This is a genomic window from Stenotrophomonas sp. STEN031, from assembly GCF_056759975.1.
The window spans coordinates 1-54,937 of record NZ_JBRREA010000028.1; the positions used below are offsets into that span (position 1 = coordinate 1).

The following is a 54,937-nucleotide window of genomic DNA, read 5'->3' on the forward strand; positions in this document are numbered from 1 at the left end:
CGGCGGCCGGCCCCCCCGGCCCACAAATATGGTGGGTGGGGTCGACCCCCCACGGGCGTTCTGGGCGCGCCTCTACAGGGGGATGGCGGTAACGCCCCAACCGGGCTGGGGCTACCGGGCTTTCCTTGCCGCAAAGCGGGCGCGCATGCCGGGTACGCTGACCAGGGCCACGATCAGCAGCGCCAGGAGGATCTCGATCCACGCGTAGAGGGCGGTGTCGCGGTGGCTCCAGGCACTCATCACGCCGTGGCTGAACCAGAACAGCGCCAATACCCCCGCCCAGAAGCGGGCCACAGCGCGCTGTGCCAGCACGCCCAGCAACAACAGTACCGGCGGCGCCACGAATACCAAGGCTACCGCCAGCAGATGGCGGTCGGCGCGGAACCACCACGCATACAGACCGGCCAACAGCGCCAATGCCAAGGCCAGGATCAGATCGCGGCTGCGGCCGCTCATTGCGCCAGACGCCGGGCGATATCGGCGACCCGTCGGCCCAATGCCCGTGCCAACACCGCTTCATCGTCGGTGGGCTGCGGATCATCCTGGCTGCCGGCCACATGGCTGGCGCCATACGGCGTGCCGCCGCTGCGGGTGTGGCTCAGTGCCGGCTCGGTGAACGGGATGCCGACGATCAGGCAGCCGTGGTGCAACAGCGGCAGGTGCATCGACAACAGGGTCGATTCCTGGCCGCCGTGCATCGAGGCGGTGGAGGTGAACACTGCCGCCGGCTTGCCGGCGAGAGTGCCGTTGACCCATTCCGCGCCCAGGCCATCGAGGAAGTGTTTGACCGGTGCGGCCATGTTGCCGAAGCGGGTGGGGCTGCCCAGCACGATGCCGTCGCACTCGGCCAGGTCGGCGATCTCCACATAGGGTGCGCCGTCGTCGGGCACTGGCGGGGCGCTGGTCTGGGTGACAGCGGCGACCGGAGGTACGGTGCGCAGGCGGGCGCTCATGCCCGGCACCTCGCCGATACCGCGGGCGATCTGCCGCGCCAGCCGGGCCACCGAACCGCCACGGCTGTAGTAAAGCACCAGGATTTCCGCCATCACACCGTTCGCTCAATCATGCAGGAACCGGCAGTATCAACGATGCGGGCCGCGCTTTGCATCGGGTACCCTTGCCAAATGGAACCTTTGGATTCACTCAACCTATGGATGGAGCGCCTGCGGGACCGTGCGCGCAACGTCAGCTTCGGGCGCTTCCTGTGGAAGCGCTTCATTGATGATCGCCTGTTCCAGGCTGCCGGTTCGCTGGCCTACACCACGGTGTTCGCGCTGGTGCCGTTGGCCATCGTGGTATTCGGGGTGCTGTCCGCGTTCCCCATGTTCGATCGCTGGAGCGAGGCGCTCAGCGACTATGTGTTCTCCAACTTCGTGCCGTCGGCGGCGCGCGCGGCCGAAGGGTATCTGCGGCAGTTCTCGGCCAGCGCCGGGCAGCTGACAGCTGCCGGCTTCCTGGCCCTGGTGGTATCGCTGCTGATCACCCTCAACAGCGTCGAACAGACCTTCAACCGCATCTGGCGGGTCGCCTCGGCGCGGCCACAGCTGACCCGCTTCCTGGTCTATTGGACGGTGCTTACCCTGGGCGCCTTGCTGGCCGCCGCCTCGTTGGCGATCTCGGCCAAAGTGTTGTCGCTGCCCTTGTTCGGTACGACCGAGGGCCGCTGGTTGGCCGACCTCGGCTTGCGGCTGGCGCCGGTGCTGATCGAATTCGTCTGTGTGGTGCTGATCTACCGGGTGGTGCCGCACCATACCGTGAAGTGGCGCCACGCCATTCCCGGCGCACTGTTGGCGGTGCTGATGCTGGAGCTGGTGAAATGGGGCATGGGCCTGTACCTGGGCAGCTTCCAGTCCTATCAGAAGCTCTACGGCACGGTGGCGTTCGTGCCGATCCTGTTGCTGTGGATCTACCTGAGTTGGGTCTCGGTGCTGCTGGGCGCATCGCTGGCCTCATCGGTGGCCGCATTCCGCTACCAGCCGGCGGCATTGCGGTTGCCGCAGGGCTGCGAGCTGTATGGCCTGCTGCGGTTGTTGGGACGGTTCCGTGAGGCGCGGCAGCAAGGGCAGGGGCTGGATGAAGACCAGCTGTTGCTGCTGGAACCCATGCTCACCGACTCCCTGCTGCAGCAATTGCTGGAGCAGATGGAAGTCATTGGCGTGCTGCGCCGTGACGAGCGCGGTGAATGGCTGCTGGCGCGTGACCTGGACAGCATCAGCCTGCATGAGCTGTACGAAAGCTCGCAGCTGCGTATACCGGCCGCCGAGGAATACCTGCCGATGCGCGAGGACAGCCTCGGGCAAGCGGCCTGCAACGCCCTGGATCAACTACGTCTGCCGTTGCGCGAACTGCTCAAGCGCCGGGTGGATGACATCTATGTAGAGCGCGGAGAGAGTCGATGATCAAGAAGTTTGTTCCCGTCGCGCTGCTGGCGTTGGCCTTGGCTGCGTGCAAGCCGGCGCAGACACCTGCCGCTGCACCGGCTGCCGCACCCGATGCAGCGGTCGCACCGGCTGCCGCTGAGACGGCCCAGCCCAGCGTGGTCCAGCAGACGGTGGAAATACCGCAACTGCAGGTGCCAACCGTGGATGGCAAGACCTATGACCTGGCCAGTCACCGTGGGCAATGGGTGGTGGTGAATTTCTGGGCCACCTGGTGCGCGCCGTGCCTGCAGGAAATGCCGGAGCTGTCGGCGCTGCACGCCATGCGCAGCAATGTGGAAGTGGTTGGCCTGGCCTATGAGGACATCGAACTGGACGAGATGCAGGCCTTCCTGAAGGAACATCCGGTGGCCTATCCGATCGCCATCATCGATACCTTCAGCCCGCCCAAGGACTTCGCCACGCCGCGTGGCTTGCCGATGACCTACCTGATCGGGCCGGACGGCAAGGTGGCCCGGCAGTTCCTGGGGCCGGTGAATGCGCAGGAAATCGAGCAAGCGATTGTGGCTGCCGGGGGTAAGGCGGTTTAAGGGGATGGTGGTTTTCCGTGTGTTGGGGCTTCGAGGCGGGAGCGAGAAGCTTTGAGGCCAAGAGCACCCCTCCCCAGCCCTCCCCTTCGCTGCGCGAAAGGGAGGGGGCAAGAGCAGCGCCGCGACCCTCTGGCAGAGCGCCGCGACCCTCTGACAGATTGCCAAGAACCGCTCCCTCCCTTTCGCGCAGCGAAGGGGAGGGTTGGGGAGGGGTAGCTTTTCAGCTCTCCACACAATGCCAACTCCGCGGCTTATGCCGCTCCTACGGCATTGTCGGTAAAGCTCCTGCCGAGCATGGCTCGGCACTACAGGGAACCGGAGGCGGGCTACGGTTTGGCTGCTTCTTCATCCACCGCAAACGGCGTAATCGGCTTCACCACGCCGTACTTCTCCTTCTTCGGTTTGCCCGGCAGCGGTGGCAGTTCAATCACCGCTTCGTCGATGTGGGTATCGGGCAGGCGATCCAGCAGGTCGCGTATCAGGGTCAGGCGGCCATGCTTCTGGTCATTGAAATCCACCAGCGTCCACGGTGCATGAACGCTGTGGGTGGCCTCGAGCATGGCTTCGCGGGCCTGGGTGTAGGCGCTGTATTCCTGCCGCGATTTCAGGTCGATCGGTGACAGCTTCCAGCCTTTGAGCGGGTCGTCGCGACGCTCGGCAAAGCGCTTTTCCTGCTGTTCCTGATCCACGCACAACCAGTACTTGAACAGCAGGATGCCATCGTCGACCAGCAGCTTTTCGAACGCAGGGGCCTGCTTGAGGAAGGCCTTGTACTGCGCATCGGTGCAGTAGCCCATCACCTTCTCCACGCCGGCGCGGTTGTACCAGCTGCGGTCCATCAGCACGATCTCGCCGGCGGCGGGCAGGTGCGCGATATGGCGCTGGAAATACCACTGGCTGTCTTCGCGTTCGCTGGGCTTGGGCAGGGCCACCACCCGGCACTGGCGTGGATTGACGTGTTTGGCGATGTCCTGGATGACGCCGCCCTTGCCGGCGGTATCGCGGCCCTCGAACAACACCAGTACACGCTGCCCGCAGTGCTGGGCCCAGCGGGCCATGTTGGCCAGTTCCAGCTGCATCGGTTCCAGCAACGCTTCGTACTGTTTGCGCTTGAGCTTGCCCATGGTCACTCCTTGTGGAACGCCGAGCCTAACCCAATCGGATGTCAGTCGATGTCTGCACCACGCCAGCCGTGGTCGCCGGCCAGCTGTTGCAGCAGCTGGGCCAGGTCACTGGCGAAGCCGGCCATGTCGAACAGGCTGCTCTGTTTCCGTGCCTGCGCCAGTCGCTGCCGTGCAGCCTGCAGGGCGTTGGGGTCATTGCCCAGCGCAATCGCGGTGGTGACGAAGGATTGGTCATCGGCGACATTCATCTCGTCCATGCCGAGGTGATGGTTGAGGCTGCCGGCCACCCGCGCGGCAAACGTGCTGCCGGGTGCGGTCAGCACCGGACAACCGGCCCACAGCGCATCGGAGGCCGTGGTGTGGGCGTTATACGGGTGTGTGTCCAGGAACAGGTCGGCATGCTGGTAACGGGCCAGATATTGCGGATGCGGCAGCTTGTGCATGAACACCAGGCGCGCCGGGTCCACGCCGCGTCGGCGCGCGACCTCCTGCAGGCGTTGGTCGGCCTTGCCTGGACCGGACAGCAGCCATAACACACTGTCTGGCACGCCCAGCAGCACCTGCAACAGGCGTTCGACGCTGCGCGGATTGAGCTTGTAGCTGTTGTTGAAGCAACAGAACACCACGCCGGCGTCCGGTAATCCGCAGTCAGCGCGCGAGGGCGGGGGCTGAACAATGCGGGTGTTGTCCGAGGGCTGGAAGGCACGCGGCAGGCGCAGCACCTTTTCGCTGAAGCCGGATTCCAATGCGGGCGGCAACACGAACGCATCGGCGACGACGTAGTCGATCCACGGCGCACCGGACGTGCCGGGATAGGCCAGCCAGTTCAACTGCAGCGGTGCCGGGTGCATGGCCAGCACTTCGGGTGTGCCACCGCCGCCCCAGCCGCGCAGGTCGAGCAGCAGGTCGATGCCAGCGGCGCGGATGCGCTGGGCAATCGTTGCATGTGCTTGGTTGCTGAGGTCGTGCAACTGCCCGACCGCTGCCTGCAGGCGTCGGCGGATGCCGCTGCCATCGTCGCTGTTGAGCGCAAAAAGATGTGTCTGCAATTGCGGATGTGCGCGCAACTGCTCGAACAATGCGACTGTCAGCAGCCCGGTCGGGTGCGCGCCGAAGCCGTTGGAAAGAAAGCCCACGCGCAGTGCGCCCTGTGCACGAACCTGCGTTGCAGGCAGGCGCGGAATGGCTTGGGCAAGCACGCCGGCACGTTGCCGCGCACAGGCCAGTTGTTCGGCGGCGCTGGCGTCCTCGCTGAGGAAGGCAAAAGGCTCCACGGCGGGATTGCCTTGCGCGACCGCGCGACGCACCTGTTGCGAAAGTTCATCGATATCGCGCCAGTCGCAGAGCCGGCGCTGCCAGTTCAGGCGCTGTGCGGCCATATAGGCCTCGTCCGGTGCCAGCGCATGCGCGCGTCGATAGGCGTCAGCGGCGGCTTCGGGCTGGTTGGCATCTTCCAGTACATGACCCAGCCACAAGGCCATGCCTGGGTGCTGCGGGGCGAGCTGGCAGGCTTGCTGCAACAGTGCGGCGGCTTCCTCATGCCTGCCTTGCATCCAACGCGCGCGGCCAAGACGGGCGAGGGCTTCGGGGTGCTGCGGTCGCAGTTGCAGTGCTCTGGATGCCGCCGCCTCACCTGCGCGTACATCGCCCGCACCAAGTTCTGCGTCGGCCAGCATTACCCAGGCGATGAAGTCACCGGGTTGGCGGCTGACGGCATGGCGGAGCTGGTCGCGTTCGTTGAGGGCGTTGGTCATTGTGCTGGCTTTGCCCCCTCCCTTGCGCGTAGCGCAGGAGAGGGCTGGGGAGGGGTAGGTTTTTGATTTTGCTATGGGCTGGCGACCAAGGCCAAATCCAGAGGCAGTAGCGAAGGCCAATGCCAAAAAGCCAAAAGCTACCCCCTCCCCAACCCTCCCCTATGCTGCGCATAAGGGAGGGAGCGTATTAGGTCCCTTCCGCCAAACGCGCCAGCTCATCCACCTGGTGTTCGTGCTGCAAGCGTGCGATCAGGTCGTCGAGGCCGCCTTCGATGATGTTGGGCAGGTCGTACAGGGTCAGGCCTTCGACGCGGTGGTCGGTGATGCGGCCCTGCGGGAAGCTGTAGGTGCGGATGCGCTGGCTGCGGTCGCCACTGCCTACCTGCAGGCGGCGCGATTCGGCCTGGGCAGCGGCCTGCTTGCTGCGCTCGGCATCCAGCAACTGCGCCTTCAGCCGCTTCATCGCCTTGTCGCGGTTGGCGTGCTGGCTGCGCTCGGTCTGGCATTCCACCACCACGCCGGTGGGGACGTGGGTGATGCGGATCGCCGACTCGGTCTTGTTGACGTGCTGGCCGCCGGCGCCGGAGGAACGGAACGTGTCCACCTTCAGGTCCGCCGGGTTGATCACCACGTCTTCGACATCGTCGGCCTCGGGGATGATTGCTACCGTCGCTGCCGAGGTGTGGATGCGGCCCTGCGATTCGGTGGCCGGCACGCGCTGCACACGGTGCGTGCCGGATTCGAACTTCAGCTTCGAATAGGCGCCGCGACCAACCACGCGTGCCACGATTTCCTTGTAGCCGCCGTGTTCGCCGGGATTGTCGGATTCGATTTCCACCTTCCAGCCCTGACGCTCGGCATAGCGGGCGTACATGCGGAACAGGTCGCCGGCAAAAATCGCCGCTTCGTCACCGCCGGTGCCGGCACGCACTTCCAGGAACAGGTTGCCTTCGTCGCGCGGGTCACGCGGCACCAGCAGCAGCGCCAGCTCTTCGTCCAATGCCTGCAGGCGCGCCTGGGCGGCGCCGATTTCCTCCTCGGCCAGCTCGCGCAGTTCCGGGTCGTTGCGCATGGCTTCGGCCGAGGCCAGATCGTCCAGCGCACGGGCTTCGTTCGCCAATGCAGTGGCGATGGGTTCCAGTTGCGAGAACTCACGGGAAAAATTGCGGAAGCGCTCGTTGTCGGCGACCACGTCCGGGTCGGAAAGCAGGCGTTCCAGTTCTTCTCGGCGCTCGGCCAGTGCCAGCAGCTTACGGCGCAGGGTCGGCGTCATCATTCCTCGCAGCGGGGTGGTGATACCCGGGGGCGGCCGGGAACAGGCGCTCGGCGGCGCGGGTGAGGTCGGTATCGCCTTCCTGCGCGGCTTGGCGCAGGGCGGCGGTGGGCGGATGCAGCAGGCGGTTGGTCAGGCCGTGCGCCAGCTGCTCCAGTACTTCGTCGGGCAGTTTGCCATGGGCCAGCTGTTGCCGGGCCTTGGCCAGCAGTTCGGCGCGGGTCGCCTCGCCAAACGCACGCAGCTGCCGGATCGGTGCCTGCAGGCGGGTGGCGCGCAGGTTCTCCAGATAGCGGGTGACCTGCAGGTCGATGATGGATTCAGCCTCGGCGGCGGCTTCGCGGCGGCCGCGGCGGTTTTCCTCCACGGCCCGTTCCAGATCGTCCACGGTGTACAGATAGGCGTCGGCCAGGGTGCCGACCTCGGCTTCGATATCGCGCGGCACGGCCAGGTCGAACAGCAGCATCGGCTTGTGCCGGCGCAAGCGCAGTGCGTTGGCGACCTGACGGTGCAGGATCACCGGCTCGCGCGCGGCCGTGGCCGAGAACACCACGTCGGCTTCGCCCAGGTGGCGCTCCAGCTCGGTCAAGGGCAGCGCCACGCCGCCGTGACGGCTGGCCAGGTCCTGCGCATTGGCCACGGTACGGTTGGCGATCAGCAGTCGCTTCACCTTGGCATCGCTCAGGTGCTTGGCGACCAGTTCCATGGTTTCGCCGGCGCCGACCAGCAGCACAGTGGATTCATCCATGCGCGCAAACGAGTCCTGCGCCAGCCGCACCGCGGTGGAGGCCACCGAGATCGGATTGGCGCCGACGCGGGTGTCGGTGCGGGCACGCTTGGCCACGGAGAAGGTCTGCTGGAACAACCGGTCCAATTGTTGCCCGATCGCGCCGCTGTCGTGGGCCAGTGCCCAGGCATCCTTGACCTGGCCCAGGATCTGCGGCTCGCCCAGCACCATCGAGTCCAGCCCGGTGGCGACCCGGAACAGGTGGCGCACCGCCTCAGCGTCGCTGTGCTGGTAGAGATAGCCCTGCAGACTGCCAGCGTGGTGTTCCAGCCACTGGCTCAGGGCCTTGCTGTCCTCGGCAACGGCGTACAGTTCGGTGCGGTTGCAGGTGGACAGGAGCACCGCCTCGGCCAGTTGCGGGGTCTGCCGCAATGAATCCATCGCCCGCGGCAAGGCGTCTCCGCCAAAGGCAGCGCGTTCGCGCAGTTCTACCGGCGCAGTCTGGTGATTCAGTCCGAGCACCCACAGGGTCATCTGTTCAGTTGCTTGCGATAAGCTGCTGGCTGTTGAAGGCCGCCATTTTACGGCCCGGTTGCGCCAGATGCCCGTATTCAATCGCATATGCACCGTTCTGTTGCTTTCCCTGCCGGTTTTTCCGGTGCTGGCGGCCCCGGCTGCGCCTGTCCGGACGCCGTTGGCGGCTGAAGGCCTGCCGCTGACCCCGGTGCTGGCCGGTGAGTTCTCGCTGCAGGCTGGCAAGTTGCCCGATGCCGCCCGCTGGTACCTGCAGGCCGCCCAGGAAGCCAAGGGCGACGTGGGGCTGGCCGAGCGCGCCACCCGCATCGCCATGCTGGCCGATGACGCCGACCGCGCGGAGCAGGCGTTGGCGCTGTGGGCCCAACGCGACCCCGGCTCGGTAGCGGTGCGCGGCACCCGCGGTGCGCTGGCCATGCGCAATGGCGACGCCAGGCTGGCCCGCAAGGAGTTGTTGGCGGTGCTGCGCTCCCCTGAACCGCGGGCCTGGCGTTACGCGCTGCTGGCGCTTGCAACTGGCGGCCGCGACCCGGCGGTGCCGGCGCAGGTGCTGGGCATGCTGGTGGACGCCAATGCGATCCCCAATGATCTGGAGGCCTGGCAGGAATTTGGCCGGTTGGCCCTGCGCATGGAACGACCGGAGTTGTCGCGGCGGATGGTCGGCGAGGTGGTCCGGCGCTTCCCGGATGAGCCGCGGGTGGCGTTGCTGCATGCCTCCCAGCTCAACCAGGCTGGCAAGAAGGACGAGGCGCTGGCCCTGCTCAAGGGCATCGAGCCGAAGGCGGAGAAGGACGACGAGCTGCGCGGCGCGCTGGCCATCGCCTATGACACCCTGGGTGAGACCGCCGCTGCCGAGCATGTGCTGTCGGTAGGTGAACAGAACCTGCAGAGCTGGGGCATGCGTGCCTCGCTGCTGGCCAAACAGAAGGACGATGTGGCGCTGTTGGCGCTGTATCAGGACATCGCGGCAAAGGCCAGCAAGCCGGACCCCGACCAGCGCCTGCTGCTGGGCAAGATTGCCGAATATCTGAAGCGCTACCAGGAGGCGGTGGATTGGTATCACGGTGTGCCTGGTGGCGAGCATCGCGGTGAGGCACAGCTGCGTGCGGTGAACGCGCTGCACCTGATGGGTGACAAGGCGCGCGCTGCCAAGGAAGTGCAAGCCGTGCAGGCCGATGCCTCGCTGGACGACGATGTGCGCCGCGACGCCTACCTGCTGGAGTCCGAGCTGCAACTGCGTGATGGCGAAACCAAGGCCGAGTTCGATGTGCTGGCCCGTGGCCTGGCTGCGTTCCCGGATGACAGCGCCTTGCTGTACGCCCGCGCGCTGGCCTGGGAGCGCAACGACAATGTGCCGCGCGCCGAGGCGGACCTGCGCAAGGTGCTGGTGGCCGAGCCGGAGAACGTGGCAGCGTTGAACGCGCTGGGCTACACCCTGGCCGACCGCACCCAGCGCTACCAGGAAGCATTGGAGCTGATCGACCGTGCACGCGTGGCCGAGCCGGACAATGCGGCCATCGTCGACAGTTACGGTTGGGTGTTGTATCGGCTGGGCCGCAACGATGAGGCGCTGGTGCATCTGCGCCGTGCCTGGACCTTGAACAAGGACCCGGAAATCGCTGCACACGTAGGCGAAGTGTTGTGGGTGCTGGGGCAGAAAGACGAGGCCAGGCGCTTCTTCGATGAGGCCCGCAAACTGGATCCGGATAACCGCGCGCTGCAGCGTGCGATCGAAAAGTTGGGTGCATGAACGTATTGATGTGGCGGGCGCCGTTGGCGCTGCTGGTGGTAGGTGCGCTCGCGGCCTGTGGTTCGGTGCCCAAGCGCCAGGCGACACCGGTCGCGGCTGAGGTTTCGCAGGTGTCGGCGCAGGCGCAGGCGGCAGAGCAGCAACGCCAGGCTGCCTTGCAGGCGCAGCCGAACTGGTCGTTCCAGGGCCGGGTGGCGATCAGCAAGGGCCGCAATGGTGGCAACGGCCGGATCGACTGGTTGCAGCAGGGGCCTGCCTACCAGGTCAGTCTGGCCGCGCCGGTCACCCGGCAGAGCTGGCAGCTCAGCGGTGGCGCCCCAGGGCAGGTGGTGCGCCTGGAAGGACTGGAAGGCGGACCGCGCACGGCCGATGACGCCGGCGAACTGCTCTTGCAGGCTACTGGCTGGGAGATTCCGGTCGCCCAACTGGCCGAGTGGGTGCGTGGTCTACCAACTGCGGGCACAAGTCCGGAACACCTCGGTTTCGACGCTGAAGGGCGGCCGCGGGTGCTCCGCCAGCAAGGTTGGCAGGTGGATTACCTGGACTGGTACCCGGCCGATGCCGGGCGCCCGTCGCTGCCGCGCCGGATCGAGGCGGTCAATGGCGATGCCAAGGTCCGCCTGATCGTGGATGAATGGGGATCGGACGCACCATGACTGCCGTAGCTGACGAAGCGGGTTGGTCGTACTGGCCGGCCCCGGCCAAGCTGAACCTGTTCCTGCATATCACCGGTCGGCGCGCGGATGGTTATCACGTGCTGCAGACGGTGTTCCGGTTGCTGGACTGGGGCGATCGGATTGGCCTGCGCCTGCGCGAGGACGGTCAGGTGCGCCGCAAGGGCGCTTCCGTGGCCGGCGTTGCAGAGGCTGATGATCTGGTGGTTCGTGCTGCCATTGCGCTGAAAAATGCGACCAATTGCGGGAAAGGTGTCGATATCCGGGTTGAAAAGCGGATTCCTGCCGGTGGTGGCTTTGGGGGTGGTTCGTCAGATGCTGCGACCGTGCTGGTCGCGCTGAACGCGTTGTGGGGTACCGGTCTGGATGAGGATGCGCTGGCAGCCCTTGGCGTGTGCCTGGGGGCCGATGTGCCGGTCTTCGTGCGCGGACGCAGTGCCTGGGCCGAAGGCGTGGGCGAATTGCTGACCCCGCTTGAACTGCCGGAAGCATGGTATTTGCTGGTGGATCCGGGGGTTCACGTGCCCACGGCTGAACTTTTCCGTTCACAGCATTTGACGCGGGATGCCAAGCCCGTGAAAATAGCGGACTTCGCTTCCGGGACCGTCCTCGGAAATGCGTTCGAGCCGGTACTACGGCGCCAGGAACCTGCCATCGAGGCGACGTTCCAGGCCTTGTCAGGTATTGGTCGGGCACGACTCACGGGGTCGGGAAGCGGTTGTTTCGTCGAATTCGCCACGCGCGCTGCTGCAGAGCAGGCCTTGGCGGAATTGCCGCCACAACTGCGGGCTTGGGTAGCTGCGGGTGTTGATCGCTCGCCACTGCTTGATGCGCTGGAAACGACGGGAATTGTTTGATGCAGGGGCGTCGCCAAGAGGCCCAAGGCACCAGGTTTTGATCCTGGCATTCGTAGGTTCGAATCCTACCGCCCCTGCCACGCACTCCCACGGCTGTAAGCGCAAAGGATGTGCGCGAGACATACACGCGCCATCGCTGCAGTAACCACGTTTCCTTCGCTACTCGCCCACGCCCGAGAGAGCTGTCATGCAAGATTCCCCGAACCTGCTGGTCTTTTCCGGCAATGCCAACAAACCTCTTGCACAGAGCATCTGCAAGGAACTCGGGGTAAGACCAGGCAAGGCGCTGGTTTCCAAGTTCTCCGACGGTGAAGTACAGGTCGAGATCCAGGAGAACGTGCGCAAGCAGGACGTTTTCGTCGTTCAGCCCACCGGTGCTCCGAGTGCGGAGAACCTGATGGAGCTGCTGGTGATCATCGACGCGCTCAAGCGCGCGAGCGCCGCCTCCGTCACCGCGGTGGTGCCGTACTTCGGTTACGCCCGCCAGGATCGCCGCATGCGCTCCTCGCGCGTGCCGATCACCGCCAAGGTTGCAGCAAAAATGTTCTCGGCCGTGCACACCGACCAGATCCTCACGGTCGACCTGCACGCCGATCAGATCCAGGGTTTCTTCGACATGCCGGTCGACAACGTCTATGCCTCGCCGCTGCTGCTGGCGGACATCTGGCGCGTCTACGGCACCGACAACCTGATCGTGGTCAGCCCGGACGTAGGCGGCGTGGTGCGCGCCCGCGCCGTGGCAAAGCGCCTGGATGATGCCGACCTGGCCATCATCGACAAGCGCCGTCCGCGTGCCAACGTCGCCACCGTGATGAACATCATCGGTGACGTCGAAGGCAAGACCTGCGTCATGGTCGACGACATCGTCGACACCGCCGGCACCCTGTGTGCTGCCGCTGCTGCCCTCAAGGCGCGCGGTGCACTGAAGGTCGCAGCGTACTGCACCCACGCTGTGCTCTCGGGCCCGGCCGTGGACAATTTGAACAACTCCCAGCTCGACGAGCTGGTGGTGACCGACACGATCCCGCTTTCCGAAGTGGCCCGCGTCTGTCCCAAGATCCGCCAGATCAGCGTGGCCGAAATGCTGGCCGAGACGATGCGCCGCATCGCTTTCGGTGAGTCGGTCAGCTCGATGTACGTGGATTGATGCATCCGGTCCCCGGTTCGCCGGGGATCACATCAGGCTCTTCTGGTCGCGGAAGAGTCTCTACGCAGCGCCGCGAGGCGGTGCAACAACCTAGAGTAGTCAACAATGGCAAAGTCTCACGAAATCAAAGTCGCTCGTCGTGACGTGCAAGGTCAGGGTGCGAGCCGCCGCCTGCGTCACGAAGGCGTGGTCCCGGGCATCGTTTACGGTGGTGACAAGGAGCCGGTGAAGGTCCAGTTCAACCACAACGAAATCTGGCTGGCCCAGTTCAACGATTGGTTCTACTCGTCGATCATCGACCTGAACCTCGACGGCACCCTGCACAAGGTGCTGCTGCGTGACATGCAGCGTCACCCGTACAAGCAGCTGGTCATGCACCTGGATTTCCAGCGCGTGAACGAGAATGAAGTGCTGCACGCTTCGGTGCCGCTGACCTTCATCAACGAAGACACCTCGCCGGCTGGCAAGTCCGCCGACGTGCTGGTCACCCACGAACTGAAGGAAGTGGCGATTGCCTGCTTGCCGAAGGACCTGCCGCAGTCGATCGAAGTCGACCTGGGCGAGCTGAAGGCTGGCGACATCATCTACCTGTCGGGCCTGAAGCTGCCGGCCGGCGTGGAAATCCCGGCACTGAAGCTGGGCAAGGGCCATGACGACGCCGTTGTCATCGCCAAGACCGCCGCTGCAGAAGAAGCAGCAGCCGAGTAATCGGCGATGTTGCGCCCGCTCTTCGGGGCGGGCGCAGCAGGTGTATCTGACAGATGACTGGCTTGCGATTGATCGTTGGTCTGGGCAACCCCGGACCCGAACACGCCCGGACCCGGCACAATGCCGGGTTTCATTTCGTTGAGGCCCTGGCAGAGCGGCAGGGCGCGCGCTGGGCGCTGGAAAGCAAATTGTTTGGCGAAGTCGCCAAGGTCGAGATTGCCGGGCAGCCGGTATGGCTGTTGAAGCCGGCGACCTATATGAACCTGTCTGGCAAATCGGTCACCGCCGCGCAGCGGTTCTGGAAGATCGAGCCGGAACAGACCCTGCTTGCACACGACGAACTGGACATGCCGCCCGGCGTGGCCCGGCTCAAGTTCGACGGCGGCCACGGTGGTCAGAATGGCTTGCGTGACACCATCCGCCTGCTCGGTCATGGCAAGTTCCATCGCCTGCGTCTTGGCATTGGTCATCCCGGTCACAAGGACCGCGTGGTGGGCTGGGTGCTGGGCCGTCCGTCGCCGGAGGACGCTGTGCTGATGGCACAGGCCATCGATGCGGCCATCGACGTGATGCCGTTGGCGGTAGCTGGCGATTACAGCGAAGCAATGAAGCGTCTACACACCAACGGGAAGTAGGGAATGGGGAATGGGGAATCGGAAGGCTGCGTGCTTTCCAATTCTCCATTCCCGATTCTCCATTCCCGAGGGACAGCACCATGGGTATCAAATGCGGCATCGTCGGTCTGCCCAACGTCGGCAAGTCGACCCTGTTCAATGCGCTGACCAAGGCGGGTATCGCTGCGGCCAACTTCCCGTTCTGCACGATCGAGCCGAACACCGGCGTGGTGCCTGTGCCGGATCCGCGCCTTGAGGCGCTGGCAGCCATCGTCAAGCCCGAGCGGGTGATCCCGACCACGATGGAGTTCGTCGACATCGCCGGCCTGGTCGCCGGTGCGTCCAAGGGTGAAGGCCTGGGCAACAAGTTCCTGGCCCACATCCGCGAGACCGACGCCATCGCCCACGTGGTGCGTTGCTTCGAGGACGGTAACGTCATCCACGTCGCCAACAAGGTCGACCCGATCGCCGACATCGAAACCATCGATACCGAGCTGGCGCTGGCCGACCTGGAATCGGTGCTGAAGGCACTGGATCGCGCCACCCGCGCGGCCAAGGCCAATGACAAGGACGCGCTGGCCCGCAAGCCGGTGCTGGAAAAGCTGGCATCGACGCTGGATCAGGGCAAGTCGGCACGTTCGGCTGGCCTTGATGCTGATGAGAGGGCACTGATCCGCGACATGTTCCTGATCACCCTCAAGCCGCTGATGTACATCGCCAACGTGGCCGAGGATGGTTTCGAGAACAACCCGCACCTGGATGCGGTGCGCGCGCGTGCCGAAGCCGAAGGCGCCGAGGTGGTGCCGGTGTGTGCGGCGATCGAGGAAGAACTGGCGCAGCTGGAAGACGCCGACCGCGACGAGTTCCTCAAGGACCTCGGCCTGGACGAGCCGGGTCTGAACCGCGTGATCCGCGCCGGTTACAAGCTGCTCGGCCTGCAGACCTATTTCACCGCAGGTGTGAAGGAAGTCCGCGCATGGCAGCTGCGCGCGGGCTCCACCGCCCCGCAGGCTGCCGGCGTGATCCACACCGACTTCGAGCGTGGCTTCATCCGTGCCGAAACCATCGCCTACGACGATTTCATCAACCTCAAGGGTGAGCAGGGCGCCAAGGAAGCCGGCCGCCTGCGCCTGGAAGGCAAGGACTACATCGTCAAGGAAGGCGACGTGCTGCACTTCCGCTTCAACGTCTGATCCTTCGCGACGTTGCTGCAGCCACAAGGCCCCGCATTGCGGGGCCTTGTCGTATCTGCGGTTTGTAGCCTGGCCAATATTTCGCCATGAATTTGAAAGCCTTGCAGCGCAAGGCCTGCGGGCGGTTGTCCACAGTCTTCTCCATCCATTGCACACAGCGGCTGTGGAGAATTACTCGGCATAGCAGAGTTGCTTGCAGGAGCGACGTAAGCCGCGAAGCTGGCATTCCTGCAGCGCCGGGAGACTGCGCCACCCGATGATCTGCGTGCTTCGCGGCTTACGCCGCTCCTACAAAAAAGCCGCATGCCGTTGTTGTAGTGCGTTGGCTAAAAATTCACCAGAATTTTGAAGGCCTTGCAGCGCAAGGCCTGTAGACGGTTGTCCACAACCTTCTCCAGCCATTGCGCACAGCGCTTGTGGAGAACCCGATAAGCCGGGTGGCTGCTTGCAGGAGCGGCGTCAGCCGCGAAGCTGGCATTCCTGCAGTCCCCGGAGACTGCGCCACCTGATGATGTGCCTGCTTCGCGGCTTACGCCGCTCCCACAAAAAAAGCCGCACGCCTTCGTTGTAGTGCAGTGGCGAAAAATTCACCGCCATTTTGAAAGCCTTGCAGCGCAAGGCCTGCAGGCGGTTGTCCACAGCCTTCTCCATCCATTGCACACAGCGGCTGTGGAGAAGAATTGCCGTTGTGCCTGCCTGGCCGCGATGCGCTCCAGCTTCTGCTGGCAGCTGAAGCCGGACGGGCGCAAGCCGCACGAACAACAAGGCCCGCCAGTGGCGGGCCTTGTTGCGGAACGGCGTGGCGATGTGGGGATTACAACCCGGCCCCACCGAACTTGTGGGTGTACTGCAGGTTGATCTGGCGACCAACGCTGTCGAACCAGGAGATGTCGTAGTACGGATACGCGGTGTAGGTCGGATCCTTCGGCGGCATCTTGTTGAACAGATTCACCACCGACAGGGTCAGGCGTGAATGTTCGTCGAAGCGGTACTGCAGCGATGCGTTGTAGCGATAGGTGGCACGGATGAACGGACCCGGGTCGCCGTCTTCCCACACCTGGTCATAGGACCAGCTGTTGGGCAGCTTGCCCAGGCGCTGGCCATAGACGGTGGCCGCCCAGGCATCCTTCTCCCAGCTGATGCTGGCACTGGTCTTGGTACGCGGGATGTCGAAGCCGCTATTGACCGCGAACTGATCCTTGACCTCATCGCCGGCGTACTGCTGGAAGTCGTGCTTCTTCACCCAGGTGTGGGTGCCGCTGAAGGTGAACTGGCCAATGCCGGTCTGCAGGCGGTAGCGCACACCAACGTCCACGCCTTCGGTGGACTCCTTGGCGACGTTGATCGGATTGACGTAGATACCGTAGAGCGAGCCGTTGGAGTTGCGGGTCACGCGTGAAACAGCGTCCACGCAGGTGGGCGAGCTCATGTCCTTGTCGCCGAGCCGGCATGCCGCCTCGTCGCGCAGGATCTGGTCCACGCTCATGTCCTGGACCTGGTCACGCATGTCGATGTTGAACCAGTCAGCCGAGATATCCAGGCCATTGACCGGTGACCAGACGAAGCCGGCCGTCCAGGAGGTGCTGGTTTCAGGGTCGAGGTTGCGGTTGCCTTCGCGGGTGCGGATCAGGCCCTCGCTGTACTCTTCGGGGTCATCGCCGTTGTCCAGTGCATAGTTGTACCAGTCGACGCCGCTGGTCTCGTCATTGCCGATGCCGGCGTAGACATAGTGCAGGTCGGGCGCGCGGAAGGCGGTGCCGTAGGAGCCGCGGACCAGCAGCGAGTCGATCGGGCGCCATTCCAGGCCGGTGCTCCAGGTGGCCTTGCCGATGCTGTTGCCCGAGTAGCGGTACTGGTCATAACGTCCAGCCACGCTCCAGTTCAAGGTGTCGTGCAGCGGCATGCGCAACTCGGCTGCACCGGCCCAGCGATTGCGGCTGCCCTTGCCGTCCGAGTCCTTCCAGCTGTAGTAGTAGTACTGCGTGGCCAGCGGATCGGGATTCAGCGAATAGGACTGGCGGCCGAGCTCGACCGTGCCGGCGAAACCGGCGTCGCCGCCGGGCAGGGTGAACAGGTCGCCCTTGCTGACCGTCAGCGACAAGGTGCCGGTTTCGGACTTGGGCGTGTAGACCGAGCGCGCAGCGATGGAGTCGTACTCGCTGCGGCTGAGCGGGCGATACAGGCGTTCCGGATCGGCGTTGTAGATCGGGAAGCCATCATCGTCCTCGCCCAGCTGCGGACCAAGGAACAGTGCATTGGCCTTGGCGGCGACGATCTGCGGCCAGCTGATCTTGGCGCGGTACTGCGAATAGCTCAGTGCTGCTTCGTAATCCCAGCTGTCGGCCCAGCTGCCCTTGAAGCCGGTGGTCACGCCAAAAGTCTTCTGCGTGGTCTCGATCATGTTGCGGCTCAGTCCGCCGATTTCCTCGGGGGTGAACTGGCGCTGCCAGAACTCCACCTGCTCGCTGGCCTGGTTGTAGAAATAGCCTTCCTCGTTGCCATCGGCGGCCATGTGGCTCCACGCGGTAACGTCGCGGAACATCGATACGTCGTGGTAACCCATCTGTACATCGGCGAACCATTCGCTGCCGTTGTCGAAGGCGTAGCTCATCGACGCATAACCGTTCACGCCGCGGCGCTTGCTGATGATGGTGCCGTAGCCGATGGCCTCGTCGCTGCCGCAGTAGTAGCCGTATCGCGGGCGGTAACCGTAGTAGGTGGTGCCGCCATTCTGCGCAGACAGCGCATCGCAGGTTGCCTGGCCCGGGTCGATGTAGTCGTCATACCAGTCGGTGCGCAGGAAGCCGCGGCGCGGCGCCTGTGCGGCAGCAGTCGGGCCATCCTTGGTGGAGTCCTGGATATCGCGCTCATAGGCCCACAGCGGCGTCTGCGACTGCAGCTCCACGCTGTAGATGCCGCTGAAGCGGCCCTTCTCGAAACCGCTTACCAGGCTGATGTCGAACGATTCGCCGCCGCCCTCGCTGGTGATGCCCATGCGGGCGTCGACGGTGGTGCCATCGGCATGCTTCTTGAGGATGAAATTGACCACGCCGGAGATCGCGTCGGAGCCGTAGATGGCCGATGCGCTGCCGGTCAGTACCTCGATCCGCTCGATCATGCCCAGCGGAATATTGGAGATGTCGGTGAAGTTGCTGCGGCCCTTGAACGGCATCGGGAAGTCGGCGATGCGGCGGCCGTTGACCAATACCAGGGTGTGGTTCGGGCCGAGGCCACGCAGGTCAACCTGCTGCGCGCCCGGCGAGAAGTCCGCGCCGCTGGAGGACTGCTGGCTCTGCGTTTCGCCGCCGTTCTGGGTCATGGCGCGGAGTACGTCCGGCACGCTGGTGAAGCCGGCGGACTTGATTTCCTCGGCCGTCACCACGGTGACCGGCGCCGGGCCTTCGACCTGGGCGCGCGGAATGCGAGAGCCGGTGACCTGCACGGTATCGAGTTGTTGCGGTTGGCCTTCGGCAGCGTTCTGTGCCAGGGCAGGGGCGGCCATCGACAGCAGGGCCAGTTGGATTGAACACACCATTGCGTGCTTACGCATGAATCAGCTCTCTGATGAAAAGTGCTCTGGATTTGTCCCGTCGGCATCGCGAAGGTGCCGGCCGACCCTGTCTGTAATGTGAATGGGGTCGCGTCATCTAACACCTTTTTTACACGCTTGACCACTGCCGGAAAGTCTGGCATTACACCTGTAAGCGGTTACATGGATCAGGTAGAAGACGCTATGAAACGTAAGAGCTCCTGGCTGGGGCGAGTAGTCCTGATGGTTGCGGCGATCGCGGCAGCCGGTGTGCTCCATGCCCAGGATTCGCGCGGCATCAGTGCCGCTGGCTACCGCTACTACGAAGTAGGTGACCTTGATGCCCCGCGCCCCGGCAAGACCGAGGCGGCGATGATGCTGATGGGTGGCGGTGACTGGGTGCCGGAGGCCTTCCACTGGTGGGTCGAACGGGCTGGGCACGGCCGCGTGGTGATCCTGCGCGCCTCCGGCGACGACAACATGCAGAAGGAGCTGTATTACGACATCGGCGGCGTCACCGCGGTGCAGACGCTGGTGTTCGACAGCCGCAAGGCGGCGGATGATCCGGCCGTGCTGCGTGTGGTGCGTGGCGCCGATGCCATCTTCATTGCCGGCGGTGACCAGTCGCGTTACATCCGCTTCTGGAAGGGCACCGCGCTCAACGCCGCGCTCAACGATCATGTGCGTGCAGGCAAGCCGATCGGCGGCACCAGTGCCGGTCTGGCCATTCTTGGTGGCTATGCCTACGGCGCGCTGGACGGTGGCAGCGTCAATTCGCCGTCCGCATTGAACGACCCGATGGGCAGTGAAGTCACCATGGACAAGGATTTCCTGACCATGCCCTATCTGTCGAACGTGGTGACCGACACCCATTTCGCCAAGCGCGACCGCCTTGGTCGCCTGATTGTGTTTGTCGCCCGCGCCGCCCAGGACAAGGGTCAGGACGACATCGTCGGTATCGGCGTGGACGAGGACACCGCGTTGTGCGTCGAGGCCGATGGGCGTGGCCGGGTGTACTCGCTGGTCGATGGTTATGCATGGCTGGTGATGCCGCGGCGCACGGCTGATCGCCTGAGCAATGGTGAGCCGTTGGAATTCAGTTCGATTCCGGTCACGGGCGTGGGCGCGGGCAGCCGCCTGCATCTGGACGGTTTCAAGGTGGACAATGCCGCCTTTACCGCGATGGCCAGTGTCGTGGACGGTGAATTGGAGCTCCATCCCAACTGACCGCGCGATTGATGTGCAAAGGGGGCTTCGGCCTCTTTTTTGTTGCCTGTGACGCGGCCGCTCCCGGGCGTGTTGGCGGCCCGCCCCGGCGCGCGTCGGAAAAGCAGCGGTTGGTACTGCGGTGACTGTTCAGACTGGCTGGCACCTGCCTAGAATCGAGCTTCCATTCGGGAGTGAAGAAACATGAAGCTGACTTCTGCAGTACTGCTGGGCCTGGCGTCGCTGTCTTCGGGAGCTGCAGTCGCAGCGGAGGTTTCTCCCCTGCTGGTCATCCATGGCGGGGCGGGCGTGGAGCGCAAGGACTTCAGTGCAGCGGAAGAGCGTGCCGCACGTGCGGCGTTGACCGAGGCGCTGCGCCAGGGGCATCGGGCCCTGGTGGCCGGCAAGCCGGCGCTGGATGCGGTAACCGCGGCGATCACCGTGCTGGAGAACGACCCGACGTTCAATGCGGGGCGTGGCGCAGTGTTCACCCATGATGGCAAGAATGAGCTGGATGCCTCGTTGATGGATGGCGCCACCCTGCGCGCCGGTGCGGTTGCGGGCGTACATACCGTGAAAAACCCGATCCTCCTGTCGCGGGCGGTGATGGAGCATTCGCCGCACGTGATGATGGTGGGGCAGGGCGCGGAGCTGTTCGCCGCCGAGCAGAAGATCGAGCTGGTGGATCCGTCCTACTTCCGCACCGAGAAGCGCTGGGAGCAGTTGCAGCGTGCCTTGAAGGAAGAGGCGGCGGGGCAGGCGCACGCCGACCTGGAAACCGCCAAGCATTTCGGTACCGTTGGCGCGGTCGCGTTGGATAGCCAGGGCAAGCTCGCTGCCGGCACGTCCACGGGCGGCATGACCAACAAGCGCTACGGACGTGTTGGTGATTCACCGATCATCGGTGCCGGTACCTATGCGAACGACCAGTGTGCGGTCTCGGGTACCGGCTGGGGTGAGTACTACATCCGCCTGTCCGTCGCGCATGAGATATGTGCACGCATGAAGTACTTGCAGGAAACACCTGCGCAGGCCGGCGAAGAGGTCATCGTCAAACGCGTGCCCGAGCTCGGAGGTGATGGCGGCGGCATCGTGTTGTCCGCCGATGGCAAGGCGGCTACGCCGTTCAACACCGAGGGCATGTACCGCGGTTGGATTGGTGCCGATGGTGTGCCGCACGTGGCGATTTTTGCCGACGAAAAGATTAAGATGCCCGGCGAGTGATCGGCGCCGCCGATGCCGAAAAAGAAATTTCACCGAATGTGAAGATTTCTGTTGACAGCATCGGCGCTGATCACCAAAATAGCGAGCTCACCCACCCCTGACCGGCAAGGCCGCGGTCCTCGACAAGGGAGTGGAATGGAGGGATACCCAAGCGGCCAACGGGGGCAGACTGTAAATCTGCTGGCTTACGCCTTCGGTGGTTCGAATCCACCTCCCTCCACCAGTTTTATGTTGTGACGTGTTTTCCCGGTGCGGGAGTAGTTCAACGGTAGAACCTTAGCCTTCCAAGCTAATGGTGCGGGTTCGATTCCCGTCTCCCGCTCCATTGAACGAAACGAAAAAACACGGCATAATAGACAATTCGCTCACGTAGCTCAGTCGGTAGAGCACCTCCTTGGTAAGGAGGAGGTCGAAGGTTCGATTCCTTTCGTGAGCACCATCTTGCCGATAGTGCATAACCAACCTGTTACCGAGAAGAAGCAGCCATGTCCAAGGGTAAGTTCGAGCGTACCAAGCCGCACGTCAACGTCGGCACCATCGGCCACGTCGATCATGGCAAGACCACGCTGACCGCCGCACTGACCAAGATCGGTGCAGAGCGCTTCGGTGGCGAGTTCAAGGATTACTCCTCGATCGACGCCGCGCCGGAAGAAAAGGCACGTGGTATCACGATCTCGACCGCGCACGTTGAGTACGAATCCGAGACCCGTCACTACGCCCACGTGGATTGCCCGGGCCATGCTGACTACGTCAAGAACATGATCACCGGTGCCGCCCAGATGGACGGCGCGATCCTGGTCTGCTCGGCCGCTGACGGCCCGATGCCGCAGACCCGCGAGCACATCCTGCTGTCGCGTCAGGTCGGCGTGCCGTACATCGTCGTGTTCCTGAACAAGGCTGACATGGTTGACGATGCCGAGCTGCTGGAACTGGTCGAAATGGAAGTGCGCGAGCTGCTCTCCAAGTACGACTTCCCGGGCGACGACACCCCGATCGTGCACGGTTCGGCTCGTATGGCGCTGGAAGGCGACCAGAGCGACATCGGCGTGCCGGCCATCCTGAAGCTGGTCGATGCACTGGACAGCTGGATCCCGACCCCGGAGCGTGACGTCGACAAGCCGTTCCTGATGCCGGTGGAAGACGTGTTCTCGATCTCGGGCCGCGGCACCGTGGTGACCGGTCGTATCGAGCGCGGCGTGATCAAGGTCGGCGAAGAAATCGAAATCGTCGGTATCCGTCCGGTCCAGAAGACCACCGTCACCGGCGTGGAAATGTTCCGCAAGCTGCTGGACCAGGGTCAGGCAGGTGACAACGCCGGTCTGCTGCTGCGCGGCACCAAGCGTGACGACGTCGAGCGTGGCCAGGTTCTGGCCAAGCCGGGTTCGATCAAGCCGCACACCCAGTTCGAAGCCGAAGTCTACGTTCTGTCGAAGGACGAAGGCGGCCGTCACACCCCGTTCTTCAAGGGCTACCGTCCGCAGTTCTACTTCCGTACCACCGACATCACCGGTGCGGTTGAGCTGCCGGAAGGCGTCGAGATGGTGATGCCGGGCGACAACGTGAAGATGGTTGTCACCCTGATCAACCCGGTGGCAATGGACGAAGGTCTGCGCTTCGCTATCCGCGAAGGCGGCCGTACCGTCGGCGCCGGCGTGGTTGCAAAGATCATCGCGTAATAGTTTGTAGCGCCAGCAGTGCATGCTGTTGGTTGCGCGGTTGGCGGGCCGGGTAACTCGGTCCGCCTTCGCCGTCTAAGGCGGTGTGTAACAGTCAAGTCATACGCCAGTAGCTCAATTGGCAGAGCAGCGGTCTCCAAAACCGCAGGTTGGGGGTTCGAGTCCCTCCTGGCGTGCCACTTGCAATTCTCTATCCAGTGACCTTGGTCGCACCAGCAACAAGAGTCGGATGAACAGCAAGATCGAACATTCCAAGTCCGCCGCTTCCGGTGGTGATATCGTCAAGTACGTCGGCGCTGCGCTGTTGGTGCTGGCGGGTCTGTTTGTCTGGTTCTGGTTCGCCGATCAGCCGCGCGCCGCTCAACTGGGTGCCTGGGGTACTCAGTGGCGTGCGTTGGCAGTGGTTCTGGGTCTGGTCGCCGGTGGTGCAGTATTCATGCTGACCACGAAGGGTCGTCAGACAATCGAATTCCTTTCTGAGTCCCGTTTCGAGCTGCGCAAGGTTGTGTGGCCGACCCGCCAGGAAGCCATCCGCATGACGTGGGTGGTGGTTGTGGTGGTGATCGTGTTGAGCCTGCTGTTGGGTGGTTTCGATTTCGTGATCCAGAAGCTGACCCAGTGGTTCTTGGGTCGTTAAGGAGATATCTGTGAAGCGTTGGTACGTCGTTCACGCCTATTCAGGTTTTGAGAAGTCGGTTGCGCAGGCATTGCGTGATCGCATTGCGCGTGACGAGATGCAGGAGCTTTTCGGCGACGTGCTGGTCCCCACTGAAGAAGTGGTGGAAATGCGCGCCGGCCAGAAGCGCCGCTCCGAACGCAAGTTCTTCCCGGGTTACGTGCTGGTACAGATCGAGACCCATGAAGAAGCCGGTATCCCGCGCATCGATAACGAAAGCTGGCACTTGGTCAAGGAAACCCCGAAGGTCATGGGTTTCATTGGCGGCACGGCTGATCGCCCGCTGCCGATCCAGGACAGCGAGGCTGCGGCCATCCTGAATCGCGTTCAGGAAGGCGTCGAGAAGCCGCGTCCGAAGGTGTTGTTCGAGCCGGGTCAGATGGTTCGTGTCACGGAAGGTCCGTTCAACGACTTCAATGGTGTTGTTGAAGAGGTCAATTACGAGAAGAGCCGTCTGCGCGTCTCGGTGCTGATCTTCGGTCGTGCTACCCCGGTCGAGCTCGAGTTCGGCCAGGTCGAAAAGGCGATCTAAGCGGCAGCGCGCCACCTGTTCAGGTGGCGTCGTAAAAAGCTGCTACAATTTTCTGCTCCCCGCTGAGGGGGTAAATCAAGGGCTGCCGCGAGGTGGCCTTTGGTGCGATTTCACAACGCGATGCCGGGACGCGTGATTCCCGGTCCGATGGGGAGCCTGTTGTCGAAAGGCGCTAGCACCCGGAGAGCACTCTAATGGCAAAGAAAGTTGTCGGTTACATCAAGCTGCAGGTGAAGGCTGGTCAGGCCAACCCCTCGCCGCCGGTCGGTCCTGCGCTGGGTCAGCGCGGCCTGAACATCATGGAATTCTGCAAGGCGTTCAATGCCGCCACGCAGAAGCTGGAGCCGGGTATTCCGGTGCCGGTCATCATCACGGCCTATTCGGACCGTACCTTCACCTTCATCACCAAGAGCACCCCGGCTACCGTGCTGCTCAAGAAGGCTGCTGGCATTTCTTCGGGTTCGAAGAAGCCGAACACCGACAAGGTGGGCAAGGTGACGCGCGCGCAGCTGGAAGAAATCTGCAAGGCGAAGGAGCCGGACCTGACGGCTGCCAGCCTGGACGCCGCCGTGCGTACGATCGCGGGCTCTGCCCGTTCCATGGGCCTGGTGGTGGAGGGTTAATCTGATGGCACAGACCAAGCGTGAGAAGGCCATCAAGGCCGCCGTCGTCCCGGGCAAGGCATACGCCTTCGAGGACGCAATCAACATCCTGAAGACCGCCACCAAGGCCAAGTTCGTCGAGTCGATCGACGTTGCTGTGCGCCTGGGCGTGGATGCCAAGAAGTCCGACCAGCAGGTGCGCGGTTCCACCGTGCTGCCGGCCGGTACCGGCAAGTCGGTCCGCGTGGCCGTGTTTGCTCCGGCCGGTGCCAAGGCTGACGAAGCCCTGGCCGCTGGCGCCGAAGCCGTTGGCATGGACGACCTGGCCGAGAAGATGCAGGCCGGCGATCTGAACTATGACGTCGTCATTGCGACCCCGGACGCAATGCGCGTTGTCGGTAAGCTGGGCACCCTGCTGGGCCCGCGTGGCCTGATGCCGAACCCGAAGGTCGGCACCGTCTCGGCCAACCCGGGCGAAGCCGTCAAGAATGCCAAGTCGGGTCAGGTGCGTTACCGCACTGACAAGGCCGGCATCATCCACTGCACCATCGGCAAGGCCAGCTTCGAAAACGGCGCGCTGCAGTCGAACCTGCAGGCACTGCTGGTTGACCTGATCAAGGCCAAGCCGGCCACCTCGAAGGGCCTGTACCTGCAGAAGGTGTCGGTCAGCTCGACGATGGGCCCGGGCGTGACTGTTGATCAGTCCTCGCTGACCCTGAAGTGACGTACCGGCCCGTGCGCGCATAGCGCGCACGGCTTTGCCGGCACGTCATCCCCGCGAAGGCGGGGATCGCTCTGAAGCTCTTGGGCTTGGGGGCAACAAGAAACACCAGCGTCACCGGCAACGGTGATGCTGACTTTTGAAGGCGTCGCGCAGGTTTGCCTGCGTGGAGCCGTCAAAGACCGCAGGCGCGGTCAGCGCATACCGGCGACGGGCACGGAAGCTCGATTTGGCAAGGAGTCGCCGCCGGCACAGCGAGATCGCTTAATCGATTCGTCCTCGGATCACCCTGCGTAGATGGTGCCGCCCTTCTGGATTTTTCTGGTTCACGTACGTCCGGGTTTGCCCGGGTTTGCACTCCAGCTCTAGAACGGCCACCACCGGAGCATCACCCGATGTTCCCGGCGTCCAGGACGGATGCCGCCCAGGACCGCACACGGCTAGGAGCCGTAAGCGGAATATGTTTGAAGCAGGGTGTTGAGGTTCGGCCAGGGAGGCCTGCAGCAGTGGCATTGCCGCTCTTGCCAATCCCGGATCCCGAATCACCAATCCCAGCTTAAACGGAGGAGTGCAATGGCTCTCAATCTGTCCCAGAAGCAAGAAGTAGTCGCCGAGCTGGCAGACGTCGCCGCCAAGGCCCACTCCTTGATCGCAGCCGAATACGCTGGCACCACGGTCGCTCAGATGACCGCGATGCGTAAGCAGGCTCGCGAAACCGGTGTTTTCTTGAAGGTTGTCAAGAACACGCTGGCCTCGCGCGCCGTTGAAGGCACCGATTTCGCAGTTGCAAAAGACCAGATGGTTGGTCCGCTGCTGTATGCGTTCTCGCTTGAGGAGCCCGGCGCAGCCGGTCGCCTGATCAAGGAAGCCGCCAAGGGTAACGACAAGCTGAAGGCAAAAGTCGTGGCAATCGGTGGGGAAATCTTCCCGGCCAGCCACGTCGAAGTGCTGGCATCGTTGCCGACCCGTGATCAGGCCCTGGCCATGCTGGCCCGCGTCCTGACCGAGCCGGTCACCATGTTCGCCCGCGCCGTCAAGGCTATCGGTGAGAAGCAGGAAGGTGGCGCAGCGGAAGCTGCAGCGCCGGCCGCTGAAGCTGAAGCCGTCTAAGTTCGACGTCCCCGTGGTTCCGCAAGGAACCTCAATCCAGAATATTTTCAAAAGGTAATCAAAATGTCCCTTACCAACGATCAGATCGTCGACGCAATCGCCGAAAAGTCCCTGATGGAAGTGATGGAGCTGGTCAAGGCCATCGAAGAGAAGTTCGGCGTGTCGGCTGCTGCCCCGGTTGCAGTTGCTGCTGCTGGCCCGGCTGCTGTTGTTGAAGAGCAGACCGAATTCAACGTCATCCTGAAGGATGCCGGCGCGAAGAAGGTTGAAGTGATTAAGGCCGTCCGCGCCATCACCGGCCTGGGCCTGAAGGAAGCGAAGGATCTGGCTGAAGCCGGTGGCGTCGTGAAGGAAGGCGCTTCGAAGGAAGACGCCGACAAGTTCAAGAAGGAACTGGAAGCCGCCGGCGCGACCGTCGAGCTGAAGTAATCAGTTCTTGCATCGTCATCGATTCACGGCGATGCAGCCAAGGCTGGGGGCGTAAAGCCTCCGGCCTTTGGTCGTTTCAAACCGTTGTAATGCCGGGCGTGCCTGGTTGCAGCGGGGTAGGGCAGGGCCCGGCTCGATGTAGTGCCGAGCCATGCTCGGCAAGCAACAACTGACGGGCCTGGTCCGGCATGCAATAGAAAGACCAACGTGGCAAGTGTCAGGCGCTGTGCTCCAGACGATGGGGTGACCCGCAGCCGATACAAGCGAGTTGGCAGTTGGAAGTAGCAATAGAAGGCGTGCTGGTGCCGGCAATACCAGCGACTTCCAACTGACAATTTCAAGATTTCCCTACGGGTCGTGGACGCACGGCTCGCACAACAAGGTGGAAGACCTCATGACGTCCTATTCGTACACCGAAAAAAAGCGCATCCGCAAAGATTTCGGCAAGCAGCGCTCGATCCTCGAAGTGCCGTTCCTGCTCGCCATCCAGGTGGATTCGTACCGCGAATTCCTGCAGGAAAACGTCGACCCGGCCAAGCGCTCCGACCACGGCCTGCATGCTGCGCTGAAGTCGGTGTTCCCGATTTCCAGCTACAGCGGCAATGCTGCCCTGGAATACGTCGGTTACAAGCTGGGTGACCCGGTGTTTGACGAGCGCGAGTGCCGCCAGCGTGGCATGAGCTACGGCGCACCGCTGCGCGTCACCGTGCGTCTGGTCATCTACGACCGCGAATCGTCCACCAAGGCGATCAAGTACGTGAAGGAGCAGGAGGTCTATCTGGGCGAAATCCCGCTGATGACCGACAACGGCACCTTCATCGTCAACGGTACCGAGCGCGTCATCGTGTCGCAGCTGCACCGTTCGCCGGGCGTGTTCTTCGACCACGACCGTGGCAAGACCCACAGCTCGGGCAAGCTGCTGTACAGCGCCCGCATCATTCCGTACCGCGGTTCCTGGCTGGACTTCGAGTTCGACCCGAAGGACGCGCTGTTCACCCGTATCGACCGTCGCCGCAAGCTGCCGGTGTCGGTGCTGCTGCGTGCGCTGGGCTACAACAACGAAGAGATGCTGGCCGAGTTCTTCGAGGTCAACACCTTCCACATCAACCCGGACGAAGGCGTGCAGCTGGAGCTGGTGCCGGAGCGTCTGCGTGGCGAAACGCTGAACTTCGACCTGGCTGACGGCGACAAGGTCATCGTGGAAGCCGGCAAGCGCATCACCGCGCGCCACATCAAGCAGCTGCAGGCCTCGGGCATTGCCGCCCTGGCCGTGCCGGACGATTACATCGTCGGCCGCATCCTGTCGCACGACGTGGTCGATGCCAACACCGGTGAACTGCTGGCCCAGGCCAACGACGAAATCAGCGACGAGCAGCTGCAGAACTTCCGCAAGGCGGGCGTTGATGCAGTGGGCACGCTGTGGGTGAACGACCTGGATCGTGGCCCGTACCTGTCCAACACCCTGCGCATCGACGGCACCAAGACCCAGCTCGAAGCGCTGGTCGAAATCTACCGCATGATGCGTCCGGGCGAGCCGCCGACCAAGGACGCCGCGCAGAACCTGTTCCACAACCTGTTCTTCACCTTCGAGCGCTACGACCTGTCCACGGTTGGCCGCATGAAGTTCAACCGTCGTGTCGGCCGCAAGGAAGTCACCGGTGAGTCGGTGCTGTATGACCGCAAGTACTTCGGCGAGCGTAACGACGAGGAATCCAAGCGCCTGGTCGCCGCGCACGGCGAAGGTTCGGACATCCTTGACGTGATCAAGGTGCTGACCGAGATCCGCAACGGTCGCGGCGTGGTCGATGACATCGATCACCTGGGCAACCGTCGCGTGCGTTCGGTCGGTGAAATGGCCGAAAACGTGTTCCGCGTGGGCCTGGTCCGCGTCGAGCGCGCGGTCAAGGAGCGCCTGTCGATGGCCGAGTCGGAAGGCTTGACTCCGCAGGAGCTGATCAACGCCAAGCCGGTTGCTGCTGCCATCAAGGAATTCTTCGGCTCCTCGCAGCTGTCGCAGTTCATGGACCAGAACAACCCGCTGTCGGAAGTGACGCACAAGCGTCGCGTCTCGGCCCTGGGCCCGGGCGGCCTGACCCGCGAACGCGCTGGCTTCGAAGTGCGCGACGTGCACCCGACCCATTACGGCCGCGTCTGCACCATCGAAACGCCGGAAGGCCCGAACATCGGCCTGATCAACTCGCTGGCCGTGTTCGCCCGCACCAACAAGTACGGCTTCCTGGAAACCCCGTACCGCAAGGTGCACGACGGCAAGGTCTCCGACGAGATCGAGTTCCTGTCGGCCATCGAAGAAAACGAGTACGTCATCGCCCAGGCCAATGCCCTGACCGATGCCAAGAACATGCTCACCGAGCAGTTCGTACCGTGCCGCTTCCAGGGTGAATCGCTGCTCAAGCCGCCGGCAGAAGTCCACTTCATGGACGTCTCGCCGATGCAGACCGTGTCGGTCGCTGCCGCGCTGGTTCCGTTCCTGGAGCACGATGACGCAAACCGTGCACTGATGGGCGCCAACATGCAGCGCCAGGCCGTGCCGACCCTGCGTGCGCAGAAGCCGCTGGTGGGTACCGGTATCGAACGCGCCGTGGCGCGTGACTCGGGTGTGACCGTGAATGCCCTGCGTGGTGGCCAGATCGTGCAGATCGACGCCGGCCGCATCGTGGTCAAGGCCAACGAAAACGAGATCACCGATCCGGCCGATGCCGGCGTGGATATCTACAACCTGATCAAGTACACCCGTTCGAACCAGAACACCTGCATCAACCAGCGTCCGCTGGTGAACGTGGGTGACGTGATCGCGCGCGGCGACGTGTTGGCCGATGGCCCGTCCACCGACATCGGTGAACTGGCGCTGGGTCAGAACATGCTGATCGCCTTCATGCCGTGGAACGGCTACAACTTCGAAGACTCCATCCTGCTGTCCGAGCGTGTGGTCGAGGAAGATCGTTACACCACGATCCACATCGAAGAACTGACCTGCGTTGCACGTGACACCAAGCTGGGGCCGGAGGAAATTTCCGCCGACATCCCGAACGTGTCCGAGCAGGCGCTGAACCGTCTGGACGAATCCGGCGTGGTGTACATCGGTGCCGAAGTGCGCGCCGGCGACATCATGGTTGGCAAGGTGACGCCGAAGGGCGAGAGCCAGCTGACCCCGGAAGAGAAGCTGCTGCGCGCGATCTTCGGCGAGAAGGCTTCGGACGTTAAGGACAGCTCGCTGCGCGTTCCGCCGGGCATGGACGGCACCGTCATCGACGTGCAGGTCTTCACCCGCGACGGTATCGAGAAGGACAAGCGTGCGCGCCAGATCGAGGAAAACGAGATCAAGCGCGTCAAGAAGGACTTCGACGACCAGTTCCGCATCCTGGAAGGCGCCATCTACGCCCGTCTGCGTTCGCAGATCGTGGGCAAGGTTGCCAACGGCGGCGCCAACCTGAAGAAGGGTGACGTGATCACCGACGCGTTCCTGGACGGCCTGAAGAAGTCCGACTGGTTCACCCTGCGCATGAAGGACGAGGACGCCTCCGAAGCCATCGAGCGTGCCCAGATGCAGATCCAGGCACACGAGAAGGAATTCGAGCGTCGCTTCGCCGACAAGCGCGGCAAGATCACCCAGGGCGACGATCTGGCACCGGGCGTGCTGAAGATGGTCAAGGTGTTCCTGGCCGTGAAGCGTCGCATCCAGCCGGGTGACAAGATGGCAGGCCGCCACGGTAACAAGGGTGTGGTCTCCAACGTGGTGCCGGTCGAGGACATGCCGTACATGGCTGACGGCAACACCGTGGACATCTGCTTGAACCCGCTGGGCGTGCCGTCGCGTATGAACATCGGCCAGATTCTGGAAGTGCACCTGGGCTGGGCCGCAAAGGGCCTGGGCAAGCGCATCCAGGGCATGCTGGAACAGCAGCGTGCGGTCAGCGAGCTGCGTGAGTTCCTGGGCAAGATCTACAACCATGACTCGGCCGTTGCCGAGCAGCGCGTGGACCTGTCGCAGTTCAGCGACGAAGAGCTGATCAACCTGGCCAAGAACCTGACCGACGGCGTGCCGATGGCAACCCCGGTGTTCGATGGCGCGGCGGAAGAAGAAATCCGCGAAATGCTGAATCTGGCCTACCCGGATGAAGCACCGGAAACCGCACGCCTGGGCTTCAACGCCAGCAAGACGCAGATGCAGCTGTATGACGGCCGCACCGGCGAAGCCTTCGACCGCAAGACCACCGTCGGCTACATGCACTACCTGAAGCTGAACCACCTGGTCGACGACAAGATGCACGCCCGTTCGACCGGTCCGTACTCGCTCGTTACCCAGCAGCCGCTGGGCGGCAAGGCGCAGTTCGGTGGCCAGCGCTTCGGTGAAATGGAAGTCTGGGCACTGGAAGCCTACGGCGCGGCCTACACCCTGCAGGAAATGCTGACGGTGAAGTCCGATGACGTACAGGGCCGTAACCAGATGTACAAGAACATCGTCGACGGTGAGCACGAGATGGTTGCGGGCATGCCGGAATCCTTCAACGTTTTGGTGAAGGAAATCCGCTCGCTGGCCATCAACATGGAACTGGAAGACAACTGATCGCGCAGGCGCTGCTGCAGTGATGCAGCAGACCCGCCAGCAGTGACCGACAGCCCATAGACACAGATTTCCTCCTTTCGGAGAACACCATGAAAGACCTGCTCAACCTCTTCAACCAGCAGCGCCAGACGCTGGACTTCGACGCGATCAAGATCGCGCTGGCCTCGCCGGACCTGATCCGTTCGTGGTCCTTCGGCGAAGTGAAGAAGCCGGAAACCATCAACTACCGTACCTTCAAGCCGGAGCGTGACGGCCTGTTCTGCGCCGCCATCTTTGGCCCGGTGAAGGACTACGAGTGCCTGTGCGGCAAGTACAAGCGCATGAAGCACCGCGGCGTCGTCTGCGAAAAGTGCGGCACTGAAGTCACCCTGGCCAAGGTGCGCCGCGAGCGCATGGGCCACATCGACCTGGCATCGCCGGTCGCGCACATCTGGTTCCTCAAGTCGCTGCCGTCGCGCATCGGCCTGATGCTGGACATGACCCTGCGTGACATCGAGCGCGTGCTGTACTTCGAAGCCTACGTGGTGACCGAGCCGGGCCTGACCGCCCTGGAGCGCCGCCAGCTGCTGACCGAAGAACAGTACCTGCAGGCACGCCAGGAACACGGCGATGACTTCGACGCCGCCATGGGCGCCGAGGCCGTCTACGAACTGCTGCGCACCATCGACCTGCAGGCCGAAATGGTCCGCCTGCGCGAGGAAATCGCCTCGACCGGTTCGGAAACCAAGCTCAAGCGTCTGACCAAGCGCATCAAGCTGGTCGAAGCCTTCCTCGAGTCGGGCAACCGCCCGGAGTGGATGGTGATGACCGTGCTGCCGGTGCTGCCGCCGGACCTGCGCCCGCTGGTTCCGCTGGACGGTGGCCGCTTCGCGACCTCGGATCTGAACGACCTGTACCGCCGCGTCATCAACCGTAACAACCGTCTGCGCCGCCTGCTGGAGCTCAACGCTCCGGACATCATCGTGCGCAACGAAAAGCGCATGCTGCAGGAATCGGTTGACGCCCTGTTGGACAACGGCCGCCGCGGCCGTGCCATCACCGGCACCAACAAGCGCCCGCTCAAGTCGCTGGCCGACATGATCAAGGGCAAGCAGGGTCGCTTCCGTCAGAACCTGCTGGGCAAGCGCGTCGATTACTCGGGCCGTTCGGTGATCACCGTGGGTCCGTACCTGAAGCTGCACCAGTGCGGCCTGCCGAAGAAGATGGCGCTGGAGCTGTTCAAGCCGTTCGTGTTCGCCAAGCTGCAGCGTCGTGGCCTGGCTACCACCATCAAGGCGGCCAAGAAGCTGGTTGAGCGCGAAGAAGGCGAAGTCTGGGACGTCCTGGAAGAAGTCATCCGCGAACATCCGGTGCTGCTGAACCGTGCGCCGACCCTGCACCGTCTGGGCATCCAGGCGTTCGAACCGCTGTTGATCGAAGGCAAGGCCATCCAGCTGCATCCGCTGGTCTGTACTGCATTCAACGCCGACTTCGACGGTGACCAGATGGCCGTCCACGTGCCGCTCTCGCTGGAAGCCCAGCTGGAAGCGCGTGCGCTGATGATGTCCACCAACAACATCCTGTCGCCGGCCAACGGCGAGCCGATCATCGTGCCGTCGCAGGACGTCGTGTTGGGCCTGTACTACATGGCGCGCTCGCTGGTGAACAAGCAGGGCGAGGGCATGGTGTTCGCCAACACCGACGAAGTGAAGCGTGCCTATGACAACCGTCTGGTTGAACTGCACGCCCGCGTCAAGGTGCGCATCGTGCAGGTCGAGCGTGACGAAGACGGCAACAAGGTCAAGAAGACCTCGATCGTCGACACCACCGTCGGCCGTGCGCTGCTGAGCGAGATCATGCCGGAAGGCCTGCCGTTCGAGCTGTGCAACACCGAGATGACCAAGAAGAACATCTCGCGCCTGATCAACCAGAGCTACCGTCTGCTGGGTCTGAAGGACACCGTGGTGTTCGCCGACAAGCTGATGTACACCGGCTATGCCTACGCAACCCGCGCTGGCGTGTCGATCGGCATCGACGACATGCTGATCCCGGACGAGAAGAAGGGCATCCTCGGCGAAGCCGAAGCCGAAGTGCTGGAAATCCAGGAGCAGTACCAGTCCGGTCTGGTCACCGCTGGCGAGCGCTACAACAAGGTGGTCGACATCTGGTCGCGCACCAATGAGCGCATCGCCAAGGCGATGATGGAAACCATCGGTACCGAGAAGGTCGAGGACGCCGACGGCAAGATCGTCGACCAGAAGTCGATGAACTCGCTGTACATCATGGCCGACTCCGGTGCGCGTGGTAGCCAGGCGCAGATCCGTCAGCTGGCCGGTATGCGTGGCCTGATGGCGCGTCCGGACGGCTCGATCATCGAAACGCCCATCAAGGCGAATTTCCGTGAAGGCCTGAACGTGCAGGAGTACTTCAACTCCACCCACGGCGCCCGTAAGGGTCTGGCCGATACCGCGTTGAAGACGGCGAACTCGGGTTACCTGACCCGTCGTCTGGTCGACGTGGCACAGGACGTGGTGATCACCGAAATCGACTGCGGCACCGTCGAAGGCCTGACCATGACCCCGATCGTGGAAGGCGGCGACGTCGTCGAGCCGTTGAAGGACCGCGTGCTGGGCCGTGTCGTGGCCGAGGACGTGTTCCTGCCGGGCAACGACGAAGATCCGATCGTGACCCGCAACACGCTGCTCGACGAGCAGTGGGTGAACAAGCTGGAAGAAGCTGGCGTGCAGACCATCAAGGTCCGCTCGACGATCACCTGTGAGTCCTCGTTCGGCGTTTGCTCGCGCTGCTACGGCCGCGATCTGGCCCGTGGCCACATCGTCAACATCGGTGAAGCGGTTGGCGTCATCGCCGCACAGTCGATCGGTGAGCCGGGTACCCAGCTGACCATGCGTACGTTCCACATCGGTGGTGCGGCATCGCGTGCGGCTGCGGTCGACAACATCACCGTCAAGACCACCGGTTCGGTGAAGTTCTCCAACCTGAAGCACGTCGAGCAGGCCAGCGGTTCGCTGGTGGCGGTCTCGCGTTCGGGTGAAATCTCCGTGCTCGACCCGCATGGCCGTGAGCGTGAGCGCTACAAGCTGCCGTACGGTGCCAGCATCGGCGTCAAGGACGGTGCGGAAATCAAGGCTGGCCAGACCGTGGCCAACTGGGATCCGCATAACCACCCGATCGTGTCGGAAGTGGCTGGTTTCGTGCGCTTCATCGACTTCATCGATGGCGTGACCGTGATCGAGAAGACCGACGAACTGACCGGCCTGGCCTCGCGCGAAATCACCGATCCGAAGCGTCGTGGCTCGCAGGCCAAGGATCTGCGTCCGCTGGTCCGCATCGTCGATGGCAAGGGTAATGACCTGACCATCCCGGGCACCGACCTGCCGGCACAGTACCTGCTGCCGCCGCGCTCGATCGTCAACCTGCAGGATGGCTCGCCGGTAGGCGTGGGCGACGTGGTTGCCAAGATCCCGCAGGAAGCCTCCAAGACCCGCGACATCACCGGTGGTCTGCCGCGCGTTGCCGACTTGTTCGAAGCCCGCAAGCCGAAGGACCCGGCGATCCTGGCCGAGCGTTCGGGTATCATCAGCTTCGGCAAGGACACCAAGGGCAAGCAGCGCCTGATCATCAAGGACACCGATGGTTCGGAGCACGAAGAGCTGATTCCGAAGTACCGCCAGATCATCGTGTTCGAAGGTGAGCACGTGACCCGCGGTGAAACCGTGGTGGACGGCGAGCCGAGCCCGCAGGACATCCTGCGCCTGAAGGGCGTGGAAGAACTGGCCCGCTACCTGGTCAAGGAAATCCAGGACGTTTACCGCCTGCAGGGCGTGAAGATCAACGACAAGCACATTGAAGTGATCTCGCGCCAGATGCTGCGCAAGGTGGAAATCGTCGACCAGGGCAGCAGCAAGTTCCTCAATGGCGAGCAGGCCGAGCGCCAGCGCGTGATCGAGGAGAACGTGAAGCTGGCCGCCCGCAACGAGCTGCCGGCCCGTTTCGAGCCGGTGCTGCTGGGTATCACCAAGGCATCGCTGGCTACCGAGTCGTTCATCTCGGCGGCTTCGTTCCAGGAAACCACCCGCGTGCTGACCGAGGCTGCCGTGCGCGGTACCTCCGACGGCCTGCGTGGTCTGAAGGAAAACGTGATCGTCGGCCGCCTGATTCCGGCGGGTACCGGTCTTGCGTATCATGCCCAGCGCCGTCGTAACGCGTCGGGCCTGACCGAATCGGAAATCGCAACCCTGGCCGCTCCGGTCGTGGTCGCGGAGCCCGAAGTTGCAGCACCGGAAGCTGAACAGGCTGCTGGTGAAGAGTAAGTAGTTAGATCGGCCGGCCCGCTCGCGGGCCGGCAGTTCGACCTGAACGGGGAATAGGGAGATACCCCTGTAACAGCTCTGGATCAGGGCTGGCTTGACATGGGCTTGTTTGACTGGGCTCTTGACAAGTTGCTACAATCGTCTGTCTCAGCAGGCCAAAATTTTGGCCTGCTTTACAATTTCCGCATCCTGGCCGTTTTTTACGGCCCCAATCAGAAGAACCTACTGATGGCGACGATTAACCAGCTGGTACGCAAGCCGCGCCAAGCTACCACCTACAAGAGTGCCTCGCCGGCGCTCGACAAGTGCCCGCAGCGCCGTGGCGTCTGCACGCGCGTGTACACCACCACCCCGAAGAAGCCGAACTCGGCTCTGCGCAAGGTTGCAAAGGTCCGCCTGACCAACCAGGAAGAAGTGATTTCCTACATCGGTGGTGAAGGCCATAACCTGCAGGAGCACTCCGTGGTCCTGATTCGCGGCGGCCGTGTAAAGGATCTGCCGGGTGTGCGTTACCACACCGTCCGTGGCTCACTCGACGCCGCCGGCGTTGCCAAGCGTCGTCAGGCGCGTTCCAAGTACGGCGCCAAGCGTCCGAAGGCCTGAGGAGTAAGACATGTCACGTAAAGGTAATACCCCCCAGCGTTCGGTCCTGCCGGATCCGAAGCACAAGAGCGAAACCATTGCCCGCTTCATCAACATGGTGATGCTGAGCGGCAAGAAGTCCGTTGCTGAAAAGATCGTCTATGGCGCCATGGACGTGATCAGCGAAAAGAACCCGAACGCAATCGAGCTGGTGCAGAAGGCACTGGACAACGTTGCGCCGGGCGTGGAAGTGAAGTCGCGTCGCGTCGGTGGTGCCACCTATCAGGTGCCGGTCGAAGTGCGTGCTTCGCGCAAGATGGCCCTGGCCATGCGCTGGCTGATCGACTCGGCGCGTAAGCGCGGCGAGAACACCATGCCGCGCAAGCTGGCTGCTGAACTGCTGGACGCTTCGGAAAACCGTGGCGGCGCCATCAAGAAGCGTGAAGAAACCCACCGTATGGCGGAAGCGAACAAGGCCTTCGCTCACTACCGCTGGTGAGTTGTGGGGGCCTTGGAAACAGGGCCCCTGGCACCCATGTGGTGCTGCTTGTAGCGCTTTGAGCGCTGCTTAAATCCGAAGGCCGCCGCAAGGCGGCGTTCGGCCATCCGAATTCCAAGAAATTGAGAGGCTCCCGTGGCCCGCACCACTCCTATCGAGCGTTACCGTAACTTCGGCATCATGGCCCACATCGATGCCGGCAAGACCACCACGTCCGAGCGCATCCTGTTCTACACCGGCAAGAGCCACAAGCTCGGTGAAGTGCATGATGGCGCCGCCACCATGGACTGGATGGAGCAGGAGCAGGAACGTGGCATCACGATCCAGTCCGCTGCTACCACCGCGTTCTGGAAGGGCATGGACAAGTCCCTGCCGGAGCACCGTTTCAACATCATCGACACCCCCGGGCACGTTGACTTCACCATCGAAGTCGAACGCTCCCTGCGCGTGCTCGACGGCGCGGTGTTCGTGCTGTGCGCCGTTGGTGGCGTGCAGCCGCAGTCCGAGACCGTGTGGCGCCAGGCCAACAAGTACCAGGTGCCGCGCATCGCGTTCGTCAACAAGATGGACCGTACCGGTGCCAACTTCCTGAAGGTCCGTGACCAGCTGAAGGCCAAGCTCGGCGCCGTCGCCGTGCCGATGCAGCTGCCGATCGGCGCTGAAGAAGGCTTCAAGGGCGTGGTCGACCTGCTCAAGATGAAGGCCATCCATTGGGATGAGGCTTCGCAGGGCATGAAGTTCGAGTACGGCGATATCCCGGCTGACATGCAGGCAGCGGCTGAAGAAGCCCGCACCTTCATGATCGAGACCGCGGCTGAAGCCAGCGAAGAGCTGATGGAAAAGTACCTGGGCGGCGAAGAGCTGGGCGAGGCCGAAATCATCCAGGCCCTGCGTACCCGTACGCTGGCCGTTGAGATCGTGCCGATGTTCTGTGGCTCGGCGTTCAAGAACAAGGGCGTGCAGGCCATGCTGGACGGCGTGATCCAGCTGCTGCCGTCGCCGGTCGACGTGCCTGACGTGAAGGGCACCGACGTTGACGACGACTCCATCGAGATGACCCGCAAGTCGGACGACAAGGCGCCGTTCTCGTCGCTGGCGTTCAAGATCATCACCGACCCGTTCGTCGGCGCGCTGACCTTCTTCCGCGTCTACTCCGGCGTGCTGAACGGTGGCGACACCGTGCTGAACTCGGTGAAGAACAAGAAGGAGCGCATCGGCCGCATCCTGCAGATGCACTCGAACAACCGCGAGGAAATCAAGGAAGTTCTGGCCGGTGACATCGCTGCTGCCGTGGGCCTGAAGGACACCACCACCGGTGACACCCTGTGCTCGATCGATGCACCGATCGTGCTTGAGCGCATGGTGTTCCCGGAGCCGGTGATCTCGATGGCCGTCGAGCCGAAGACCAAGTCGGACCAGGAAAAGATGGGTCTGGCGCTGGGTCGTCTGGCACAGGAAGATCCGTCGTTCCGCGTCAAGACCGACGAAGAATCCGGCCAGACCATCATCTCCGGCATGGGCGAGCTGCACCTGGACATCATCGTCGACCGCCTGAAGCGCGAGTTCAACGTTGAAGCCAACGTCGGCAAGCCGCAGGTGGCCTACCGCGAAACCATCCAGGCTGCTGACGTCAAGTCGGATTACAAGCACGCCAAGCAGTCCGGTGGTAAGGGTCAGTACGGTCACGTCGTGATCGAGCTGTCGCCGATCACCGCTGAAGACCGTGCCGATCCGAAGCTGGCTGCTGCCATCAAGGACGACTTCCTGTTCATCAACGACATCACCGGCGGCGTGATCCCGAAGGAATTCATTCCTTCCGTGGAAAAGGGCCTGCGCGAAACCATCACCAGCGGTCCGCTGGCTGGCTTCCCGGTGGTGGACGTCAAGGTCAAGCTGGTGTTCGGCTCGTACCATGACGTTGACTCGTCGGAAATGGCGTTCAAGCTGGCTTCGTCGATGGCCTTCAAGCAGGGCTTCGCCAAGGCCAAGCCGGTGCTGCTGGAGCCGATCATGAAGGTCGAGATCGTGACCCCGGAAGACTACCAGGGTGACGTGATGGGCGACGTCAGCCGTCGTCGTGGCGTGCTGCAGGGTTCGGGCACCACCGGTGATGGCTCGGCCAGCATCATCAACGCGATGATCCCGCTGGGCGAAATGTTTGGTTACGCCACTGCGCTGCGTTCGCAGACCCAGGGTCGCGCAACCTTCACGATGGAATTCGACCACTACGAGCCGGCGCCGAACAACATCGCCGAAACCGTCATCAAGAAGGGCTGAGTCTTAGACTCAGCCTCTCCCTCCAAGTTTTAGCTAATCAAGGAATTACACATGTCCAAGGGTAAGTTCGAACGTACCAAGCCGCACGTCAACGTCGGCACCATCGGCCACGTCGATCATGGCAAGACCACGCTGACCGCTGCACTGACCAAGATCGGTGCAGAGCGCTTCGGTGGCGAGTTCAAGGATTACTCCTCGATCGACGCCGCGCCGGAAGAAAAGGCACGTGGTATCACGATCTCGACCGCGCACGTTGAGTACGAATCCGAGACCCGTCACTACGCCCACGTGGATTGCCCGGGCCATGCTGACTACGTCAAGAACATGATCACCGGTGCCGCCCAGATGGACGGCGCGATCCTGGTCTGCTCGGCCGCTGACGGCCCGATGCCGCAGACCCGCGAGCACATCCTGCTGTCGCGTCAGGTCGGCGTGCCGTACATCGTCGTGTTCCTGAACAAGGCTGACATGGTTGACGATGCCGAGCTGCTGGAACTGGTCGAAATGGAAGTGCGCGAGCTGCTCTCCAAGTACGACTTCCCGGGCGACGACACCCCGATCGTGCACGGTTCGGCTCGTATGGCGCTGGAAGGCGACCAGAGCGACATCGGCGTGCCGGCCATCCTGAAGCTGGTCGATGCACTGGACAGCTGGATCCCGACCCCGGAGCGTGACGTCGACAAGCCGTTCCTGATGCCGGTGGAAGACGTGTTCTCGATCTCGGGCCGCGGCACCGTGGTGACCGGTCGTATCGAGCGCGGCGTGATCAAGGTCGGCGAAGAAATCGAAATCGTCGGTATCCGTCCGGTCCAGAAGACCACCGTCACCGGCGTGGAAATGTTCCGCAAGCTGCTGGACCAGGGTCAGGCAGGTGACAACGCCGGTCTGCTGCTGCGCGGCACCAAGCGTGACGACGTCGAGCGTGGCCAGGTTCTGGCCAAGCCGGGTTCGATCAAGCCGCACACCCAGTTCGAAGCCGAAGTCTACGTTCTGTCGAAGGACGAAGGCGGCCGTCACACCCCGTTCTTCAAGGGCTACCGTCCGCAGTTCTACTTCCGTACCACCGACATCACCGGTGCGGTTGAGCTGCCGGAAGGCGTCGAGATGGTGATGCCGGGCGACAACGTGAAGATGGTTGTCACCCTGATCAACCCGGTGGCAATGGACGAAGGTCTGCGCTTCGCTATCCGCGAAGGCGGCCGTACCGTCGGCGCCGGCGTGGTTGCAAAGATCATTGCCTGATAACGCTGCGCTTCCTCGCGAAGCAAGGTGTTGAAGAAGGGCGGCCTCCGGGCCGCCCTTTTTTTGACTGTCGGGTGAGCGGGTGTGGGACGGGGCAGGGGGCTCGTGCGGCACGTGTGTTTGGCGCTTCTGGTGTGAGGGGTCTGGCGTTTCAGGGGCTGGGAGGTTTCGGTGCCAAAAGCTTCAAGGCTCATGGGCTGTGGCGGCCCAAGGCTTCAATCGGCTAAACAAGCCAGAAACCAGAAACCAGGGGCCAAGAAGCTGAAGATCAAAAGTCAAAGGCTTCCCCTCACCCCAACCCCTCTCCCGTAAACGGGAGAGGGGCTAGCGCTCCGCCAGCCCGCAGTCTGCCAGTGACCGACGCATTCCGAGCCCCTCTCCCGTAAACGGGGGAGGGGCTAGCACTCCGCCAGCCCGCCGTCTGCCAGCGACCGACGCATTCCGAGCCCCTCTCCCGTAAACGGGAGAGGGGCTAGCGCTTCGCCAGCGCACAGTCCGCCAGCGACCGACGCATTCCGAGCCCCTCTCCCGGTTTACGGGAGAGGGGCTAGCGCTCCGCCAGCCCGCAGTCCGCCAGCGACCGACGCATTCCGAGCCCCTCTCCCGTTTACGGGAGAGGGGTTGGGGTGAGGGCAGCTTTTCGCGAAAGTCCGGACAGTCTGAATAGGGTGAGGCTGCAGCCCGGATGAATTGTTACTTCCGCTTCGCCCGCATGGATAATGCTGCTCCCTGGGGGAAGTGGCAGGGCTGACGTATTCGCATCCGGGCCTGTTCAGGGTTTGCCTGGTTCCGGCCGGCGCAAGTGTCGGGCCTGGGCGGGGTAGGGCGCTCGACGCGGTGCCGTTACACCTGTTACCCGGCGTTCTCACTGCCGCCCCTGCCTCTGGCCATTCATCCTGCAGTTGGCCGGGACATTAGCATCCGCGCAGATCGGCCACGCAGTTGCCAGGGTCAAAACCCGCATATACGCGCGAAACCCCGTAAATCCGGCTGCCAGCTGAAGCACCCCATACCTCGGCAGAGGGGTGAGTTGCAATAGGAAAAGAATACTGACAGAATGCACGACCACTCGCGGAAGTGCCCGTTTACGGGAATTCCGCAACCAGCGAAAAGAGGGGCAGGACGCACCTCGTATTCGCCAGACAAGGACAGGTCGCATGGGAGGCACTCCGTTGAACGGGGTGTTTTTTGTGCGTTTGAACATGTCTGGGGCGGGCCGGGAAACCGGGCCGCCCTGCTGTTATGAAAGGATTCGCGCGACGGGCAGTGCTTCGGCGCTAAACGTCGTTTTCATGGGGTTCGGCACACTCAGGGGCCGAACCTGTCGCTCTTTAGACCTATAGGAACACCGTCATGGCGGACCAAAAGATCCGAATTCGGTTGAAGGCGTTTGATCATCGTTTGATCGACCGTTCGGCCAGCGAGATCGTTGAAACGGCAAAGCGGACCGGCGCGCAAGTGCGTGGCCCGATCCCCCTGCCGACCAAGATCGAGCGTTACACCATCCTCGTCTCCCCGCACGTCGACAAGGACGCGCGTGACCAGTACGAGACCCGCACGCACAAGCGCGTGCTCGACATCGTCGACCCCAACGACAAGACCGTGGACGCGCTGATGAAGCTCGAACTGGCTGCCGGCGTCGACGTTCAGATCAAGTTGACCTGAGGACTACGACCATGACGAAGAAATATTCGTTGGGCTTCGTGGGCCGCAAGGCTGGCATGAGCCGCGTTTTCACTGAAGATGGCCAGTCCATCCCGGTGACCCTGATTGAAGCAACCCCGAACCGCATCGCGCAGATCAAGACCGTCGAAACCGACGGCTACAGCGCCGTGCAGGTGACCGTCGGCGCCCGTCGCGCTGCGCTGGTCAACAAGCCGGAAGCCGGTCACTTCGCCAAGGCGAAGGTTGAAGCCGGTCGTGGCCTGTGGGAATTCCGCGTTGAAGACGCACAGATCGGCGATTTCGCCATCGGTGGCGAAATCAAGGCAGACATCTTTGAAGTCGGCCAGACGGTTGACGTCCAGGGCGTCACCAAGGGTAAGGGCTTCCAGGGCACCATCAAGCGCCACAACTTCCGTATGGGCGATGCAACCCACGGTAACTCGCTGTCGCATCGCGCGCCGGGTTCGCTGGGTCAGCGCCAGACCCCGGGTCGCGTTTTCCCGGGCAAGAAGATGTCCGGCCACATGGGTGCTGTGCAGCAGAGCACGCAGAACCTGGAAGTGGTCAAGGTCGACGTCGAGCGTGGTCTGATTGCCATCCGCGGCGCCGTGCCTGGCGCAGCCGGTGGTGACGTGATCGTGCGTCCGGCTAGCAAGGCATAAGGAGAGATGACGATGGAACTCGTTATCACGGGTAGCAACAACAAGGTCTCGGTCTCCGACGCCGTGTTCGGTCGCGATTTCAGCGAAGATCTGGTTCACCAGGTCGTCGTTGCCTACCGCAATGCCGCACGTTCGGGCACCAAGGCACAGAAGACGCGTTCTGAAGTGGCTGGTACCACCAAGAAGTCGAAGAAGCAGAAGGGTGGTGGCGCTCGTCACGGTGCCCTGACTGCTCCGATCTTCGTCGGCGGTGGCGTCACCTTCGCGGCCAAGCCGCGTAGCTTCGAACAGAAGGTCAACCGCAAGCAGTATCGCGCCGCCATGTGCGCCATCCTGTCCGAGCTGAACCGCCAGGGCCGCCTGACCATCGTTGAGGCGTTCGACGTCGACGCGACCAGCACCAAGGCTCTGATCACCAAGCTGGCTGGCCTGGAAGTGGGCAAGCGCCCGCTGATCGTCACCGAAGAGGCTTCCGAGCACCTGTACCTGTCCGCTCGCAATCTGCCGTATGTGCAGGTGCGTGACGTGCAGGGCCTGGACCCGGTCGCTCTGGTCGGTGCCGACACGGTCGTCATCACCGCTGATGCGGTCAAGAAGGTCGAGGAGTGGCTGGCATGAGCGCCAACGAAAAAATCTTCAGCGTGCTGCGTGCACCGCGAGTCTCTGAAAAGACCGCGCGCCTGCAGGAAATCTCCAACCAATACGTCTTCGAAGTTTCGAACGAAGCCACCAAGGCCGATGTAAAGGCCGCGGTTGAGCAGCTGTTCGACGTCAAGGTCGAGTCGGTCAACGTGCTGAACGTGAAGGGCAAGAACAAGTCCTTCCGTAACCGCGCAGGCCGCCGCGGCGATTGGCGCAAGGCGTATGTGCGTCTCGCCGATGGCCAGTCCATCGATGTAACGGCCAAGGCCTGAGGTACATCCCATGCCATTGATGAAATTCAAGCCCACCTCCGCAGGCCGTCGTTCGGCCGTGCGCGTGGTCACGCCCGATCTGCACAAGGGCGCACCGCACGCAGCGTTGCTGGAGCCGCAGAGCAAGTCCGGTGGTCGTAACCACCACGGTCGCATCACTACCCGTCACGTGGGTGGTGGTCACAAGCAGCACTACCGTCTGATCGACTTCAAGCGCAACAAGGAAGGCATTCCGGCACGCGTGGAACGTATCGAATACGATCCGAACCGCACTGCCCATATCGCCCTGCTGTGCTATGTCGACGGCGAGCGTCGCTACATCATCGCCCCGAAGGGCCTGAAGGCAGGTGACCAGGTCATCTCGGGCGCTCACGCCCCGATCAAGACCGGCAACACCCTGCCGCTGCGCAACATCCCGGTCGGTACCACCGTCCACGGGATCGAGCTGAAGCCGGGCAAGGGCGCCCAGATCGCCCGTGCTGCTGGTGCAGGCGTGCAGCTGGTCGCTCGTGAAGGCATCTACGCCACCCTGCGCCTGCGCTCGGGTGAAATGCGTAAGGTGCCGGTCGAATGCCGCGCCACCATCGGTGAAGTCGGTAACGATGAGCACAACCTGGAAAAGCTGGGCAAGGCTGGTGCCAAGCGCTGGCGCGGCGTCAAGCCGACCGTCCGCGGTGCCGCCATGAACCCGGTGGATCACCCGCACGGTGGTGGTGAAGCCAAGGCCGGTCAGGGTAATCCGCACCCGGTCACCCCGTGGGGCGTTCCGACCAAGGGTTACAAGACGCGCCATAACAAGCGCACTCAGCAGTTCATCGTCCGCGATCGTAGGGGCTAATCGACCATGGCACGTTCACTCAAGAAGGGCCCGTTCGTCGATCACCACCTCGTCAAGAAGGTGGAGGCCGCTGCGGGCAGCAAGAAGCCGATCAAAACCTGGTCGCGCCGTTCGATGATCCTGCCGGAAATGGTAGGCGTCACCATCGCCGTTCATAACGGCAAGAACCACGTTCCTGTGCTCGTCAACGAGAACATGGTCGGCCACAAGCTCGGCGAATTTGCCGTCACCCGGACCTTCAAGGGTCACGGTGGCGACAAGAAGTCGGGCAAGTAAGGAGAGATGACAATGGAAGCGAAAGCAATCCTGCGCTCCGCGCGCATCTCTGCGCAGAAGGCTCGTCTGGTCGCTGACCAGGTGCGCGGTCTGCCGGCCGAGCGTGCGGTCAACCTGCTGAAGTTTTCGGACAAGAAGGCTGCCCACCTGATCAAGAAGGTGGTGGAGTCGGCTATTGCAAACGCCGAAAACAACCAGGGCGCTGACGTCGACGAGCTGAAGGTCAAGACCATCATGGTTGATGAAGGTCCGACCCTGAAGCGTTTCATGGCGCGGGCGAAAGGCCGCGGTACCCGCATCCTCAAGCGCACCAGCCACATCACTGTGGTTGTGGGCGCCGGCAAGTAAGCGGAAAGGATAAAGACCATGGGTCATAAAGTTCATCCGGTTGGTATCCGCCTCGGTATTTCCAAGGACTGGAACTCCAAGTGGTACGCCAACAAGGCCGAGTTCGCTGGTTACCTGGCAGCCGACCTGAAAGTACGTGAGATGCTGCGCAAGAAGCTTGCTCAGGCTGGCATCTCCAAGATCCTCATCGAGCGTCCGGCAAAGACGGCTCGCGTGACGATCCACACCGCCCGTCCGGGCGTGGTGATCGGCAAGCGCGGTGAGGACATCGAAAAGCTGCGTAAGGAAGTGAGCGAACTGATGGGCGTCCCGGCGCACATCAACGTCACCGAAGTGCGCAAGCCGGAGTTGGACGCACAGCTGGTTGCCGAGTCGATCGCGCAGCAGCTGGAGCGCCGCATCATGTTCCGCCGCGCCATGAAGCGCTCGGTCGGCAACGCGATGCGCCTGGGTGCCCTGGGCATCAAGGTCAACGTCGGCGGCCGCTTGAACGGCGCTGAAATCGCCCGTTCGGAGTGGTACCGCGAAGGCCGCGTGCCGTTGCACACCCTGCGTGCGGATATCGACTACGGTTTCGCTGAAGCCAGCACCACCTACGGCATCATCGGCATCAAGGTCTGGATCTACAAGGGTGAAGTCTTTGATTTCTCCCAGGTTGGCCAGGAAAAGCAGGACGACAGCCCGCGCAACGATCGTAACGATCGCGGCGACCGCGGTGACCGTCCGTCGCGCCCGGCTCGTGAAGCGAGGTAACGGCAATGTTGCAACCCAAGCGAACCAAATACCGCAAGATGTTCAAGGGCCGCAATGACGGCCTGAGCTGGAGCGCAAACGCCGTCAGCTTCGGCGAGTACGGTCTGAAGGCTACTGCCCACGGTCAGCTGACCGCGCGCCAGATCGAAGCGGCCCGCCGCTCGATCAGCCGCTACGTCAAGCGCGGTGGCAAGATGTGGATCCGCGTGTTCCCCGACAAGCCCATCACCAAGAAGCCCATCGAAGTCCGTATGGGTGCCGGTAAGGGTGGCGTGGAATACTGGGTCGCTCAGATCCAGCCGGGCCGCATGATTTATGAAGTCGAGGGCGTGACTGAGGAAGTGGCACGCGAGGCATTCCGCCTGGCAGCTGCCAAGCTCTCGGTGACCACCACTTTCGTAACCCGGACGGTGCGCTGATGGACATCAAACAACTCCGCGAGAAGTCGGCTGACGAACTCAAGGCCCACCTGACCGACCTGCGTAAGGAGCAGTTCTCGCTCCGTATGCAGCAGGTCACCGGCCAGCTGCCGAAGACCCACGAAACCCGCCGGGTGCGTCGCGAGATTGCTCGCGTCAAGCACCTGATCGGCAGCACGAAGTAAGGATGGCTGCGATGAGCGAAAATACTGAAAAGAAGACGCTGCGCACGGTCGAAGGCCGTGTCGTCAGCAACAAGATGGACAAGACGGTCACCGTGTTGGTGGAGCGCCAGGTCAAGCACCCGTTGTACGGCAAGTACATCAAGCGCTCGACCAAGCTGCACGCACACGACGCCGACAACGCCTGCAACGAAGGCGATGTCGTGCGCGTGACCGAGATTGCTCCGATGTCCAAGACCAAGAACTGGCGCGTGGTGGAAGTCATCACGCGTGCAGCTGAATAAGGAGATCTGACTCATGATTCAGATGCAGAGCTACCTTGATGCTGCGGACAACTCCGGTGCCAAGGAACTGATGTGCATCAAGGTGCTGGGTGGTTCCAAGCGCCGTTATGCCCACATCGGCGACATCATCAAGGTCACCGTGAAGGACGCAATTCCGCGCGGCAAAGTCAAGAAGGGTGAAGTGTATGACGCCGTCGTGGTGCGTACCCGCAAGGGTGTGCGTCGCGCCGATGGCTCGCTGATCCGTTTCGACGGCAACGCTGCGGTCCTGCTCAACAACAAGCAAGAGCCGATCGGCACCCGCATCTTCGGACCGGTGACCCGTGAACTTCGTTCGGAGAAGTTCATGAAGATCGTCTCGCTCGCTCCCGAAGTTCTGTGAGCGCCAGGAGATAGTCATGGCTAACCGTATCAAGAAGGGCGACCAGGTTGTCGTCAACACCGGCAAGGACAAGGGCAAGCAGGGCGAAGTCGTCCGCGTCGACGGCGACCGTGTGGTCGTTGCCAACGTGAACATCGTCAAGCGCCACACCAAGCCGAACCCGCAGGCAGGCGTTGCCGGCGGCGTGGTCGAGCGTGAAGCGTCGATCCATATCTCCAACGTGAATGTGCTGAACCCGGCTTCGGGCAAGGGCGAGCGCGTTGGCTTCAAGGTGCTGGAGGATGGACGCAAACTGCGTGTGTTCCGCTCCAGCGGTGAGGCGCTCGACGCCTGAGGAATGACCTGATGAATTCACGTCTCGAAAAGTTTTACAAGGAAGAAGTGGTACCGGCGCTGACCAAGCAGTTCGGTTACACCAATCCGATGGAAGTGCCGCGCCTGGTCAAGGTCACCCTGAACATGGGTGTGGGCGAAGCTGCGACCAACAAGAAGGTTCTTGAGAACGCCGTTGCCGACATGACCAAGATCACCGGCCAGAAGCCGGTGGTCACCAAGTCGCGCGTCTCGGTGGCTTCGTTCAAGATCCGTGATGGTTGGCCGATCGGCTGCAAGGTCACGCTGCGTCGTGACACCATGTTTGAGTTCCTGGATCGCCTGATCAACATCTCGCTGCCGCGCGTGCGTGACTTCCGCGGCGTGTCGGGTCGTTCGTTCGACGGTCGTGGCAACTACAACATGGGTGTGAAGGAACAGATCATCTTCCCGGAAATCGACTTCGACGCCGTCGACGCGATCCGCGGTATGGATATCGCCATCACCACCACCGCCAAGACCGACGCGGAAGCCAAGGCGCTGCTTGCAGCGTTCAAGTTCCCGTTCCGTAACTGATTCGTCGAGGATACAGAAATGGCAAAGACCTCCATGGTCAACCGCGACATCAAGCGGAAGAAGCTGGCTCTGAAGTACGCCGACAAGCGTGCTGCTCTGAAGAAGATCGTGTCCTCGTTGGACGCGAGCTACGAAGAGAAGATCGAGGCTGCAACCAAGTTGTCGAAGCTGCCGCGCGATTCGTCGCCGAGCCGCCACCGCAACCGTTGCGAACTGTCGGGTCGTCCGCGTGGCGTCTACAGCAAGTTCGGCCTGGGCCGCAACAAGCTGCGTGAAGCCACCATGCGCGGCGACGTGCCGGGCCTGCGCAAGGCAAGCTGGTAAGCAACAACCCGGCCGGGCCGCAAGGCCCGGTCAGGTCGCCGGAAGGGCAACCTGAAGGTAAAGCAAAGAGTCCGACGCAAGTCGGACTTTTTGTCGTATAATCCCGCTTCTTGCCTGCCCGAAACGGCGGCAGGTGCGTCAAGGGCCCTGGCCCATCCCAGGAAAACACGAGATTTTCGCGAAAGCGGATATCGGTGCACTCAAAGGTATCTACATGAGCATGACTGATCCCATCGCCGACCTGCTGGTCCGCATCAAGAATGCGGCCGCGGTTGGCAAGCAGACGGTGAAAGCCCCGTCGTCCAAGGTCAAGGTGGCCATTGCCCAGGTCCTGAAGGACGAGGGTTACATCACCGACCTGCGCGTCAACAACATCGAAAACAACAAGGCCGAGCTTGAAATCGTCCTGAAGTATTTCGAAGGCAAGCCGGTCATCGCGACCCTGAAGCGCTTCTCGCGTTCGGGCCTGCGCCAGTACCGTGGCAAGTCCGAGCTGCCGAAGGTCCTGAACGGCCTGGGCGTCGCCATCATTTCCACCTCCAAGGGCATCATGACTGATGCGCAGGCGCGCCAGTTGGGCGTCGGCGGCGAAGTCCTGTGCTTCGTGGCTTAAGGGAAGGAGTCCACTATGTCCCGCGTAGCCAAGAAGCCGATCAACCTGCCCAAGGGCGTTGAACTGACCATCCAGCCGGAAGTTGTGAGCGTGAAGGGCCCGAAGGGCGCCCTGTCGCTGAACAAGGCCGCTGGCGTTGAAATCACTCTCGACAACGGCGTTGCCACGCTGAGCCCGAAGGACATCACCTTCGACGCGCTGACCGGCACCGTGCGTTCGATCCTGGCCAACATGGTGCAGGGCGTGTCCGAAGGCTTCGAGCGCAAGCTGGAGCTGGTCGGCGTGGGTTACCGCGCTGCCATGCAGGGCAAGGACCTGAACCTGTCGCTGGGCTTCTCCCACCCTGTCGTGTTCGTGGCGCCGGAAGGCATCACCCTGTCGACCCCGACCCAGACCGAAATTCTGGTGCAGGGCGCTGACAAGCAGGTCGTCGGTGAAGTTGCCGCCAAGATCCGCGGCTACCGTCCGCCGGAGCCCTACAAGGGCAAGGGTGTGAAGTACGCCGGTGAAGTCATCATTCGCAAGGAAGCCAAGAAGGCCTAATTCCTAGGTTTTCAGCTTTCGAGGATAAAGAACATGAACAAGAACATCGCCCGTCTGCGTCGCGCCAAGTCGACCCGTTCGCACATCCGTACCCTGGGCGTGGCTCGTCTGTCGGTGCTGCGCACCGGTCAGCACCTGTACGCACAGGTCTTCACCGCCGATGGCTCCAAGGTGCTGGCTGCTGCCAACACTGCCCAGGCTGAAGTGAAGGAAGGCCTGAAGAACGGCAAGAACATCGATGCCGCCGCCAAGGTTGGCAAGATGATTGCAGAGCGCGCCAAGGCTGCCGGCATCGAGAAGGTCGCTTTCGACCGCTCGGGCTACCGCTACCACGGTCGCATCAAGGCTCTGGCTGACGCTGCCCGCGAAGGCGGCCTGCAGTTCTAAGCAAAACAGGGAAGGGGCCTTTGGCCCCTTTCCGCCTGCCTGCCGGTACGGGTTTGTACCGGGCGCCTTTCGTTCTTATGCAGCGCTGGGTGAAACAACGCTTCATTTCACAACCATAAGCGGCTTCGAGCCGTACATACCCAATCAATCAAGGAATCGAAATGGCAGAAGAGCGTCAGCAGCGGGGTCGCGATCGCGACCGTAACCGCGAAGAGAAAATCGACGACGGCATGATCGAAAAGCTGGTTGCGGTCAACCGCGTCAGCAAGACCGTCAAGGGCGGCCGCCAGTTCACCTTCACCGCACTGACCGTGGTCGGTGATGGCGAAGGCAAGGTCGGTTTCGGTTATGGCAAGGCGCGCGAAGTGCCGGTCGCCATCCAGAAGTCGATGGAGCAGGCTCGCAAGAACCAGGTCAGCGTTGATCTGAACAACGGCACCCTGTGGCACACCATCAAGGATGGTCACGGCGCAGCTCGCGTGTTCATGCAGCCGGCTTCGGAAGGTACGGGCGTCATCGCCGGCGGTGCCATGCGTGCCGTGCTGGAAGCCGTGGGCGTGAAGAACGTTCTGGCCAAGGCCACCGGTTCGCGTAACCCGATCAATCTGGTTCGCGCCACCCTGAAGGGTCTGGCCGGTGCACAGTCCCCGGCCCGTATTGCTGCCAAGCGCGGCAAGAAGGTGGAGGATCTGAACCATGGCTAATGAAACCGTCAAGACCGTGAAGGTGCGCCTGGTGCGCGGCCTGCGTGGCACCCAGTCGCGTCACCGCCTGTCGGTGCGTGCCCTGGGCCTGAACAAGCTCAATGATGTGCGTGAACTGAAGGACAGCCCGCAGGTTCGCGGTCTGATCAACAAGGTTCAGTACCTCGTCCAGGTTGAGGAGTAATCGACCATGACTATGCGTCTCAATGAACTGAGCCCGGCACCGGGCGCCCGTACCGAGCGTACCCGCGTCGGTCGTGGTATCGGCTCCGGCCTGGGCAAGACCTGCGGCCGCGGCCACAAGGGTTCGTTCGCCCGTAAGGGTGGCGGCAAGATCAAGGCTGGCTTCGAAGGCGGCCAGACCCCGATGCAGCGTCGTCTGCCGAAGATCGGCTTTTTCTCGCACAAGGCCAAGGACACCGCAGAAGTGCTGTCCTACCACCTTGATCGCCTGGAAGCCGGTGAGATCGACCTGGCCGCACTGCGTGCAGCCAAGCTGATCCCGGCTGCTGCAAAGAAGGTCAAGATCGTCCTGAAGGGCGAGCTGAGCAAGGCGTTCATCCTGAAGGGTGTTGCTGCCACTGCTGGCGCCAAGGCCGCGATCGAAGCTGCCGGCGGCAGCGTACAGGAGTAACTGAAACATGGCGCAAGCTGGCATCGGTAACCTCGCGGCAGGGGCGGGCAAGTTCACTGAACTTCGCCAACGCCTGTTGTTCGTACTTGGGGCATTGCTCGTCTATCGCATCGGCTGTTATGTGCCGGTGCCGGGCGTCAATCCCGATGCCATGCTTGCGCTCATGCAGGCGCAGGGCGGCGGTATCGTGGACATGTTCAACATGTTCTCGGGCGGCGCTCTGCACCGTTTCAGCATCTTCGCGTTGAACGTGATGCCGTATATCTCGGCATCCATCGTGATGCAGCTGGCGGTGCACATCTTCCCGGCCCTGAAGGCCATGCAGAAGGAAGGTGAGTCCGGCCGTCGCAAGATCACGCAGTATTCGCGCATCGGCGCGGTGCTCCTGGCGGTAGTGCAGGGCGGTAGTATCGCGCTGGCACTGCAGAACCAGGTGTCGCCGGGCGGTGCACCGGTGGTGTATGCGCCGGGCATGGGCTTCGTGTTGACCGCCATCGTGGCGTTGACCGCAGGCACCATCTTCCTGATGTGGGTGGGTGAGCAGGTGACCGAGCGCGGCATCGGCAACGGTGTGTCGCTGATCATCTTCGCCGGCATCGTGGCAGGCCTGCCGGCCGCCGTGATCCACACCGTCGAGGCTTACCGTGACGGCAACATGAGCTTCATTTCGTTGCTGATCATCGTGCTGGTGGTGCTGGCCTTCACCTACTTCGTGGTGTTCGTCGAGCGCGGCCAGCGCCGCATCACCGTCAATTACGCCCGCCGCCAGGGGGGCCGTAATGCCTACATGAACCAGACCTCGTTCCTGCCGCTGAAGCTGAACATGGCAGGTGTGATCCCGGCGATCTTCGCCTCCAGCATCCTGGCTTTCCCGGCCACGCTGGCAATGTGGTCCGGCCAGGCCAGCTCGGCTACCTGGCTGCAGAAGGTGGCCAACGCACTGGGCCCGGGCGAGCCGCTGCACATGATCGTGTTCGCTGCGCTGATCACCGGCTTTGCGTTCTTCTACACCGCGCTGGTGTTCAACTCGCAGGAAACCGCCGACAACCTGAAGAAGTCGGGCGCGCTGATCCCGGGTATTCGTCCGGGCAAGGCCACGGCCGAGTACATCGATGCCGTGCTGACCCGCCTGACCGCCGCCGGCTCGCTGTACCTGGTGATCGTCTGCCTGCTGCCGGAAATCATGCGCACCCAGCTCAATGCCTCCTTCTACTTCGGCGGCACCTCGCTGCTGATCGTGGTGGTGGTGGTGATGGACTTCATCGCCCAGGTGCAGGCACACCTGATGTCGCACCAGTACGAAAGCCTGTTGAAGAAGGCCAACCTGAAGGGCGGCAACCGCGGCGGTTTTGCACGCGGCTGATTCACCGGTTATACTTTCCGCTTCATAGCGAGAAACCCGCTCCGGTTCCCGGGGCGGCTTTCCAAACAGAAGGGCGGCCCCTGCAGCGGTTTCGGGTGGGGGTGTGATGTGGTTGTTCCGCGCGGGAGTAGCGCGGGCGGCTCGGAGATCACTCTCCTTGCCAGGCACATCCGGCGCCGGAGCATGGGCACACTCCCCACGCCGGGTCTGTGGAACGTTGCGTTCCACGACTTCAAAGCAAACCGAGACCTTGTTAGTATCGCTAGTTCACTTTTTTGATCCATCCTGCCGGATTGGCGCGCCTCGTGGTGCGCAGTCGGCCATCACTCAGCTGGAGAACCGCGTCATGGCGCGTATTGCAGGCGTCAACCTGCCAGCCCAGAAGCACGTCTGGGTCGGGTTGCAAAGCATTTACGGCATCGGCCGTACCCGTTCGAAGAAGGTCTGCGAAGTCGCAGGCGTTGCTTCGACCACCAAGATCCGCGACCTGTCGGAGCCGGAAATCGATCGTCTGCGCCTGGAAGTGGGCAAGTACATCGTTGAAGGCGATCTGCGTCGCGAAATCGGCATTGCCATCAAGCGCCTGATGGACCTGGGCTGCTATCGCGGCCTGCGTCACCGTCGTGGTCTCCCGCTGCGTGGTCAGCGCACCAAGACCAATGCTCGTACCCGTAAGGGTCCGCGCAAGGCTCTGAAGAAGTAAGGGACCTAGATAATGGCTAAGCCCGCTGCTGCAAAAACCAAGAAGAAGATCAAGCGCGTCATCACTGATGGCGTTGCCCACGTCCACGCTTCGTTCAACAACACCATCGTGACCATCACCGACCGTCAGGGCAATGCACTGTCCTGGGCGACCTCCGGTGGCGCTGGCTTCCGTGGTTCGCGTAAGTCGACTCCGTTCGCCGCACAGGTTGCCGCCGAAAAGGCTGGCAAGGCTGCGCTGGATTACGGCCTGAAGTCGCTGGAAGTCCGCATCAAGGGTCCGGGTCCGGGCCGTGAGTCGGCCGTACGTTCGTTGAACAACGTCGGCTACAAGATCACCAACATCATCGACGTGACGCCAATCCCGCACAACGGGTGCCGTCCGCCGAAGAAGCGTCGCGTCTAAAGGAGCGATAAGAAATGGCTCGTTATATCGGTCCTACCTGTAAGCTCGCCCGCCGCGAAGGCGCCGACCTCTCCCTGAAGAGCCCGGCCCGCGCGTTGGATTCCAAGTGCAAGCTGGAGCAGAAGCCCGGCCAGCACGGCGCCACTGCCCGCAAGGGCAAGCTGTCCGACTACGCCACCCAGCTGCGCGAAAAGCAGAAGGTCAAGCGTATCTACGGTCTGCTGGAGCGTCAGTTCCGCAACTACTACAAGAAGGCCTCGACCAAGAAGGGCAACACCGGCGAGAACCTGCTGCAGTTGTTGGAAACCCGTCTGGACAACGTCGTCTACCGCATGGGCTTCGCAGTGACCCGTCCGGCTGCCCGTCAGCTGGTCTCGCACCGCGGCGTCACGGTCAATGGCAAGTCGGTCAACCTGGCTTCGTACCAGATCAAGGCCGGTGACGCGATTGCACTGTCCGAGAAGGCTGCCAAGCAGCTGCGCGTCCAGGAAGCCCTGGTCGTTGCCGAGCAGCACGACCTCAGCCCGTCGTGGGTCGAAGTCGATTCGAAGAAGTTCAGCGGCGTCTTCAAGGCCGTTCCGGATCGTGCGGACCTGCCTGCGGATATCAACGAAGCGCTGATCGTCGAGTTGTATTCGAAGTAATTCACAATGGAGAACCTCCGGGTTGCACCGGAGGTTCGCAGGAGAACCCGCAACATGACGGTTACCGCAAACCAGGTTCTGCGTCCTCGCGGTCCGCAGATCGAACGCCTTACCGAGACCCGCGCCAAGGTCGTGATCGAACCCTTGGAGCGTGGTTACGGGCATACGCTGGGCAACGCCCTGCGTCGCGTGCTGCTGTCGTCCATCCCGGGCTTCGCCATTACCGAAGTCGAGATCGACGGCGTGCTGCACGAGTACACCACTCTGGAAGGCCTGCAGGAAGACGTGCTTGACGTCCTGCTGAACCTGAAGGACGTGGCGATCCGTATGCACACCGGCGACAGCGCCACCGTTTCCCTGTCCAAGCAGGGTCCGGGTGTTGTCACCGCTGCCGACATCAAGGTTGACCACAACGTCGAAGTGATCAACGGCGACCATGTGATCTGCAACCTGACCAAGGACACTGCGATCAACATGCGT

The 54,937-nt window shown here is 62.7% G+C and carries 58 protein-coding genes and 5 tRNA genes (1 of these 63 cut by a window edge); 55 read left to right on the forward strand and 8 right to left on the reverse strand.

Translation table 11 applies throughout. The annotated features are described in order from the left end of the window. Window positions 1–111: 111 nt before the first annotated feature. Both ACVOLQ_RS13310 and wrbA read right to left on the reverse strand, forming a co-directional pair. Entirely contained in the window at window positions 112–456 is a 345-nt protein-coding gene (locus tag ACVOLQ_RS13310) for a DUF2069 domain-containing protein (protein WP_481528337.1), read from the reverse strand. Then, window positions 453–1,046 carry an NAD(P)H:quinone oxidoreductase gene (gene wrbA, locus ACVOLQ_RS13315; RefSeq protein ID WP_313174206.1) on the reverse strand — a complete coding sequence of 198 codons (594 nt, stop codon included), beginning with the start codon at window positions 1,044–1,046 and terminating at the stop codon, window positions 453–455. Before wrbA ends, ACVOLQ_RS13310 begins: the two co-directional genes overlap by 4 nt. 78 nt (window positions 1,047–1,124) lie before the next feature. On the opposite strand from wrbA, the gene ACVOLQ_RS13320 reads away from it, so the two are divergent. Further along, entirely contained in the window at window positions 1,125–2,399 is a 1,275-nt protein-coding gene (locus ACVOLQ_RS13320) for a YihY family inner membrane protein (protein WP_313174208.1), read from the forward strand. After that, window positions 2,396–2,968: a TlpA family protein disulfide reductase gene (locus ACVOLQ_RS13325; RefSeq protein ID WP_313174210.1), complete on the forward strand. Its 573-nt coding sequence runs from the start codon at window positions 2,396–2,398 to the stop codon at window positions 2,966–2,968. Before ACVOLQ_RS13320 ends, ACVOLQ_RS13325 begins: the two co-directional genes overlap by 4 nt. A gap of 326 nt (window positions 2,969–3,294) precedes the next feature. Here the strand turns inward: ACVOLQ_RS13325 and ppk2 are convergent, their stop codons facing one another. The 4 genes from ppk2 to hemA form a co-directional block, all read right to left on the reverse strand. Continuing rightward, window positions 3,295–4,092, reverse strand: coding sequence for a polyphosphate kinase 2 (gene ppk2, locus ACVOLQ_RS13330; RefSeq protein ID WP_481528338.1), 798 nt, complete (start codon window positions 4,090–4,092; stop codon window positions 3,295–3,297). 41 nt (window positions 4,093–4,133) lie between these two features. Beyond that, window positions 4,134–5,846: an O-linked N-acetylglucosamine transferase, SPINDLY family protein gene (locus ACVOLQ_RS13335; protein ID WP_481528339.1), complete on the reverse strand. Its 1,713-nt coding sequence runs from the start codon at window positions 5,844–5,846 to the stop codon at window positions 4,134–4,136. A gap of 187 nt (window positions 5,847–6,033) precedes the next feature. Continuing rightward, a complete protein-coding gene (prfA, locus tag ACVOLQ_RS13340) occupies window positions 6,034–7,119 on the reverse strand; it encodes a peptide chain release factor 1 (protein ID WP_481528340.1) in 1,086 nt (361 codons plus the stop codon). Then, window positions 7,097–8,380, reverse strand: coding sequence for a glutamyl-tRNA reductase (gene hemA, locus ACVOLQ_RS13345; RefSeq protein ID WP_313174217.1), 1,284 nt, complete (start codon window positions 8,378–8,380; stop codon window positions 7,097–7,099). Before hemA ends, prfA begins: the two co-directional genes overlap by 23 nt. Before the next feature lie 67 nt (window positions 8,381–8,447). Here hemA and ACVOLQ_RS13350 point away from each other — a divergent pair, with 67 nt between their 5' ends. The 8 genes from ACVOLQ_RS13350 to ychF all read left to right on the forward strand — a co-directional run bounded on the left by ACVOLQ_RS13350 (window position 8,448) and on the right by ychF (window position 15,323). Beyond that, window positions 8,448–10,130: a tetratricopeptide repeat protein gene (locus tag ACVOLQ_RS13350; protein ID WP_481528341.1), complete on the forward strand. Its 1,683-nt coding sequence runs from the start codon at window positions 8,448–8,450 to the stop codon at window positions 10,128–10,130. Continuing rightward, window positions 10,127–10,786 (forward strand): lipoprotein insertase outer membrane protein LolB, encoded by a 660-nt coding sequence (gene lolB, locus ACVOLQ_RS13355; RefSeq protein ID WP_313174220.1) that lies wholly within the window; start codon window positions 10,127–10,129, stop codon window positions 10,784–10,786. Before ACVOLQ_RS13350 ends, lolB begins: the two co-directional genes overlap by 4 nt. Further along, window positions 10,783–11,661: a 4-(cytidine 5'-diphospho)-2-C-methyl-D-erythritol kinase gene (ispE, locus tag ACVOLQ_RS13360; RefSeq protein WP_313174222.1), complete on the forward strand. Its 879-nt coding sequence runs from the start codon at window positions 10,783–10,785 to the stop codon at window positions 11,659–11,661. The genes lolB and ispE overlap by 4 nt, the downstream gene beginning before the upstream one ends. 3 nt (window positions 11,662–11,664) lie before the next feature. After that, a tRNA-Gln gene (locus tag ACVOLQ_RS13365) sits at window positions 11,665–11,741 on the forward strand. A gap of 107 nt (window positions 11,742–11,848) precedes the next feature. Beyond that, window positions 11,849–12,808, forward strand: a complete 960-nt coding sequence (locus ACVOLQ_RS13370) for a ribose-phosphate diphosphokinase (RefSeq protein ID WP_282267136.1) — start codon at window positions 11,849–11,851, stop codon at window positions 12,806–12,808. A gap of 105 nt (window positions 12,809–12,913) precedes the next feature. Beyond that, window positions 12,914–13,516 carry a 50S ribosomal protein L25/general stress protein Ctc gene (locus tag ACVOLQ_RS13375; RefSeq protein ID WP_313174223.1) on the forward strand — a complete coding sequence of 201 codons (603 nt, stop codon included), beginning with the start codon at window positions 12,914–12,916 and terminating at the stop codon, window positions 13,514–13,516. Between the two features lie 53 nt (window positions 13,517–13,569). Further along, complete coding sequence (gene pth, locus ACVOLQ_RS13380; protein WP_481528342.1) at window positions 13,570–14,151, forward strand: aminoacyl-tRNA hydrolase; 582 nt, start codon at window positions 13,570–13,572, stop codon at window positions 14,149–14,151. Window positions 14,152–14,231: 80 nt separating this feature from the next. Next, window positions 14,232–15,323, forward strand: a complete 1,092-nt coding sequence (gene ychF / locus ACVOLQ_RS13385) for a redox-regulated ATPase YchF (RefSeq protein WP_481528343.1) — start codon at window positions 14,232–14,234, stop codon at window positions 15,321–15,323. Window positions 15,324–15,782: 459 nt separating this feature from the next. On the opposite strand, the gene ACVOLQ_RS13390 is transcribed toward ychF, so the two are convergent. Together ACVOLQ_RS13390 and ACVOLQ_RS13395 are read right to left on the reverse strand one after the other, a co-directional pair. Continuing rightward, window positions 15,783–15,962, reverse strand: coding sequence for a hypothetical protein (locus ACVOLQ_RS13390; protein ID WP_481528344.1), 180 nt, complete (start codon window positions 15,960–15,962; stop codon window positions 15,783–15,785). 175 nt (window positions 15,963–16,137) lie between these two features. Further along, on the reverse strand, window positions 16,138–18,873 hold the full coding sequence (locus tag ACVOLQ_RS13395) for a TonB-dependent receptor plug domain-containing protein (protein ID WP_481528345.1): 2,736 nt from the start codon (window positions 18,871–18,873) through the stop codon (window positions 16,138–16,140). Between the two features lie 162 nt (window positions 18,874–19,035). On the opposite strand from ACVOLQ_RS13395, the gene ACVOLQ_RS13400 reads away from it, so the two are divergent. The 45 genes from ACVOLQ_RS13400 to ACVOLQ_RS13620 all read left to right on the forward strand — a co-directional run. Continuing rightward, complete coding sequence (locus ACVOLQ_RS13400; RefSeq protein ID WP_481528346.1) at window positions 19,036–20,079, forward strand: cyanophycinase; 1,044 nt, start codon at window positions 19,036–19,038, stop codon at window positions 20,077–20,079. A gap of 183 nt (window positions 20,080–20,262) precedes the next feature. Then, on the forward strand, window positions 20,263–21,282 hold the full coding sequence (locus tag ACVOLQ_RS13405) for an isoaspartyl peptidase/L-asparaginase family protein (RefSeq protein WP_313174231.1): 1,020 nt from the start codon (window positions 20,263–20,265) through the stop codon (window positions 21,280–21,282). 137 nt (window positions 21,283–21,419) lie between these two features. After that, a tRNA-Tyr gene (locus tag ACVOLQ_RS13410) sits at window positions 21,420–21,505 on the forward strand. Between the two features lie 28 nt (window positions 21,506–21,533). Beyond that, a tRNA-Gly gene (locus ACVOLQ_RS13415) sits at window positions 21,534–21,607 on the forward strand. A 38-nt stretch (window positions 21,608–21,645) separates the two neighbouring features. Beyond that, window positions 21,646–21,721, forward strand: a tRNA-Thr gene (locus ACVOLQ_RS13420). 46 nt (window positions 21,722–21,767) lie between these two features. Next, window positions 21,768–22,958, forward strand: a complete 1,191-nt coding sequence (tuf, locus tag ACVOLQ_RS13425) for an elongation factor Tu (RefSeq protein ID WP_313174233.1) — start codon at window positions 21,768–21,770, stop codon at window positions 22,956–22,958. Between the two features lie 103 nt (window positions 22,959–23,061). Beyond that, window positions 23,062–23,137, forward strand: a tRNA-Trp gene (locus tag ACVOLQ_RS13430). Between the two features lie 50 nt (window positions 23,138–23,187). Beyond that, the gene (gene secE / locus ACVOLQ_RS13435; RefSeq protein WP_481528347.1) at window positions 23,188–23,595 is read left to right on the forward strand and encodes a preprotein translocase subunit SecE; all 408 of its coding nucleotides are present in this window, start codon (window positions 23,188–23,190) and stop codon (window positions 23,593–23,595) included. 10 nt (window positions 23,596–23,605) lie between these two features. Beyond that, window positions 23,606–24,166 (forward strand): transcription termination/antitermination protein NusG, encoded by a 561-nt coding sequence (gene nusG, locus ACVOLQ_RS13440; protein ID WP_057630031.1) that lies wholly within the window; start codon window positions 23,606–23,608, stop codon window positions 24,164–24,166. A gap of 194 nt (window positions 24,167–24,360) precedes the next feature. Beyond that, window positions 24,361–24,789, forward strand: a complete 429-nt coding sequence (gene rplK, locus ACVOLQ_RS13445; RefSeq protein WP_313495895.1) for a 50S ribosomal protein L11 — start codon at window positions 24,361–24,363, stop codon at window positions 24,787–24,789. Between the two features lie 4 nt (window positions 24,790–24,793). Continuing rightward, entirely contained in the window at window positions 24,794–25,492 is a 699-nt protein-coding gene (gene rplA / locus ACVOLQ_RS13450) for a 50S ribosomal protein L1 (RefSeq protein ID WP_313495898.1), read from the forward strand. Between the two features lie 570 nt (window positions 25,493–26,062). After that, entirely contained in the window at window positions 26,063–26,599 is a 537-nt protein-coding gene (gene rplJ / locus ACVOLQ_RS13455) for a 50S ribosomal protein L10 (protein ID WP_481528348.1), read from the forward strand. Window positions 26,600–26,662: 63 nt separating this feature from the next. Continuing rightward, complete coding sequence (rplL, locus tag ACVOLQ_RS13460; protein ID WP_303749025.1) at window positions 26,663–27,028, forward strand: 50S ribosomal protein L7/L12; 366 nt, start codon at window positions 26,663–26,665, stop codon at window positions 27,026–27,028. Window positions 27,029–27,422: 394 nt separating this feature from the next. After that, entirely contained in the window at window positions 27,423–31,613 is a 4,191-nt protein-coding gene (rpoB, locus tag ACVOLQ_RS13465; protein ID WP_481528349.1) for a DNA-directed RNA polymerase subunit beta, read from the forward strand. 89 nt (window positions 31,614–31,702) lie between these two features. Further along, the gene (gene rpoC, locus ACVOLQ_RS13470) at window positions 31,703–35,926 is read left to right on the forward strand and encodes a DNA-directed RNA polymerase subunit beta' (RefSeq protein WP_481528350.1); all 4,224 of its coding nucleotides are present in this window, start codon (window positions 31,703–31,705) and stop codon (window positions 35,924–35,926) included. Window positions 35,927–36,154: 228 nt separating this feature from the next. Then, a complete protein-coding gene (rpsL, locus tag ACVOLQ_RS13475) occupies window positions 36,155–36,529 on the forward strand; it encodes a 30S ribosomal protein S12 (protein ID WP_004145320.1) in 375 nt (124 codons plus the stop codon). 10 nt (window positions 36,530–36,539) lie between these two features. Then, a complete protein-coding gene (gene rpsG, locus ACVOLQ_RS13480; protein ID WP_057630019.1) occupies window positions 36,540–37,007 on the forward strand; it encodes a 30S ribosomal protein S7 in 468 nt (155 codons plus the stop codon). A gap of 135 nt (window positions 37,008–37,142) precedes the next feature. Continuing rightward, a complete protein-coding gene (fusA, locus tag ACVOLQ_RS13485) occupies window positions 37,143–39,284 on the forward strand; it encodes an elongation factor G (RefSeq protein WP_481528351.1) in 2,142 nt (713 codons plus the stop codon). Window positions 39,285–39,335: 51 nt separating this feature from the next. After that, a complete protein-coding gene (tuf, locus tag ACVOLQ_RS13490) occupies window positions 39,336–40,526 on the forward strand; it encodes an elongation factor Tu (RefSeq protein WP_313174233.1) in 1,191 nt (396 codons plus the stop codon). 1,353 nt (window positions 40,527–41,879) lie between these two features. Then, window positions 41,880–42,191 (forward strand): 30S ribosomal protein S10, encoded by a 312-nt coding sequence (gene rpsJ, locus ACVOLQ_RS13495; protein ID WP_010341589.1) that lies wholly within the window; start codon window positions 41,880–41,882, stop codon window positions 42,189–42,191. Window positions 42,192–42,202: 11 nt separating this feature from the next. Beyond that, complete coding sequence (rplC, locus tag ACVOLQ_RS13500) at window positions 42,203–42,853, forward strand: 50S ribosomal protein L3 (RefSeq protein WP_481528352.1); 651 nt, start codon at window positions 42,203–42,205, stop codon at window positions 42,851–42,853. 12 nt (window positions 42,854–42,865) lie between these two features. Further along, window positions 42,866–43,471 carry a 50S ribosomal protein L4 gene (rplD, locus tag ACVOLQ_RS13505; protein WP_481528353.1) on the forward strand — a complete coding sequence of 202 codons (606 nt, stop codon included), beginning with the start codon at window positions 42,866–42,868 and terminating at the stop codon, window positions 43,469–43,471. Further along, a complete protein-coding gene (gene rplW / locus ACVOLQ_RS13510; RefSeq protein WP_057629589.1) occupies window positions 43,468–43,767 on the forward strand; it encodes a 50S ribosomal protein L23 in 300 nt (99 codons plus the stop codon). The genes rplD and rplW overlap by 4 nt, the downstream gene beginning before the upstream one ends. Window positions 43,768–43,777: 10 nt before the next feature. Beyond that, window positions 43,778–44,605, forward strand: a complete 828-nt coding sequence (gene rplB, locus ACVOLQ_RS13515; protein ID WP_132862501.1) for a 50S ribosomal protein L2 — start codon at window positions 43,778–43,780, stop codon at window positions 44,603–44,605. Between the two features lie 6 nt (window positions 44,606–44,611). After that, a complete protein-coding gene (rpsS, locus tag ACVOLQ_RS13520; protein ID WP_057629591.1) occupies window positions 44,612–44,881 on the forward strand; it encodes a 30S ribosomal protein S19 in 270 nt (89 codons plus the stop codon). Window positions 44,882–44,893: 12 nt separating this feature from the next. Further along, on the forward strand, window positions 44,894–45,229 hold the full coding sequence (gene rplV, locus ACVOLQ_RS13525; RefSeq protein WP_054657198.1) for a 50S ribosomal protein L22: 336 nt from the start codon (window positions 44,894–44,896) through the stop codon (window positions 45,227–45,229). Between the two features lie 18 nt (window positions 45,230–45,247). Then, window positions 45,248–45,982, forward strand: coding sequence for a 30S ribosomal protein S3 (gene rpsC, locus ACVOLQ_RS13530; RefSeq protein WP_481509900.1), 735 nt, complete (start codon window positions 45,248–45,250; stop codon window positions 45,980–45,982). A gap of 5 nt (window positions 45,983–45,987) precedes the next feature. Beyond that, window positions 45,988–46,401, forward strand: a complete 414-nt coding sequence (gene rplP / locus ACVOLQ_RS13535) for a 50S ribosomal protein L16 (RefSeq protein WP_057629593.1) — start codon at window positions 45,988–45,990, stop codon at window positions 46,399–46,401. Further along, entirely contained in the window at window positions 46,401–46,586 is a 186-nt protein-coding gene (gene rpmC / locus ACVOLQ_RS13540) for a 50S ribosomal protein L29 (protein ID WP_054657204.1), read from the forward strand. The genes rplP and rpmC overlap by 1 nt, the downstream gene beginning before the upstream one ends. A gap of 11 nt (window positions 46,587–46,597) precedes the next feature. Beyond that, the gene (gene rpsQ, locus ACVOLQ_RS13545) at window positions 46,598–46,867 is read left to right on the forward strand and encodes a 30S ribosomal protein S17 (RefSeq protein WP_303749032.1); all 270 of its coding nucleotides are present in this window, start codon (window positions 46,598–46,600) and stop codon (window positions 46,865–46,867) included. Window positions 46,868–46,880: 13 nt separating this feature from the next. Then, the gene (gene rplN / locus ACVOLQ_RS13550; RefSeq protein WP_019186153.1) at window positions 46,881–47,249 is read left to right on the forward strand and encodes a 50S ribosomal protein L14; all 369 of its coding nucleotides are present in this window, start codon (window positions 46,881–46,883) and stop codon (window positions 47,247–47,249) included. Between the two features lie 16 nt (window positions 47,250–47,265). Next, window positions 47,266–47,583: a 50S ribosomal protein L24 gene (gene rplX / locus ACVOLQ_RS13555; protein WP_053519745.1), complete on the forward strand. Its 318-nt coding sequence runs from the start codon at window positions 47,266–47,268 to the stop codon at window positions 47,581–47,583. Window positions 47,584–47,594: 11 nt separating this feature from the next. Continuing rightward, entirely contained in the window at window positions 47,595–48,137 is a 543-nt protein-coding gene (gene rplE / locus ACVOLQ_RS13560; protein WP_062169033.1) for a 50S ribosomal protein L5, read from the forward strand. An 18-nt stretch (window positions 48,138–48,155) separates the two neighbouring features. Beyond that, the gene (gene rpsN / locus ACVOLQ_RS13565; protein WP_481528354.1) at window positions 48,156–48,461 is read left to right on the forward strand and encodes a 30S ribosomal protein S14; all 306 of its coding nucleotides are present in this window, start codon (window positions 48,156–48,158) and stop codon (window positions 48,459–48,461) included. A gap of 214 nt (window positions 48,462–48,675) precedes the next feature. Beyond that, on the forward strand, window positions 48,676–49,074 hold the full coding sequence (gene rpsH / locus ACVOLQ_RS13570) for a 30S ribosomal protein S8 (protein ID WP_481528355.1): 399 nt from the start codon (window positions 48,676–48,678) through the stop codon (window positions 49,072–49,074). Between the two features lie 15 nt (window positions 49,075–49,089). After that, window positions 49,090–49,617, forward strand: coding sequence for a 50S ribosomal protein L6 (rplF, locus tag ACVOLQ_RS13575; RefSeq protein WP_481528356.1), 528 nt, complete (start codon window positions 49,090–49,092; stop codon window positions 49,615–49,617). A gap of 33 nt (window positions 49,618–49,650) precedes the next feature. Beyond that, window positions 49,651–50,004, forward strand: a complete 354-nt coding sequence (rplR, locus tag ACVOLQ_RS13580; RefSeq protein WP_481528357.1) for a 50S ribosomal protein L18 — start codon at window positions 49,651–49,653, stop codon at window positions 50,002–50,004. A 161-nt stretch (window positions 50,005–50,165) separates the two neighbouring features. Then, window positions 50,166–50,708, forward strand: coding sequence for a 30S ribosomal protein S5 (gene rpsE, locus ACVOLQ_RS13585; protein WP_481528358.1), 543 nt, complete (start codon window positions 50,166–50,168; stop codon window positions 50,706–50,708). Beyond that, window positions 50,701–50,892, forward strand: coding sequence for a 50S ribosomal protein L30 (gene rpmD, locus ACVOLQ_RS13590; protein ID WP_062169020.1), 192 nt, complete (start codon window positions 50,701–50,703; stop codon window positions 50,890–50,892). Before rpsE ends, rpmD begins: the two co-directional genes overlap by 8 nt. Window positions 50,893–50,898: 6 nt before the next feature. After that, a complete protein-coding gene (gene rplO, locus ACVOLQ_RS13595; RefSeq protein ID WP_481528359.1) occupies window positions 50,899–51,342 on the forward strand; it encodes a 50S ribosomal protein L15 in 444 nt (147 codons plus the stop codon). 7 nt (window positions 51,343–51,349) lie between these two features. Next, window positions 51,350–52,705, forward strand: a complete 1,356-nt coding sequence (gene secY / locus ACVOLQ_RS13600) for a preprotein translocase subunit SecY (protein WP_313494611.1) — start codon at window positions 51,350–51,352, stop codon at window positions 52,703–52,705. A 346-nt stretch (window positions 52,706–53,051) separates the two neighbouring features. Further along, a complete protein-coding gene (gene rpsM / locus ACVOLQ_RS13605) occupies window positions 53,052–53,408 on the forward strand; it encodes a 30S ribosomal protein S13 (RefSeq protein WP_057629605.1) in 357 nt (118 codons plus the stop codon). Between the two features lie 12 nt (window positions 53,409–53,420). Next, a complete protein-coding gene (gene rpsK / locus ACVOLQ_RS13610) occupies window positions 53,421–53,813 on the forward strand; it encodes a 30S ribosomal protein S11 (RefSeq protein ID WP_057629606.1) in 393 nt (130 codons plus the stop codon). Between the two features lie 14 nt (window positions 53,814–53,827). Beyond that, complete coding sequence (gene rpsD / locus ACVOLQ_RS13615; protein ID WP_057629607.1) at window positions 53,828–54,457, forward strand: 30S ribosomal protein S4; 630 nt, start codon at window positions 53,828–53,830, stop codon at window positions 54,455–54,457. 54 nt (window positions 54,458–54,511) lie between these two features. Continuing rightward, window positions 54,512–54,937, forward strand: partial view of a DNA-directed RNA polymerase subunit alpha gene (locus ACVOLQ_RS13620; protein WP_062169013.1) — the start only. Its footprint extends 573 nt past the window's final position; only the first 426 of its 999 coding nucleotides appear in the window; the start codon lies at window positions 54,512–54,514; its stop codon lies off the right edge, out of view.

Excerpts from the sequence above, each read along its gene's own strand:
- ACVOLQ_RS13310 (WP_481528337.1), bottom strand. The coding sequence starts at position 456 with ATGAGCGGCCGCAGCCGCGATCTGATCCTGGCCTTGGCATTGGCGCTG.
- wrbA (WP_313174206.1), bottom strand. The coding sequence starts at position 1,046 with ATGGCGGAAATCCTGGTGCTTTACTACAGCCGTGGCGGTTCGGTGGCC.
- ACVOLQ_RS13320 (WP_313174208.1), top strand. The coding sequence starts at position 1,125 with ATGGAACCTTTGGATTCACTCAACCTATGGATGGAGCGCCTGCGGGAC.
- ACVOLQ_RS13325 (WP_313174210.1), top strand. The coding sequence starts at position 2,396 with ATGATCAAGAAGTTTGTTCCCGTCGCGCTGCTGGCGTTGGCCTTGGCT.
- ppk2 (WP_481528338.1), bottom strand. The coding sequence starts at position 4,092 with ATGGGCAAGCTCAAGCGCAAACAGTACGAAGCGTTGCTGGAACCGATG.
- ACVOLQ_RS13335 (WP_481528339.1), bottom strand. The coding sequence starts at position 5,846 with ATGACCAACGCCCTCAACGAACGCGACCAGCTCCGCCATGCCGTCAGC.
- prfA (WP_481528340.1), bottom strand. The coding sequence starts at position 7,119 with ATGACGCCGACCCTGCGCCGTAAGCTGCTGGCACTGGCCGAGCGCCGA.
- hemA (WP_313174217.1), bottom strand. The coding sequence starts at position 8,380 with ATGACCCTGTGGGTGCTCGGACTGAATCACCAGACTGCGCCGGTAGAA.
- ACVOLQ_RS13350 (WP_481528341.1), top strand. The coding sequence starts at position 8,448 with ATGCCCGTATTCAATCGCATATGCACCGTTCTGTTGCTTTCCCTGCCG.
- lolB (WP_313174220.1), top strand. The coding sequence starts at position 10,127 with ATGAACGTATTGATGTGGCGGGCGCCGTTGGCGCTGCTGGTGGTAGGT.
- ispE (WP_313174222.1), top strand. The coding sequence starts at position 10,783 with ATGACTGCCGTAGCTGACGAAGCGGGTTGGTCGTACTGGCCGGCCCCG.
- ACVOLQ_RS13370 (WP_282267136.1), top strand. The coding sequence starts at position 11,849 with ATGCAAGATTCCCCGAACCTGCTGGTCTTTTCCGGCAATGCCAACAAA.
- ACVOLQ_RS13375 (WP_313174223.1), top strand. The coding sequence starts at position 12,914 with ATGGCAAAGTCTCACGAAATCAAAGTCGCTCGTCGTGACGTGCAAGGT.
- pth (WP_481528342.1), top strand. The coding sequence starts at position 13,570 with ATGACTGGCTTGCGATTGATCGTTGGTCTGGGCAACCCCGGACCCGAA.
- ychF (WP_481528343.1), top strand. The coding sequence starts at position 14,232 with ATGGGTATCAAATGCGGCATCGTCGGTCTGCCCAACGTCGGCAAGTCG.
- ACVOLQ_RS13395 (WP_481528345.1), bottom strand. The coding sequence starts at position 18,873 with ATGCGTAAGCACGCAATGGTGTGTTCAATCCAACTGGCCCTGCTGTCG.
- ACVOLQ_RS13400 (WP_481528346.1), top strand. The coding sequence starts at position 19,036 with ATGGATCAGGTAGAAGACGCTATGAAACGTAAGAGCTCCTGGCTGGGG.
- ACVOLQ_RS13405 (WP_313174231.1), top strand. The coding sequence starts at position 20,263 with ATGAAGCTGACTTCTGCAGTACTGCTGGGCCTGGCGTCGCTGTCTTCG.
- tuf (WP_313174233.1), top strand. The coding sequence starts at position 21,768 with ATGTCCAAGGGTAAGTTCGAGCGTACCAAGCCGCACGTCAACGTCGGC.
- secE (WP_481528347.1), top strand. The coding sequence starts at position 23,188 with ATGAACAGCAAGATCGAACATTCCAAGTCCGCCGCTTCCGGTGGTGAT.
- rplK (WP_313495895.1), top strand. The coding sequence starts at position 24,361 with ATGGCAAAGAAAGTTGTCGGTTACATCAAGCTGCAGGTGAAGGCTGGT.
- rplA (WP_313495898.1), top strand. The coding sequence starts at position 24,794 with ATGGCACAGACCAAGCGTGAGAAGGCCATCAAGGCCGCCGTCGTCCCG.
- rplJ (WP_481528348.1), top strand. The coding sequence starts at position 26,063 with ATGGCTCTCAATCTGTCCCAGAAGCAAGAAGTAGTCGCCGAGCTGGCA.
- rplL (WP_303749025.1), top strand. The coding sequence starts at position 26,663 with ATGTCCCTTACCAACGATCAGATCGTCGACGCAATCGCCGAAAAGTCC.
- rpoB (WP_481528349.1), top strand. The coding sequence starts at position 27,423 with ATGACGTCCTATTCGTACACCGAAAAAAAGCGCATCCGCAAAGATTTC.
- rpoC (WP_481528350.1), top strand. The coding sequence starts at position 31,703 with ATGAAAGACCTGCTCAACCTCTTCAACCAGCAGCGCCAGACGCTGGAC.
- rpsL (WP_004145320.1), top strand. The coding sequence starts at position 36,155 with ATGGCGACGATTAACCAGCTGGTACGCAAGCCGCGCCAAGCTACCACC.
- rpsG (WP_057630019.1), top strand. The coding sequence starts at position 36,540 with ATGTCACGTAAAGGTAATACCCCCCAGCGTTCGGTCCTGCCGGATCCG.
- tuf (WP_313174233.1), top strand. The coding sequence starts at position 39,336 with ATGTCCAAGGGTAAGTTCGAACGTACCAAGCCGCACGTCAACGTCGGC.
- rpsJ (WP_010341589.1), top strand. The coding sequence starts at position 41,880 with ATGGCGGACCAAAAGATCCGAATTCGGTTGAAGGCGTTTGATCATCGT.
- rplC (WP_481528352.1), top strand. The coding sequence starts at position 42,203 with ATGACGAAGAAATATTCGTTGGGCTTCGTGGGCCGCAAGGCTGGCATG.
- rplD (WP_481528353.1), top strand. The coding sequence starts at position 42,866 with ATGGAACTCGTTATCACGGGTAGCAACAACAAGGTCTCGGTCTCCGAC.
- rplW (WP_057629589.1), top strand. The coding sequence starts at position 43,468 with ATGAGCGCCAACGAAAAAATCTTCAGCGTGCTGCGTGCACCGCGAGTC.
- rplB (WP_132862501.1), top strand. The coding sequence starts at position 43,778 with ATGCCATTGATGAAATTCAAGCCCACCTCCGCAGGCCGTCGTTCGGCC.
- rpsS (WP_057629591.1), top strand. The coding sequence starts at position 44,612 with ATGGCACGTTCACTCAAGAAGGGCCCGTTCGTCGATCACCACCTCGTC.
- rplV (WP_054657198.1), top strand. The coding sequence starts at position 44,894 with ATGGAAGCGAAAGCAATCCTGCGCTCCGCGCGCATCTCTGCGCAGAAG.
- rpsC (WP_481509900.1), top strand. The coding sequence starts at position 45,248 with ATGGGTCATAAAGTTCATCCGGTTGGTATCCGCCTCGGTATTTCCAAG.
- rplP (WP_057629593.1), top strand. The coding sequence starts at position 45,988 with ATGTTGCAACCCAAGCGAACCAAATACCGCAAGATGTTCAAGGGCCGC.
- rpmC (WP_054657204.1), top strand. The coding sequence starts at position 46,401 with ATGGACATCAAACAACTCCGCGAGAAGTCGGCTGACGAACTCAAGGCC.
- rpsQ (WP_303749032.1), top strand. The coding sequence starts at position 46,598 with ATGAGCGAAAATACTGAAAAGAAGACGCTGCGCACGGTCGAAGGCCGT.
- rplN (WP_019186153.1), top strand. The coding sequence starts at position 46,881 with ATGATTCAGATGCAGAGCTACCTTGATGCTGCGGACAACTCCGGTGCC.
- rplX (WP_053519745.1), top strand. The coding sequence starts at position 47,266 with ATGGCTAACCGTATCAAGAAGGGCGACCAGGTTGTCGTCAACACCGGC.
- rplE (WP_062169033.1), top strand. The coding sequence starts at position 47,595 with ATGAATTCACGTCTCGAAAAGTTTTACAAGGAAGAAGTGGTACCGGCG.
- rpsN (WP_481528354.1), top strand. The coding sequence starts at position 48,156 with ATGGCAAAGACCTCCATGGTCAACCGCGACATCAAGCGGAAGAAGCTG.
- rpsH (WP_481528355.1), top strand. The coding sequence starts at position 48,676 with ATGAGCATGACTGATCCCATCGCCGACCTGCTGGTCCGCATCAAGAAT.
- rplF (WP_481528356.1), top strand. The coding sequence starts at position 49,090 with ATGTCCCGCGTAGCCAAGAAGCCGATCAACCTGCCCAAGGGCGTTGAA.
- rplR (WP_481528357.1), top strand. The coding sequence starts at position 49,651 with ATGAACAAGAACATCGCCCGTCTGCGTCGCGCCAAGTCGACCCGTTCG.
- rpsE (WP_481528358.1), top strand. The coding sequence starts at position 50,166 with ATGGCAGAAGAGCGTCAGCAGCGGGGTCGCGATCGCGACCGTAACCGC.
- rpmD (WP_062169020.1), top strand. The coding sequence starts at position 50,701 with ATGGCTAATGAAACCGTCAAGACCGTGAAGGTGCGCCTGGTGCGCGGC.
- rplO (WP_481528359.1), top strand. The coding sequence starts at position 50,899 with ATGACTATGCGTCTCAATGAACTGAGCCCGGCACCGGGCGCCCGTACC.
- secY (WP_313494611.1), top strand. The coding sequence starts at position 51,350 with ATGGCGCAAGCTGGCATCGGTAACCTCGCGGCAGGGGCGGGCAAGTTC.
- rpsM (WP_057629605.1), top strand. The coding sequence starts at position 53,052 with ATGGCGCGTATTGCAGGCGTCAACCTGCCAGCCCAGAAGCACGTCTGG.
- rpsK (WP_057629606.1), top strand. The coding sequence starts at position 53,421 with ATGGCTAAGCCCGCTGCTGCAAAAACCAAGAAGAAGATCAAGCGCGTC.
- rpsD (WP_057629607.1), top strand. The coding sequence starts at position 53,828 with ATGGCTCGTTATATCGGTCCTACCTGTAAGCTCGCCCGCCGCGAAGGC.